Genomic DNA, 57,671 nt, shown 5'->3' on the forward strand with positions numbered 1-57,671 from the left:
TTTTTCGGTACAATTCCGTTCCCTTTCACTAGCTGAAATTGAACGATATGTAGCACTGGATCAACCGTTACACTGTGCGGGCAGTTTTAAATGTGAAAGTCTCGGCATCAGCCTGTTTCAACAAATGAACGGAGCCGATCAGACCACATTGATGGGTCTGCCGATGATTCAACTGTGCAACATTTTGCGCCAGCTTGGCCTCCAAATTCCGTAATTCATAAACTCTATAGGGAATATCCATGTCACAACCTCTTGATGTTCTGGGTAGCATCACAGCTGAACAGTTTCTGGCTGAATATTGGCAAAAAAAACCGTTACTGGTCCGTAATGCCATGCCTGAAATCGCTGGGATTCTTGAACCGGCCGATGTGATGGAACTGGCACTTGAAGAACATGTCAGCGCACGTTTAATCAGACAAAAAGACAAAGATCCAAACCAGTGGTCGGTAAAATCCTCTCCTCTGATCAAAGGCGATTTCCAGAAACTGCCAAAACTGTGGACCCTGTTGGTTCAAGCGGTAGATCATTATTCTTTAGACCTTGCTGAATTATGGAAAAAATTCCCCTTTATTCCACAATGGCGCCGCGATGACATCATGGTGTCTTATGCACCAAAAGGCGGTTCAGTCGGCAAGCATTTCGACTTTTATGATGTTTTTCTGGTACAAGGCTATGGCCAACGTCGCTGGCAGCTCGGCCAGATGTGCGATGCAGACACCGACTTTGTACCGAAACAGCCATTGAAGCTGCTGCCTGATATGGACGTTCATTTTGATGAAGTACTGAATCCAGGTGATCTACTGTATGTACCCCCAGGTCTGGCACACTATGGTGTCGCAGAAAATGACTGCCTAACCTTCTCTTTTGGTTTCCGCATGCCGAATGTCGCGACGATGATGGATCGGGTCAGCGATAAATTTGCCGACAATGCCCTACTGAAAAATCCGCTGAGTGATATTCTGCGCAATCAGGCCACACCGATCGGTGAAATGACCCGTACAGAACTGGATTATTTAAAAACCACCTTACTTAACTATCTGAACAATGCGCCGGAAATTGATGACGCCATCATGAGCCTGATGTCTGAACCAAAGTATCCGGATAATATTCCTGAAGCGGATGAAATTGCTGCAGGTGATCTGGCGGAAATTCTGGATCAAGGCTACAAGCTTATGCTAGAGCCAGCTTCAAGACTACTTTACAGCTTTGAAGACGAACAGTTACTGTTCTGGGCAAATGGTGAAGGCATTTGTATTGATGTCGAGTTTGAAGCACGCCTAAAACGTCTGGCAGATGGTGAAACCTTAAGCCTCGATGCAAGTTTCAGTGAAACCGAACTAGAAGATGTGGCCCAGCTACTCAGTGATTCGATCTTGATGCTATTACCACCTGACGAAGAATAATTTTTCTCAATCAAAAAATCCCGAAGCAAGCTTCGGGATTTTTTTAAGCCCAATCAACCCGGCCTGAATTAATAATAATTGCCATACTGTTTGGCATGTAAAAATGCCGGAATCAGTCCCGTCAGTGCCGCACGAATATCAGCACGTTCATTGATCAGTTGGTGCGAGCCTTCTTCGAGCATCAATAAGGTCTGCAGACGGAACTTGGTGCGGATAAATTCAATGTTGTAACGCCAATCCACCGTTTCATCCAAGGCGCCTTGTGCCATCCAGACCGGGATGCGGCACGCGGGCCGGCGCTCCATTTCCAACATCCATTTTGACATGGCCAAAATCCAATCCATGCCCATCATGCGCGGCTGTAATGGATCTTTCAGACGAATAAAACGTAAAAATTCCGGATTGTGATTATTACGGCGAAAATGCCGTGGTACCTGACGCCGGATACGACGGATAATGCCCAAACCAATCGAGTTATGCCACCAGGCAGTTTTGGCCGGACGAATCAATGGTGAAAGCAGCAACACACGTCCGACAATTGGATTCTGGCGTTTCTCGGCATACTCCAGCAAATGATGCATCCAGATCGCTCCGCCGGTACTCTGTCCGATGCCCAGCCAAGGTTGAGGTAACTGATCGGCATGTTTCACATAATGATGAACTGCCTGTAGCACCTGCTGATAGTGATCAAAGCTTTGGATACTGGCAGGTGAACCGTCACTCAAACCATGCCCAGGCAGATCATAGGTAAGAACACTAAAGCCCTGCTCCAGTAATTCCTGAATCATCGGCTGATAGATACCACTATGTTCCAAATAGCCATGCAATAAACAAACTGTACCTGAAATTTTTTCTGTTTTCGGCTGAAATACTTGTACGTGCAACCGAAACAACGGCATTTGCACATAACCTTGCCAATGTTCGCAGTCCAGCAACTGTAAACCATATAGATGGCGGTAAGCCTGAATCTCCACCGAAGGCTGATAAGGCCGATTCAGATTCAGCGGCTCCAAAAGCTGGGAGGTAATTTCACGGCTTGGAATAGGTAAATCGAGCTGTTTGAGGACACTCGGATTTAAAAATGGAATATCCGACATTTAAGGTACCTCCCGGCAATCACTTGAGCCAAACAGCACATCCCGAATCGTAGCCAGTAATTCATAATTGGCGCGACGGCTATGATCATAATTCTGCTCACTTGGACGCCAGCGTGTCAATTGAGTTGGCATTGGTGCTTCCACAGGAATCGTTTCAATGCCATTCAAGGCAAACAAACGGCGTGTACGTGGCATATGATAGCGGTCAGTGATCAGGATGACGGTCGGTGCTCCGCCTTTTTTCTGTAACAATAGCGAACTAAACCGGCTATTTTCACAGGTATTCATGCTGCGGTTTTCCAGCAGTTTGGCATCCACATGACGTTCTTTCAACCAAGCCTGCATAAAAGGTGCTTCCACACCACTCAATACGATCGGCAGCTGGTTTTTCCGTTCAACTTCTAGGGTTTTTTCCAGACGTAAGCGGGTATAGTTATTCACCACGATATCTTTCTGGTTTGCTGCCAGTGTTAAGCCTCCACCCAAAACCACAATTGCATAAGGTTGTGAGAGAACCGGTTTTTCCTGTTTCTGGCTATTCTGATTCTGCAGAAGGGCAATTTCCTGTTGCAATTCCGGATCGACAACTGGTTCAGAAATGGCTTCAACAGGATGCGTACGTAAAAATTTCAGGTAACGTTTCATCAAGGCCTGATTTTCACGACTGTCGAGCTGCATCAGTTCACGCATCGCCTGTGCAGGATCATTTTCTTCTGACGAAGCCTCTTGTTGGTCCTTGTCTTGCAACAGCGGAATATTGGGCTCATCTTCATCGTTACGTTCGGCTTGCTGTTCCTGAATGATCTGTTGCAAGGCTTTGTAACGCTGCTGTAGCACCATCAGATCTTCCGCTTTTTCGCTCTGCATGGCTTGCTCCATCAGCTCCAGATAAGCTTGTCGGGCAATCCATAAATTTGAACCAGGTTCCAGCGTATCATGCTCGCTTAGAGCGGCCATCTGTTGACTTTTTGCGGCCACTTGGTCGACTTCAACCGGTACAAAACTATTGAGCAGTTTTACCACAAGTTGGGAATAAAACGGAGAATAGATAAACAGCATCAATACGCCCAAGAGCCCGAACAATACGGCAACCATTCGGACCAATCGAACCATTCTCGGCGCTTTTGACATTGCGTTTATCCCGTATGCGACTGAATTAAACCCATCTGATTAAAGAGTACGGGCTCAGGCTCGAGGTGAATGTTAAATTTCTGTAGCACGTCCTGCTGAACCGCATGATAGGTCGCCTGTACATCAGCCAGCGTCGCCTGACCATAATTGACTAAAACCAAGGCCTGTTTATGGAACATGCCCACTGCTCCTAAACGTTTTCCTTTCCAGCCCGCCTGATCAATCAGCCAACCCGCGGCAATTTTCACATCGCCATTCGGCTGTGGATAATGAGACAGATTCGGAAATTGGCAAGCCAAACGTTCATACGCTACCGCAGTAATTACCGGATTTTTAAAGAAACTGCCGACATTCGGATATTCTTTCGGATCAGGTAGTTTGCTTTGACGAATTTGGATCACCTGCTGTTGCAGATTCTCTGCGCTGAGATTTTCTCCAACGGCCTGTTTTAAATCGCCATAATTCAGTTTAAAGCTTGGGTTTTTTAATAATTTAAAGCTAACCTGGGTGATGATATAACGGTTCGGTTCATCTTTAAAAATACTATGCCGATAGCTGAAATGACAATCTGCGGCAGCAATCTGTTTAAAACACTGCTCATTTCGATCATACACCGAAACATGCTCAATAAATTCGCCCGCTTCTACGCCATAGGCGCCAATATTTTGTACCGGAGAAGCTCCGACTAATCCGGGAATAAGCGCCAGATTTTGCAGACCATACAACTGCTGTGTGGTCGTAAACAAGACAAAATCATGCCAGACCTCACCCGCTCCTACTGTCAAGGTTTTGGTCTGTGCATCTTCAGCCGTCACTTCAATGCCATGAATCGCCATATGCAAGACCAATGCCTGAATTTTTTCTGGCAACAGCATATTGCTGCCGCCAGAGAGCACCAACACATTCAGATCATGTTGCTGGGCGAATGTAAGGGCTGGAATCAGCTCTTCAGGCTGGTGAATTTGACAATAGTGTGATGCGAGAGCAGGCAGATTTAAGGTATTAAATGCTTGAAGTTGGACGTTTTGTTGGATTTTTATCACGTGAAAAACCTTTAGCTACGCTGCTGCATGTGTAATTTTAAAACATTGACCCAAGCCAGACTACTCGACTCACACTGGTCGAGTACCCGCTCAAAGCCGTCTTCCCCACCATAATACGGATCGGGTAAGGCATGTTGTGGATAGTACGGATCATGTTCGCTCATCAAGGCAATCTGGGCACGCACCTGTGCATGTCCAAATTCCACCAAGGCACTTTGCAACAAGGCTTGTATATCCAGCAAGTTTTGTTCATCCATCGCTAAAATCAGGTCAAATTCGACAAAATCGTTGAGCTGGATTTGGCGTGCTCGCAAGGCGGAGAGATCATAGCCACGTTTTTGTGCATGATGCTGACTGCGTGGATCAGGAGCTTTATTCGGATGGTAATTACTGGTTCCGGCTGAATCGACCAGCACATTCAGTTGATGTGCATCACAATAGTGCCTTAAGATCACTTCTGCCGTGGGAGAACGGCAAATATTGCCTAAACAGACACATAACACCTTGTAGGGCGTTGCGGATGACATAACAACCTCAGCACGTGTTTATGATGAAAGATCTGTATGTTAAGTGATTTAGCGTATGAATCCTATAGACCGCTCATAGAATAATCTTCAATTTATCCTGCACAATCAACATCTGTAAAGATTATGTAAAACACCAGAAACCCTTGCAAACCCAATGACACTACCTTTGTGTATACTGTAGATCACGGGGTTGATCACCTATAAACTTAGCGGATCACGCGTTTATGGTTTGAGTTGAATATTCTGGATTTCAGCATCAAAAAGTTCGATCAACTTCTGTACTGCAGGTTCCTGTTGCAACAGTTCGGCAGCACGTTGGTAGGCTTTCTCTTTACGCACATTTTGCATCATGTACGGCGTCGTTTGTTCCAAAGTACCGTACTGCACGCTAAAGCGAGTCTCCGGCCATTGAACGGCTAAAGCATCTTGTAGACTTTGCTGCTGCTGTGATAACAGGTTTTCATATTCCTGCGGGATATGAAACACGGATACTCCATTAATTTCACCGCTCATTACACCCTGTTGTGCCAGTTCTTGCAAGGCCGGTGACAGGTCACTGTTTCTAAACCAGTATTCCCACTTCTCCACCGTCCATTCACCATTCAGCTCTTGTGGAGCGAGCTGCAAGATTTGTTGCGGTAACAGTTCTGATTTTTCTGAACTAGATGCAGATACTGAAACCTCTGTCTCGATTTGTGGTTGCTGATCCAGCGGATGAGTATTCGGCAATTCTGCTTCAACAACATTAGGTGTGGCAGCAAATAAATCAGCGACAGGTTCAACAGCCGAAGATTGATCTTCTAGAGATTGAACAGGGGAAAAATCTTGCGGTACTTGCTGCTCCAAAGGTGCAGACTCAGAATGTCCAATCGGCTGCAAGGCTTCTGGAGCCAACCAGAAATCCTCTGTGTCCTCTGCGACTGCAGAATGCTCCAAGACGGGTGGATTATTCTGATCAGATGGCATCACATCAAAGTCAATCAAACCATCTGGTGCATCTGGATCAAAACTGATCACCTGTGCTGGTGGTTGATCTGGAATGGATACTCCCTCAGAAACGGTTGGCGGAATGGAATCAGCAAAATTTTCATCACTCTTGATCGGTGCTTCAATTTGCTCTACTTCGCCTGTTGAGTCTGGGGCCGGTGCTGTCTCAGCAGTTACCGTTTCGGTTGGAACAGGGGCTTGAGTGCTCTGCTCTGTGACCAGCATTTCATTGGGTTGTAAAGGTCTGAATGCCAGCAATCGCAGTACACACATCTCAAAACCCTGTTCCTGAGTTACAGCGAGTTGCAGTTCGCTACGTCCCTTACAGGCAATCTGGTAGTACAGCTGTAAATCCTGTGCCGAGATCAGCTGTGCCAGCTGACGGATTTTTTTATTGATTTCTTCGCTGTATTTCAGACTGAGATCCGGCAAATACTGCATCAAGGCCAGCTCATGCAAGGTCGAAATCAGCTGATCCAAAACCAGTGACACGTCGAGCGCTTGTTGACGGAATTGCATGAGCAACTGGCTAACCCGCTGCTGCTGGTTCTGATGAATCGCCAAAATCAGATCATAAATAATGCTGCGATCAATCAGGCCGAGCATTTCTTTAACATCCTGATGATGAACCTCTCCCTGACCATAGGCAATCGCCTGATCGGTCAGCGACAATGCATCACGTAAGGAACCTTGCGCTGATTCGGCAATCTGCCAGATCGCATCTTGATCAGCCACAATCTGCTCTTTGGCCAGAATCTGGGTCAAGTGCTCAGTAATTTCATCAACCGCCAACGGACGCAAAGTAAATTGCAGACAGCGTGAAATCACGGTAATCGGCAGCTTTTGTGGATCGGTGGTCGCGAACAGGAATTTTACATGTTCCGGCGGTTCTTCCAGCGTTTTCAGTAACGCATTAAAAGAATGCGTAGACAGCATGTGCACTTCGTCGATCAAATAAACCTTGAAACGACCTTGCGTCGGCGCATAAGGTACGTTGTCGAGCAGCTCACGTGTATCTTCGACTTTGGTTCTTGAGGCAGCATCAATCTCGATCAGGTCAATAAAACGGCCTTCGTTCACCGCCTTACAGGTCGAGCAGACTTCACAAGGCGTTGAGGTAACTCCAGTTTCGCAGTTCAGGCATTTGGCCAAGATACGGGCAATGGTGGTTTTGCCGACGCCACGTGTCCCGGTAAACAGGTAAGCATGATGCAAACGTCCCCGCTCCAAGGCACTGGTCAATGCACGTGAAACGTGATTTTGTCCGACAAGTTCATTGAAATTGCGAGGGCGATATTTTCGCGCAAGTACCTGATACATGGATGCTCCTTTTTACAGGCCTAAGCATACTGTGTTTTAGGTGTGGAGTGAATGCTTTGTCTTTTATTGTCAGCAAATTGAATAGGGATGCATCCCATAGATGGATTTGCTCAGATCCAGCCCATGATGGGGAGCAGACAGATGTTACATCATCCCCGTTTTCGACCCAAAGAATAGACCATTGAGCTTTAGAGTTGGATGAAAAAGCCCCGACCAGCTGTCAGGGCATTCGGTACAATACAGCTCACAAGGCTTGCAATACACCGGTCATATGCGGCTTTTTCGATTGAGCATTACGGATTAAAAAGTCCGTTTGTTGCCCTTGCTGGCAGGTCATAAGCTCAACTGTTGACGGTAAATACATCGGCAATTTAAAAGTAACTTCGGCCTGATAGGTATCCGGTAAAGCAAGGCTGGCCAATGCACGCGCTTTGCTCCACATCCCGTGAGCAATGGCACGCTTAAAACCAAAGGCTTTGGCGGTAAACGCATGCAAATGAATCAGGTTGAAATCCCTAGAGATCAGGGCATAACGGCGTCCGGTATTTTCTGCAACTGACCATTGTTCTTGCAGTACATAATCTGGTTGAACGGTATCGGCTTTCTTTTGTATTGACCCTGTAGCATGCTGTTTTTGTCGCGACAGATAGGTACTCACGCCCTGCATCACGATTTCTTCAGCCACTTTCGCGGTAATTTTAAAATCGAATTCGATGCCTTTGTCATGCGGCCGAGATTCGGCAAATTCACAGGACAGGCTTAGGCTTTCATGCCGATTGATCTTACGTTTCTGGCTAATCTGATTGTGGATATGCACCAAACCTAACACCGCAAATGGAAAATCTTCCTGGGTCATCATGTGCATTTGCAAGCTTTGCGCCAAAACCGCCAGGTAAATCGCCGGCACGGATTCATCCTGAGCAAAACCACAAATTTCCTGGTAATCCTGCAAGTGTTGCGGATCGATCTGCAAACTTTCGACCACATATTGCAGCTCAGGCAGTGCCAGCTGTGCTGACTTTTTTTTACGGATCAAGCCTTGGATAATTTTTGGATAGGCCAGATAAGGTTTAGGCAATTGGTCAAAATGGCGAATGTTCATGGTTGTCCTTTTTTTAAAAGCTCGAAATGATACGAGCGAGAATCACCGATTCCCGCGTGTTCTCTTATTTTGAAGTCCTATGCGCCTAATAAGCTCTGTCCACAAACGCGCACAATATTGCCATTCACTCCCGCAGAGGCAGGACTGGCAAACCAGGCGATGGTTTCGGCCACATCAACCGGCAATCCCCCTTGGTTCATCGAGTTCATGCGACGTCCAATTTCACGCGTAGCAAATGGAATGGCGGCGGTCATCTGGGTTTCAATAAATCCAGGTGCAACAGCATTAATGGTGATGCCATTACTCAACACAGGCGCAGTATATTTAACCAACCCAATGACTCCGGCTTTTGACGTGGCATAGTTGGTTTGACCAATATTGCCCGCAATCCCAGAAATGGAAGACACACAGACAATCCGCGCATTGGCGTTGAATCCGGTATGATTTAGCAAATAATCATTAATCCGCTCAGCTGCAGCGAGATTGATGTTTAACACCAAATCCCATTGTTCAGGCTGCATATTGGCCAACAGTTTATCTCGGGTAATACCGGCATTGTGTACCAGAATATCCAGCCCCCCGAATTCGGCAGCGGCTGCCTGAATTTTTTCACCTGCATCGCCTGCGGTAATATCTAGTGCCAAGGTCGATCCACCAATCTCATTCGCCACCCGGTCCAGATCAGCCTGCTGTGCCGGAACATCCAGACAGATCACATGCGCACCATCGCGTGCCAGCACATGGGCAATCGCTTCACCAATGCCCCGGCTCGCCCCCGTTACAACCGCGGTTTTACCGGCGAGCGGTTTGGCCCAGTCCAGTTCTACAGCTTCTGCTGCTGTCACCCGAATCACCTGTCCAGATACATAGGCAGAACGTGGCGAAAGCAAGAAGCGCAAGGTTGATTCCAGATTTTCAGTAGCCGCTGGATCTGCATAGACCAATTGCACCGCGATGCCCCTTTTCACTTCTTTGCCCAGTGATTTCACAAACCCTTCTATCGCGCGCTGTGCAATCGCCTGTTGCACACTGGGTGCCGTCTCCGGCGTTAATCCCAGAATAATCACCCGCCCTGAAGCCTGAATCTGACGGGCCAGCGGATGAAAAAACGCATACAGGGCTTTCAGCTGATCCGTGTTCTGGATACCCGAAGCATCAAAGACTAATGCCTTAAAACGGGGTTCTTTGTTTTCAGGCTGATAACAGCCCAGATTTAGCCCCACGCTTGCAGCAGCTTGTTGTAATTCAGGATGATTGGCACTGTAACTGTTGGCATGAATATTACTGAGCACCTGGGCAATGGCAGCAGAAAAAAGACCGGCAGGTGCCGCACCCAGTAAAACCGGGCCTTTAATGACCGGTGTGGCAGATTCAAATCGTTCAAGGAATGTCGGTGCTGGCAATCCCAGATTGCGGATTACCAGTTTACCAATCGTGGATCTTGCAAAAGTTTGATATTGATCGGTCATAGTTGTTATCTCTAATTGGCAAGAAAGTACTGTCAGATCTTATATTGCGAGGTGATGTTCGACTGAGCTGAGCCTAGGTTACCCCAATAGATCTATCATATAAGATCATTCATGATACTGGAGTTACATTCACGATATCTTGACCTAAACACTACACGCACTGTCAGTGAAGTCAATTCTGCTGCCGCCAAAGTATGTTATGGTAAGCGGCAATAATAACCTCAAACATGCTTGGAAAAGCTTTATGAGCAAAACAACACCCGAGAATTCAGTACCCACTATCAGCACACAACAACCATTGTCAGATCGGCCAAAACGCAGCCGCCGCAGCAAGAACAGTGATCAGTACACAGAGGTAACGACTACAGCGGTCACGCCCGCACGCAAACGTACTCCAAGACCTAAAACAAGTAGCCCAAAAACAATAAATTCACCTCAAGCACAACAAACATCATCACAGGATACAAATATGAGTCAAACTACCATTCGTCGCGTTGCCATTCTGGGGGGTAACCGTATTCCTTTCGCCCGTTCTAATGGTCCATATTTCACTGCATCGAATAGTGACATGCTGACTGCAGCACTGAATGGTCTGGTTGAACGGTTTAATTTGCAGGGGCATCGTCTCGGTGAAGTAGTGGCCGGTGCCGTGCTCAAGCATAGCCGTGATTTTAATATGACCCGCGAATGTGTGCTGGATACCGAACTGGCTGCCGAAACCCCCGCTTATGATTTGCAACAGGCTTGTGGAACTGGTTTGCAAGCAGCTTTTCTGGTCGCCAATAAAATTGCGCTCGGCCAGATTGAGGTCGGCATTGCCGGAGGGGTTGATACTACGTCGGATGCACCTTTGGCTTTGGGTGATGGTCTGCGGAAGGTTCTGTTACAGCTGAATGTGGCTAAAACGGCTAAAGAACGGATTCAGGCACTCAGCAAACTCAATCTAAAAAAACTGATGGATGCTCCTCGCAACGGTGAACCACGTACAGGTCTTTCCATGGGTGAGCATCAGGCCATTACTGCGCTGGAATGGGGAATTTCCCGTGAAGCACAGGATGAACTAGCGGCTGCCAGCCATCAGAAACTGGCGGCTGCTTATGAAGCTGGTTTCTTTGATGACCTGATCACGCCGTTTATGGGACTGGAACGTGACCAGAATTTGCGCCCTGATTCTACGCTAGAAAAACTGGCCAAGCTGAAACCGGTGTTTGGTAAAGGTGAAGCCGCCACCATGACCGCAGGCAACTCGACGCCACTGACGGACGGTGCATCCTGTGTCCTGCTCGCCTCAGAAGAATGGGCCAAAGCCAACGGCCACGAAGTGTTGGCTTATCTGACTTTCTCGGAAACTGCGGCCGTTGATTTTGTGGGTAAAAAAGAAGGCCTACTCATGGCACCGGCGTATGCAGTACCTCGCATGTTACAACGTGCCAATTTGACGCTACAGGATTTTGACTATTATGAAATCCATGAAGCCTTTGCTTCACAGGTTTTATCGACGCTTAAAGCCTGGGAAGATCCAATCTTCTGTAAAGAACGTCTAGGACTGGATGCCCCTTTAGGCGCCATTGACCGCAGCAAACTAAATATTCATGGTTCCTCACTTGCCGCTGGGCATCCTTTTGCGGCAACCGGTGGACGTATCTTGGCGACTGCTGCGAAAATCCTGCATCAAAAAGGTTCAGGACGTGCGCTCATTTCAATCTGTGCCGCCGGTGGTCAGGGCGTCGTCGCGATTATTGAAAAATAAGCCAAATATCCTTTTACTTATACCAGCAAGCACCTAACCGGGTGCTTGTTTTATATCGACATCTGCTTGCGGATTCAGCCCAGGCATCGTGACAAGGTGTATTGCCCTTTTTCTTCTCCGCTACGGATCCATCGCATACGCGGCTTCGCTGTCCATCCACCTTGAGCTCTAAAGCTGTTGGCGCTTCCATGATCTTCTTCATCAACATGAAGATTGCCCTATTCCAAATGCATGGGCAGGCATTGTTCGTTTTTTGATTGATCAGATGCAGAATCAAAGAAAAAATAACATTTTTACAAATTGATTTACTATATAGCCCTTGGGTTCGCAGCAAATTATGCGTTATAACTGAATGTAGAAACATTCAAAGCAAGAACTAAACAATGACATTATCTGCACTCGACCAATTAAAAAATTTAACCACTGTGGTGGCTGATAGTAGCGATTTAGAAGCGATCCGCCAGTTCCGTCCTTTGGATGCAACCACCAACCCTTCATTGATTACGGCAGCGGCAGCGCAACCGGAAAATAAAGCCCTGATTGAGGCGGCGTTCGAACAGGCCCATGCGGAAAATTATGAAAATGGAGAACTGATCGAACGTGCGATTGATATTCTGACCGTGAAATTCGGGGTGGAAATTTTAAAATTAATCGAAGGACGCGTATCGACTGAAGTGGATGCCAGCCTTTCTTATGACACTGCGGCCACTGTTGCCAAAGCCAAGGAACTGCTGCATCTCTATCAATCTTATGGCATTGCCAAAGAGCGTGTACTGATCAAAATCGCCTCCACTTGGGAAGGCATCCAAGCGGCTCGATTGCTGGAAATCGAAGGCATCCATTGCAACCTCACCTTATTGTTTGGTTTACATCAGGCACAGGCCTGTGCAGACGCCAAAGTCACCCTGATTTCGCCCTTCGTTGGTCGTATTCTCGATTGGTATAAAAAAGCTGAAAATGTGAGCAGCTACCCGATTGACAAAGACCCAGGCGTACAATCAGTCAAACAGATCTATAATTATTACAAACAACAAGGTATTCACACTCAAGTGATGGGCGCCAGCTTCCGTAGCATTGATCAGGTCTTGGGCTTAGCCGGTTGTGACCTACTGACCATTGCCCCAGCCTTACTGGAACAATTGGAACAGGATCAGCGTGAAGTAACAGCCGCCCTCAGTGTGACAGCAGCGCAACAGGCGTCTGTCATCGAACGTCCGGTACAAGATGAGCAGAGCTTTAAGGCTGAAGTAGAGCATGACCTGATGGCGGCGCAATTGTTACAAAGCGGGATTGATGGTTTCATCAAGGCACGTGAACAGTTACATGCGCTATTACGCCAGTCTTTCGGACTAGATGAAGAAATCAAAGCTTAACTATTTACCTGACAACCACAAGGCCAATTCTATGGATACACAGAATTGGCTTTTTTATTGAACTCAATCCAGCTGGATTTGCATTACTATTGCCAAGACCAATCATTCTGGCAAAAGAACAAGAAACCGATTCATCCTCTGGCGCTTTAAACACGCGTTTTCAATCACGGAAAATGACTTTCCCCGTATCAGAAAACTTAAGTAAATCCTTTTACCGCATCAAAACGGCTATGGCGCTGAATAAACTCAACGGTGCGATAGAACGTTTGCTGGCTGGCTTTTTTATTCAACATAAATTGATATTCATGAATCAGCCATTCCTTCGAGTCCTGATAAAATACCGGCTCGACCGGAATCTGATGCTGTTGTAATTGGGCAACAAAAGGCATCGCTTGTGTTTCGGTCAGAAAATCCTTATTGCCGCCACTAATAAAGACCGGTGGATAATTTGCGCTGAGATATTCTGTCGGAGAAATGCTTTTGAGCCAGTCTGCCTGGTCCTGTTGTTGCCGGGTGTAGGCAGCCAACAAATTTTCCACTGTCCATTCGACAATTTTCAGCTGATCCGGCGCAGTTTGCTTAAAGGCATGCAAATCATAAATCCCACAATGTAAAATCAGTCCCTTGATTTGTGCTGAGTGGATTGAAGGCTGCAGTTGGGACTGCTGGGCAAAAGCTGGATTGCTCACCAATGCCGCATAGTGACTGGCCAAATTAGCTCCAGCTGAATCACCTGCCAAATAAAACTGCTGCGGATCAATCTGATAATCGGCAGCATGTTGTTGTAAAAAGTTCAGTGCCTGATCAATCTGCTGAAGTTGTGTAGGATAAACTACCTCCGGAGCCAGCTGGTACTGGACTGCCACAACATTAAATCCCTGAGCAGCGAGCAGTTTAAAATAGCCGCGTGCCCGGTCTTTGGCACCTGCCAACCAGCCGCCACCATGCAGCCAAATCACCGTCGGACGGGTTGAAAACTGCTGAGCGTACTTGGGCTGATAAATATCCAGGGTCAGATCAGGTTGCTGCTGATACAGGACATTCTTCTGTACCTGTACAGTGGCCGGTGCAAAACGATCCAAACGTTTTTGCTGGTAGCTGGTCGCAAAATTAAACGCGTGCGCAATCACCTGACTGTTCCATTGCACACTCTGACACGCTGTCAAGCTGACTAGAGCCAATGAGAGACCGATATGCCGAAGGGGGCTTGCCAGATTTTTTCGCAGCACCTCATACCTCGCTCATAATTCACGCACCACCACAGTTTTGGCGATTTTGTCATGCCAGCCCTGCTTTTTACTATCAAATGCAATCCAGATAAAACCCAAGAAGAAGACAAGCGTGGATGGAATATAACCAATATAACGCAATGCCGCCTGCCCAAAACTCAGTTTATGCCCAGTTCTTTCATCCAGCACTTTCAAGCGCAGCAAACGCTTGCCCGGTGTGCCTTCAAGATAAATCCAGAACAGTACACTATATAAAAATGGGAAAATGTAATTAATCACAAAATCAAACAATAAATTTGGTGCACTTTCGCTGAGTCCAGTTGCAAATACCAGATCAGAATCCCCCTGATAAAAAATCCATGCCACTGGCAAAACGGCCAGAATCATAATGAAACTGTCAATCAGCGCGGCCACCACGCGTAGCCAAAAGCCCGCATATTCATATTTATATGACATTTTATTCTCACTAATTATTTTAAAGCTGTAAAAAAGCCCGGTCGAAAACCAGGCTTTAAGCTTAAATTAAACCTCAAATGAAAGAAATACTCCCTACGATCCCATATTTAGTTCAACATGAGATGGCATGAGGTTTGTTGATGAATAGACTGTAATGAACCCACTCAACAACGAACTGATTATTAAGCCTCAGAAATATTCTGTCCAATTACTCATCAACCCACGATTTTTGTTTGAATCTCTCTCAATGCACGGCCCATAAAAAAGCCCTGAATCATCAGGGCTCTTTGACTATTGCACTCAATAGTCTTCTTGGTTTTGTTGACGTTGTTGTTCGTCTTGTTGATTTTGCTGGCGTTGTTGGTCCTTTTGTTGGTTCTGTTGACCTTGTAGCCCACTTTGCTGATGCTGTTGACGTTGCTGGTTATTTTGCTGGTTTTGTTGACCCTGCTGACCCGTTTGTTGATGCTGTTGATCATTCATCGGATTACGCTGGTTTTGCTGCCCTTGCTGATTAGACAGGGGATTCTGTTGATTTTGCTGACCCGTTTGTTGACCTTGCTGGTTTTGTTGACGTTGTTGATCATTTTGTTGATTCTGTTGTCCTTGCTGACCACCCTGTTGATTTTGTTGATTAGCCATATCCATGCCCTTCCTTTTAGTAGTAGAGGTACGCCGTTAAACAAGCGACTGTAGTTATTAATCTACCTATCTCTAGGAATTATCCAAGCATGCGGCTGTGACAGACTGCTTCAATGTAAAATGGGCAAAATCAGAATAGATTGATCTTAAAGGAATCCTTGCTTTTAAGTGTGACGTTGTTAACACAATCCTCACATCCCTACACATTCCCGATATATTCGCGAATCAGGTTTATTTTTGGTCATCAACCCTCGGCTCGAAAAACCTGCAGTGAATCCATCTGATGGATATGAGCAGGATTTATCAATAAAAAAGCACTATTTCCCCTAAAAATTCAGGGAAAATAGTGCTCTAACAGACAACTTCTGGCAGATTAGACCGCTAACATGCTGTTCAGCGTTTCTGCCACATTTTTGGATTTCACCTGAGGTTGCAAGGCTTCAAGCGCCTGCTTCACCTCCGTGCGATGCGGTTCAGCCAAGGTGTACCAACGTGACAGCACCTGTAACAGGCGTGAACCCACAATCGGATTTTTCTCATCCAGATATTTGGCCAGCTCGACAAAATGCTGCACGCCAAAACTCCAGGTATTCACCGGATTGAGGTTAAGCCCCCCACTCACCGAACGAATGCGGTTCGGTGTTCCCAAATCATAATCAGGATGACTGGTGAGATAACGTAAAGTTTCCTCAGTGGCTTTTGGATGCGCAGCTTGTACCATGAACCATTGATCTAGTGCCAACGCTTCATCATTAAAACGCTGATAGAAATCCTGCAAGGCCGCTTGCGCTTGTGGTGCATCATTCCAAACTAGCACACGTAAAGCACCCAGACGTTCTGACATATTGCGAGTGCTCTGGTATTGCTGGTCTGCCCATTCGAATGCCAGTTCATCTCCTTGACGTGCGATCATGCTCAACATAATGTTTTTTAGTGCACGCTCGCCCATCGCCTGCGAAAACTCGTTTTGTAATTCCGGATTCAGTGCCTGATAAATCTCTTTCCAGAAATCGCCCAGTTCACGTGCCAGCGTATCGAGCAACGCATTACGTTTTTCCTGAACTAGTACAGGACTGTAATCTTGATCAATCCGGCTACCGAGATAGTTCTCACTTGGCACATCCAGCAAACGCGAAGCCAACAGCGGATCTTTGCTGACCAATGCCGGCAAGGTATGACGCATCGCATCGATGTAGCTCTCGACCGTATGATCTTCCAGAAGAATACGCTCTAGCAGGGTTTGTGTCGCCTGCCACTGGTTAAAGCCATTGGTTTCATGCTGGATCAGGAAGGCCAGTTCTTCATTGGACGCATCGAACTCCAGATTGACCGGCGCTGAGAAATTGCGTAACAAGGACACGATAGGTTTGGCGGTAATGCCGCTAAAAGTAATGCTCGCCTCTGCTTGATCAAACAGATATACGCCGTCTTTTACGCCACTTTCAAATAGATCCGCACTATTCAGCTGATATTGTTCACCGGTTACAGCATTGAACAGTGCCAGGGCCACTGGAATCGGCACAGCTTGCAAAGCTGGATATTTGCCATGTGCTTTCAGGCTTTGTTTAAACCGCAAACGGTAGGTTTGGGCCTGTGCATCATACTCACCTTGTGCTTCGAGCTTTGGTGTACCTGGCTGGTTATACCAGTGCAGGAAAGCAGATAAATCCACACCTGAGCCGGCGGTCAAAGCAGCGATCCAGTCTTCAACGGTCACCGCCTGACCATCATGACGGCGGAAATATTCATCGGTGCCCTGACGGAACTTCTCTTTGCCGAGCAGGGTCGCCATCATGCGGTTGATTTCCGCACCTTTTTCATACACGGTGGCCGTATAGAAGTTGTTGATTTCGACAAAATGATCGGGACGCGGCGGATGCGATAACGGGCCAGCATCTTCAGGGAATTGATGTGATTTCAGCACGGCGACATCATCAATCCGTTGTACCGCAGCCGATTGCAAATCTTCCGAGAATGACTGATCACGGAAGACGGTCAGGCCTTCTTTTAAACACAACTGGAACCAGTCACGGCAGGTAATACGGTTACCGGTCCAGTTATGGAAATATTCATGCGCGATCACCGATTGCACACGCATGATCGCCGCATCGGTGGTATATTCTTCATCGGCCAGAACACAGGAAGTATTGAAAATATTCAGGCCTTTGTTTTCCATCGCCCCCATATTGAACTGGCTGACCGCCACGATCATGTAATTGTCGAGGTCATAGGCACGGCCATAATGTTCTTCGTCCCAACGCATGGAATGTTTTAAGGCTTCCATCGCGATGTGGCATTTTGGAATGTCTTTTTCAATCGCATAAATTTCCAGTGACACATCACGGCCTTCCGAGGTCACATAACGGTCTTTTAAAACCGCAAGATCGCCCACCACGCAGGCAAATAGGTAGCTCGGCTTTTTGGTTGGGTCTTGCCAAATCGCATAATGACGGTCTTCTCCGGCTTCACCTGTTTCCAGCAGATTACCATTGGCCAGCAAGACAGGATATTTTTTGTCGGCTTCGACACGCGTGGTAAACACAGACAAAACATCCGGACGGTCTGGATAGAAGGTAATTTTACGGAAACCTTCCGGTTCGTTCTGGGTCACAAATAGATCACCGGCCTGATACAAGCCTTCGAGCTGGGTATTGCTTTCCGGATGAATTACCACCTGAGTTTCAATCACGGCATGATCGGGTGCATTGAAAATGACCAGTTGTTCATTGTCCAGCTGGTAATCGGCTGCGCTCAGCAACTGGCCATTCAGTTTCAACGTTTTCAGTTCCAGATCACGGCCCAGCAAGACTAGATCACCCGCGGTTTGACGTTGCATGATCAGCGTTGCATCAACAAGGGTCTGCTGATCAAACACCCGAATATTTAAATCAACCGAATCCACCAGAAAAACAGGTTTCTGATAGTCTTTTAAATACACTGTTTGATCAGTCTGCACAGAGGGATTTGCCGCGATATTCATAGAGGGTCCTGATTATTCTCATCTCAATTGAGATGATTGTCATATTTTTTAGGGATGGTATGGGCAAACGACCTGACACCATCCTCGAATTACGTCATGGATGTTTATGTATATAGGCCTGTCTGTATGATTTTTCAATCAGAATGATGTGCAGTGGGAGTTATTTCAACCAATAATGCGGCTTCATCAGGAGATCAGTCGATAAAATCTTGACCAAAAAAATCAAAAGGATGACCCAGATCGATAAAATAATCACAGCAGCCCAACGACTGGAATAGTCAAATTCCATGGCTTCGGCACGCTGGCGGTTTTCTTCTAGCAGGGACTCGGGAATCAGACGCATCACCCACCAAATCCCCAAAGGTACAATAATCAGATCATCCAGATAGCCTAAAACAGGAATAAAGTCAGGAATCAAGTCAATTGGGGAAAAGGCATAAGCCGCTACAAACAGCGCCAGGAATTTCGCAAAGCGGGGCGTGCGAGGATCCCGTGCCACCAACCAGATGGTGACAGCATCCCGTTTGAGGCCTCGTGCCCATTGCCTGAGTAATTCCATCATGTTTATGCTCCTCAATTTCCCATGTGAGGTTGCTGTTATTTTATACAATTTAAAATAAAAATTCGCCTAACTCATACCAATCAACACATAAACTACGCAGTATTTTCCAAAATACCGCCTAATACACCTATCTTTTCAATACCCTTACAGTTATGCCACCGACCTGGCTTGCCTTCTGAACGCTGAAGCGCACTATATTGATAAGTTTCGGCACAAACAAAAGAGGTGCAACATGTATCTAAAAGAGCATATTGTCCGAGTCGAGAACATGAAAATCCTGCAAGCGCTCGATTCAGCGAAAATCGACCATAAAGTGATTGCCATGTTTATGACCTGTGAAGGAATCCCGATGCAGGAGCAGGAGGTCAGCGTCTTGCTCAATCAGTATGAAGTGCTGGGCCAGCAAAAACTCCCGACACAAAAAGTGCAGATGCTGATGGAGGCAAAATATTTTGCCGAAGAAGATGACACCCTGCCTTGTCCACCCGCTTATTAACTTCCCTACACTCAAAAAAGCTACCGTATTAACGGTAGCTTTTTTCTGTATGGCCAAACGGTTGTTATCTCTCATCTACTTTATCAACACCCCCTCAGGATACAGCCGTGTATAATCAACAATAGATTTCCTTGGTTCTGATCGGCAAGTGTCATGCTCCTGAATATTTTGCAAAAACAGTTAGACGAAAGCACGCTCTGTCCGTTGTGCCAGGCGTCAATGTACTGGGTGGAAGCCGAACAGTATGATCAGCAAGTAGAGTTTCATGAATGTAGCCACTGTCAGCACCGACTGTTTGTTGAGCCACAACATACCTGCCATTGTGCTCGCTGCACCGACCAACGCAAGAAACTGCTCAAGGAGACTCGCCTGCAGGAACAGCGCAAACTGCAAGCCAAAGACATGCAAGAACACAGCCTGTATGAACTGAGCTTCCTACATAAGCTGTTTCTGTTAAGCCTGCTGGATGATCATATTCAGGAACACAGCCGTCATGATGAATATATTCATTGGGATGCATTGAAATATCAGCCGATTACGCCGAATTACTTATTTCAGAGCCATTTAATTAAAGTCTTACTCAAAGAAAACATCTTGCTGGCCAAGGATTTTTCGGACGAAACTCATTGCTACTATGTCAACGTTCGCCTCGATGGTTATTCGGAACCCAGTCTGTTCAGTATCACCCAGCAATTACGTCACTGGTTTTATGAAAATCTCAGTTTAGGGATTCCATTTAAAAACAGTGATGAGGTTAAACAGACGCTGTATTTAGTGCTGTATCAGGAAATTTTGCAGTTCATGCAATTCTACTGCCGGACTTGGGGCATCCAGATTGCGGGAAATCAAGCCTTCCAGAGATTCTGTTATGGCCTGATGGACAGTCTGGCGGTTGGACAGATCTATTACCTGATCCAGACCGCATTGGATTATCTGCACCAGCAAAAAGCATTACAGCCGCGTAATGAGAATTTCATTAACAGCAATCTGCTAAAAAAAACCCTGCAGCAATACCGTGAACGTGCCCTCAGTGAAAAATGGGAAACCTCTACCCTGCCACGTCCGCCCCAACTGCCGTTGAGCAAAATGAGCAGTATTTTATTTTTTAAATTTCTCGGCTACGATGAACGTATCTTCGTACAGCCTGTATGGCGTTCCTGGAAAAAAATTGAGCCGCGCCTGAATTTTTATTCGCAGAAGCGCTGTATGTATTGCGGGTCGAATGAACTGACCGTGGATTATGATGCGGAACATTATGTTTCCCTGATCTGCCGGAATTGCAAACATCAGGATCACTACTTTACCCAGTAAAGCATGGGTCTTGCAGCCGAACAACTTGCTTAGTGATGGATGACTTTTATGGATCGAGTCTATACGGTATTGGAACACGTAATTCAGGCCTGGACGGCTTTGCATCAGCAACAACCTTTGGTGCAGTGTATGACCAACAGTGTTGCTGGCAATTATGTCGCTAATGTACTGCTCGCTGCGGGTGCATCACCGGCGATGATTGACAATCCATTTGAAGCTGAGGGTTTTACCGCAATTAGTGGGGCTTTAAGTATCAACACGGGTACGCCGACGACAGAACAAATGCAGGCGATGCAGATCTCAGCCAAGGCAGCCTTCATCAAAAACAAACCTTGGGTGCTGGATCCCGTCGGTTATGGAGCGGCACTTCCTTGGCGTAGCCGTCTGGTCGAGGATTTACTGGCCTTTAAACCGGCAGTCATTCGTGGCAATGCATCCGAAATCAGCGCACTGGCAGGCAACCAGGCAGGCAGCAAAGGTGTCGATAGCACGGTCAGCAGCCATGACATGTATCAGCAGGCTTTGCCCTTATTGGACAAATGCGAATGCGTCGCAATCTCTGGCGAATCGGACTATATCCTGTCCCAGCAGTGGGACACCATTATTCAGATCAATGGCGGTAGTTATTTGCAGCCGAAAGTCACTGCCAGTGGCTGCGCCCTCGGTGCCCTGATTGCGGCCTATGCAGCAGTCACTACACCGACCATCGCCGCGATTGCTGCGCACCTGCATTTTGCGATCGCTGGAAAACTGGCTTACCAGAAAGCCCAAAGTGTTGGCAGCTTTAATGTGGCTTTCATGGATGAAATCTATCGCTTGAATGCCGACACCATCTCCCTGCATGCCGATCTCAACATGCTTTAACCATTCAAAATTTTGCCTTGAGTTCAACGAGGCACAACTTGAATGGTTACACGGCTGAATACATGCATAATGCTTTAACGATACCCGCAGTCGTTGATTCGACTGCCCGTTTAGATTGGTAGCGTGAGACAATTATTTAAGCTTTGAGCATTCGCACATCACCAACCCGATAGTCGCTACGCGAAATGCCTTGACTCAATCCGGTTCAGAAATTTTGTTTTTCTGGCTATAAGAGACATGGAGTCATTCGGTTCGACCAGCCCCGCTCATCCGTTGCTTATTCAACAAAGAGAAGCGCCAAACGTACCTGATCATAGCCCATACGCGGGCTGGTGGCTTCCACAATCGGGCGTAGCTTGATCGAACCATCCTCAGCAAAATGTTCTGGGCTTTGTCGTTTTTGTAGACGTTTATAAATTTTGCGTACCTGCTCCACCACTTCCTCACCAGGATGAGCAACTGAAATATCCAGTCCCTGTTCTTTGTGCAAACGTGCCAGATGATTAATAATCGTGGCTGGGGTGAGACCCCGTTCCTGCGCAATATCCATGATGTCATAACCCTCTTCAAACAGCTCGCGGGTTTCATCGAGGGTAGCTGTCGCATAACTCTGCTTGCCATCAGCTTTGGCTATTTTTTTCTCGTTACGGCTAATTTCCGCATCATTTAAAGTCCCTCCACAATGCCGGATAAAAGCGCGGTGCTGCGGGGTCAAATCTATATGCGCAAAATGGTTTTCAGCTTCCGTCGAAAGTTCCTGAAAACGGCGATCCGCTTTGAGTGCCAGACTGTCCAACTCCAGCGCCTGTTCGTTAAAGCCCAGTAAGCGTAACCCATCCAGAGATTTCAGACGTGATAGGGCCACATAACCCTGGCCTTTTTCAAAGGTATGTGACAGGTTGATTTCCGCGGCTTCCAGAGTCATGCCCTGACTTTTATGGATGGTAATCGCCCAGGCCAAACGCAGCGGAATCTGCTGAAAACTGGCAATCACTTTGCCTGCTTCGTTTTCAATCGACCAGGTTTCCGGTTCCACCAGCAACACACTACCATCGGTCAGTTTGACTTTTGGCAAAATGCCATGTTCATCATCTTCTTCAAAGCCAATCACCTCACCCAGACTGCCGTTAATGTAGCCCAGATCGAAATTGTTTTTGACAAACATAACCTTGGCATGTTTTTTCAAGGTCAGTTCTTCCGGTGCACGTACCGAGGATTTCAGGGTCTCGATCAGCTTTTCGTTCCCATCACATACGGCATTAAACTGATGTCCCTCATTTTCAATTTCATTGAGATGCTGATAGTTGATCGTATCAACATCCATATTATGGGTATATAAACGGGTAAAGGTTTCGCCGATGTCCTGCTTGCGAGTTTGCTGTAGCGCCTGTAAATGTTGTGGCTGAACATTCTGCGCGCGGATGGCATTCAGAATCTGGTTCAATATTTCATCATCTTGACGGTGCTGTTCGGTCAGATAGCACACCCGGAATTTGGCCTCGACCCAGGCATCCGACATAAAACAGAACTTGTCACGGTTGCGCTCGTCATTTTTCCCCACAGGCGGCAACTGGAAAAAGTCACCCGCAACAATCACCTGAATACCGCCAAAGGCTTCTTCACTCTCTTTAAAATATTTGAGTACCTGATTAACCAGATTCAGTTGCTTCGCGTGCAGCATGGAAATTTCGTCAATGATCAGCACCTGGGCATTTTCCAGATGCTCTTTTAGGTACTTGCGCTCTTTCATGCGCTTTAGGTCATCTTCACTCAGCGCATCTTTAATCCCAATGCCTGCCCAGGTATGAATGGTCATGCCATTCATGTGTGTAGCTGCAATGCCAGTGGAGGCCGTAATAGCCACCGGTACCTTGCGTGCTTTCAGATAATTGATGTACTGGTTTAAGGTGTATGTTTTTCCTGCACCCGCTGAGCCAGTCAAGAATACATTTTCTCCGGCTTTGAGAAGTTTGAGTGCAGTTTCCTGTTTCATTAGACCATACTGATTTGAGAAGAGAGGCGCTATAGCCTACCGATTTTTCCTAAAAAAGTTAAGCCCGGCTTCCTGACAATGCTCATCTGGAGGCATGTAACTGGGCATTTAAACGTACGACAAAACGCTCGGCAATCTGTATAGCAGTATGATCCGCTTTCTGGTTTCGCGGCAATTCCAGTTGATCAAATTCAAAAACTCCAGCCCGGTAATGACAACCCAGTGTATATGCCAGCTGGGAATTTTTCCGGTGTCGCATATGAAATGCCACATAGGTTCCATCCACGATGCGCTGACTGTAACTTAAGGCCAAACAATGCTGGAAGCGCTGAGATTCCTGAATAATCCGTTCAATACTATGCAGTTCCTCAAAGCTCCACTCCCCCCAGAGAATCCGCTCGGTTTGCGTGAGAGGTGCCCAGTGCTGAATGGTGACGCGCTCGGCCAGCTGCGTCAGCATATTTTGCCGCTGCATCTGCTGATGCCAGGTGACCGCCTGACGAAACAGGCCTGTCCAGGTCACATTTTTAGGTACAATCGGATGTGTATCGAGATAGGTTTCCAGATAATCACAGACATAAGAACTAAACAACGATTGGCGCTGGCGCGGTTCCTGTAAATAAAATCGCTGACGAAACTGGCTAACATCCAGCTGATACTGTTGCAAACAACGAAAAAAAGCTGGGTCCTGTTGCTGGCGCGGCTCAAGAAAATCCAGTAATTCAATCGGGAGTAAATGGGTAATTTCCTGCACATGCTGCATGTAAGCCTGCATAATCCGGCTCAGAGGCTGATACAGTTGTTTCAATATCTGCTGCGAATCAGGATGGATCAGCTGCAGTAACTGCCACCACTCCTGCAAATACAACGCTGAAGGTGAAATCAGCCGACGGTTTGCTGTTATGCCATTCTGACCATACAATGCAAACTGCTGATTATCCGGATGTTCAAACCAGCCTTCCTGCAGAGCGAGCTGCCGGCAACGCTGCAGCCATAAACTGACCATGACATGCTGAAAATGACGCAGGGTCAGCAAAATTACCTGTGGTGCCACCCCTCGGGTATCGAGGAAACTGCACGCCGTCACAGCATAGCGTACCCCGGTATGCGATAAATGCTGACTGATCCAATCCAGCACGATAGCATCCTGTTTGTATAGCCAGTTCACGGCGCGACTGGACTGAAACAAAGCCTGATTGCCAATTTCTAGCAACCACCAGTCTACATCCAGCGTTAAAAAATGTTTTTTAGCCAGCAATTCATCATTCAACCAATGTTGCGGTTGCACCTGCAAGACAAAGCCCAACAGCGTATTATGCTGATCCACCAATTGTAGCAACCGCTGCAACGAATCTTGCATTTGGATACACTGCTGCAAAGTAAAACGTTCCGGAAACAGCAACTTCAATACCCGAAACCAACGTGCACCGAGCCATTGCTTTGCAAACAGGCACAATCGATCATAATGCGGCATGATGTGTTGCACCGGTAAAAAATTATCACCCAGAACTGAATTGATCAGACACATATGCTTGAAATTCATCATCACGTCTAGCGGAATCGACTGATGTTGTTCGAGGGCAGACTGCAGATACGGCTGCGCATAATAGCCAGCCATGATCATCAACTGGTCAATCTGTTGTGCCTGTTGCAGCGTCATGTTCTGGAAAAAAGCCTCTACCCGAGCTTCGCCATCAATCCAGATAAAAACCTGCTCAATCACAGCCTGACGTAAGCGTTGAGCTTTGGTCTTTAAAAACAGGGAATGTTGGGGTTGCCCATCACCGGTCAGAAAGGCTAATTCATTCAGAAAAAAATCAACCAGATATTGCGGATTTTTATCAACAAAACAGCACTCAACGCACACGATTGCCTGCCCTGCCGTTTCACAAATTCGAATTTGTAACCAGCCATCCAGCAGCGCTAGCGTTTGGGGCGCGACCCGCTCATACAAGCGTTCGGCATGCAGTGTATGGAGCCATTGCCATTGTTCCTGATAAATCTGAGCAAAGTCAGGCACGATGGCCAACAGCTGCTGGCAAATCTGCTGATGATCTGCATTAGAAAGCGCATGGTGCATGGCACTGGCCTGAAGGAGAGGAAGGGCGTGAGCAGTGTGACAAGAAAGCGCCGACTATGCAATTTTACGCAGCAACTCATTTTTATTATTCAAACAACCATCTGTTTTATTTTGATTTTACTTTCCATTCTGCAAGCCATTTGTGAATGGTAGGTCTTTGGTAGGTAGGCAAATCATCTGCCAGACTCAATACTAGGTTCCAAGGTGAGGGTCACCTGTCAAATAACAACGAAGGAAGAAGGAAAGATTCATGGCTTTTAAAAATATCGCAGATCAAACCAATGGTTTTTATATTCCATGTGTATCACTCTTTGGCCCAGGATGTGCCAAAGAAATCGGTAACAAAGCACGCGATTTAGGTGCAAAAAAAGCACTCATCGTCACAGATGAAGGCCTGTATAAGTTTGGTGTGGCACATACCATTGCAGAATATCTATCTGCTGTCGGTGTCGACAGTCACATTTTCCCGGGAGCTGAACCTAACCCGACAGACACTAACGTCCACAACGGTGTAAATGCCTACAATGAGAATGGCTGTGATTTCATCGTATCTCTAGGTGGTGGTTCATCGCATGACTGTGCCAAAGGCATTGGTTTGGTGACTGCTGGCGGTGGTCATATTCGCGACTACGAAGGCATCAATAAAAGCTCAGTCCCAATGACACCACTGATTGCCGTGAATACCACCGCGGGTACCGCTTCAGAAATGACCCGTTTCTGTATCATTACCAACACCGACACGCATGTCAAAATGGCAATTGTCGACTGGCGCTGTACCCCGCTGATCGCGATTGACGATCCAAAACTGATGATCGCAAAACCAGCCGGTTTAACAGCGGCAACAGGTATGGATGCCCTCACGCACGCGGTTGAAGCTTATGTTTCGACAGCTGCCAATCCAATTACCGATGCCTGTGCCGAAAAAGCCATCAGCATGATCAGTGAATGGTTACGTCCAGCCGTTGCAAACGGTGAAAATCTTGAAGCACGTGATGCCATGAGTTATGCACAGTACCTTGCCGGTATGGCGTTCAACAATGCTTCTCTGGGTTATGTGCATGCCATGGCACACCAGTTGGGCGGTTTCTATAACCTGCCACACGGCGTGTGTAATGCCATCCTGTTACCGCATGTCTGTGAATTCAACCTGATTGCCTGCCCGGACCGTTATGCCAAAATTGCTGAATTGATGGGTGTCAATACTCAGGAGATGACAGTGACGCAAGCTGCGCATGCTGCAATTAATGCCATCCGTGAATTGTCTAGCTCAATTGGTATTCCATCAGGTCTCGCTGAATTGGGCGTGAAAGAGGAAGATCTGAGCATTATGGCGGAAAATGCCCAAAAGGATGCCTGCATGCTGACCAATCCACGTAAAGCGAATCACAGCCAAGTGGTCAATATCTTCAAGGCAGCCCTCAAACCTCATGGCCAAGTGGTCAATATTTTAAAAGCGGCGGTGTAAGTCTACTCTCCTCCCATTACTTGTGACTTACTTTTTTGGGGAAGATCATTCTGGGATCTTCCCTCTTTTTTATTGGGCTCAGATACAAGCAACAATTGACAAGAAGAGGAGTTTATTGAAGGATGAAGCGGTATCGACAGGACACGACTCTCAGACATGACCGAAACACCGCATACTCCACGCTACCATACTGACATTCTGGGTGATGGCTATCAGCAGCTCACCCTGCATTTTCCGGATGACTACGATGGTCCTGTTGTCGCAACTCTCATCCGTAAGAAAGGCACGATACCCAGCACTAAAGCCGTACTGTATATCCATGGTTTCATGGATTATTTTTTTCAGACCGAAATGGCAGAACGTTTTAACCAACAAGGTTATGACTTTTACGCCTTGGATTTACGCAAATATGGCCGTTCCAAACGTGCGCACCAGACCCTGTTTACCGTCCAAGACCTGCGAGAATATGATCCCGAAATCAGCAAAGCCCTGCAGATTATCGGAGAAGAAGGCCATGATCAGGTGATCTTGGCGGGCCACTCAACTGGCGGTTTAATCTGTACCCTTTATGCAGCACACCATCCGTTCCATCCGTTGATCAAGGCACTCTGGCTTAATAGTCCGTTTTATGATTTCAGTGTCAATCTGCTCAAAAAGAAAGTCGGCCTTCCGTTACTGAGTAAACTCGGTGCACACTTACCGAATGTACGGGTGCCGAGTGGTTTAAACATCTGGTATGTACCAAGCCTGCATCGGGATTTTCATGGTGAATGGGATTTTAATATCTTGTGGAAACCGAAAAGATATTCGAGTATCAGCTTGGGCTTTATTCATGCTATCCATGAGGCGCAGAAGGAATTACGGCATGGCCTACACCTGCCTGTTCCAACGCTGGTGATGCATGCCCATCAAAGCTATTTTCCGAAAAAATGGGGCATTCAGGCACAAAAAAGCGACCTGATTCTCGATGTTAAAGATATTGAACGCATGGCAAATAAATTACAAGGTGATGTCACTGTAATGACAATTCACAATGGCATGCATGATTTGGTGCTTTCCGGCCCTACTGTTCGAGATTGGGTGTATCAGCAATTATTTAGCTGGCTGAGCAACAAAAAACTGTAAGCCATACTTAAATATCCTGCTGGTATTTATTTAGCCATTGATGAGCCGGATGTTCGATAGGCAGCAGCTCAATCAAACGCTCGACCGCATCGATGGCTTCAGGAAAATGGGCCACATGCTTAAGCAGTACATCGGTTTCCTGAGCCTTATAGATCGCATCACTCAGTCGGGATTCCAAGCAAGCACGCCAAGCACACAGGAAGGGACTTTCCGTTTTTGCCAGAAACACACCGGTACACAATTTTAATGCAGACTCAATATAACCTGCATCCAGCGCGCGTTCAGCCTGTAAAAAATCGGCTTCAACATTTACCAAGAGGCGGTATGGACGCGAACCCAACATGCCTCCCAATACTTCACGTAGTTGTGACATTTCGGCTTTCAATGTCCCGATACTGACCTTGCGCTCGCCATACAGTGCCTGATGCAAATGGTCTAAACTCATGCCTTGCGGGCAGAGTGCCAAGATGGTCAAAATTTCGATCTGACGTGGCGTCAACACCAGTGTTTTACCATTAAACAATACCTGTGGCACTGCAAACGCACGAATATAGAGCTGCTGTTTCTGATACTCAAGCAAGGCCGTTTGCACGATTGAAGCACAACGTTCAGCCGCCAGCAGACCCAGACTGTTATGCTGATTCCAGGTCGTGGATAAGTCAATGACCCCCAAAACCTGCTTGGAATAAGGATCCAGAATGGGAGCCGCATAACAGACCCAGTCATGTACAGAGCGCATAAAATGCTCGTTGGAAAACACACAACTCGATTGCTGGGTTTTTAACGATAAGGCCAACGCATTGGTTCCCACCAGTTCCTCTCGCCACTGTCCACCTTCTACAAAATGTACCCGCTCCGCAGCGCTGCGCATCTGCATACTCGGTGCACTCCAAATGATGGTGCTGCCAACATCACCGATTGCCACTACCATCGAGGACTGCTCGGCAATATGCCTTAAATCTTGCGCACAATGGCTAATCGCGATTTCGAGTGCAGTGGGGGTATGTTGCGTTCGACTTTCCAGCAAAGGTGCTGCCACTCGGTCTTGAGGAATTTCAGCCGTGACTGAACGTTGCCATGAGCTTGCAATACTCTGGCCTAACTGTTGGGCATGGCTGGGTGATACGCTGAGTTGCTGCCGCAGGTTTTCAATGCGTTCACGCTGCTGTTGTAATTCATTTTTCGTAAACATTTACACATTCCTTGTTTTAAACCCCTGATTCCTACCTTTCTCCTACCTTCTTTTAATTATGCTAATCCAATAATGTACGAAAGTACCTTATACCAAAGCTGTAGGTTGACTCCAGCTATAAATTATAAATAAAGGAATATTGCTATGCGTTATATCGATCCGAACCAGCCTGGCTCAAAAGTTCAGTTTAAAGCTCAATATGAAAATTTTATTGGGGGTGAATGGGTCGCTCCTGTGAAAGGAGAATACTTCGACAACATTTCCCCTGTCGATGGTAAAGTGTTTACCAAAGTTCCGCGCTCTTCAGCTGAAGACATCGAATTGGCACTGGACGCTGCCCACAAAGCAAAAATCAGCTGGAACAAGGCATCGGCCACCACCCGCTCAAACATGCTGTTAAAAATTGCCGATCGTCTCGAAGCGAATCTGGAACTGTTGGCTGTTGCAGAAACTTGGGACAATGGTAAACCTGTCCGTGAAACACTGGCTGCCGATATTCCACTGGCGATTGATCATTTCCGTTATTTCGCTGGCTGTGTACGTGCACAGGAAGGCGGTATTTCTGAGCTGGATGAAGACACCATTGCCTACCATTTCCATGAGCCTTTGGGTGTTGTCGGCCAAATTATTCCATGGAACTTCCCGATTCTGATGGCTGCATGGAAACTGGCACCGGCTTTGGCTGCAGGAAACTGTATTGTGCTCAAACCGGCAGAACAAACGCCTGTCAGTATTCTGGTATTGGTTGAATTGATCCAGGATTTGTTACCGCCAGGCGTTCTGAACATCGTCAATGGTTACGGGGTTGAGGTTGGCCGTCCACTGGCAACCAACCCGCGCATTGCCAAGATTGCTTTCACCGGTTCCACTCAGGTCGGTCAGCTGATCATGCAATATGCTACAGAAAATATCATTCCGGTCACGCTGGAACTCGGTGGTAAATCTCCAAACATTTTCTTTGAAGATGTCATGGCACAAGACGATGACTATCTGGACAAAGCCCTCGAAGGTTTTGCCATGTTCGCACTGAACCAGGGTGAAGTCTGTACCTGCCCTTCACGTGCACTGATTCAGGAAAGCATTTCGGATCAATTCCTGGAAAAAGCCATTGAACGGGTAAAACGCATCAAAACTGGCCATCCACTCGATACAGAAACCATGATTGGTGCACAAGCCTCTCAGGAACAGCAAGACAAAATTCTTGGCTGTATCGCCACAGGACGCAATGAAGGTGCACAAGTGCTGACTGGTGGTGGCGCACGTCAGGAAGTGGGTAGCGGTTTCTATATTGAACCGACGATTTTCAAAGGCAACAACAGCATGAAAATCTTCCAGGAAGAAATTTTTGGACCCGTTCTTTCCGTCACGACGTTCAAAGATTTTGACGAAGCCATCAAAATTGCCAACGATACGATTTATGGTCTCGGAGCCGGTGTCTGGTCACGTTCAGCGCATACCTCCTACCGTGCAGGGCGTGCAATTGAAGCCGGTCGTGTCTGGACCAACTGTTATCACATTTATCCAGCGCATGCTGCCTTTGGTGGTTACAAAAAATCAGGGATCGGTCGTGAAAACCATAAAATGATGCTGGATCATTACCAACAAACCAAAAACCTGTTGGTCAGCTATTCAACCAAACCTGCCGGTTTCTTCTGATTGCTTCAGTGAGAACGCCACAAAAAACCGGATGGAAACTTCCATCCGGTTTTTGACTTTGCTCAATCGAGCATTCTTATTCAGTTGGTTGTTGTAATGCCGTAAATTCGTGAAATGCCTCGACAGCATTTGCTGCAAACATCAATGAAGGTCCACCACCCATCAAAACAGCGACGCCCAACACTTCCGTTAATTCTTCAAAACTGGCTCCCAGTTTCACCAGCGCTTTGGTATGAAAACCGATACAGCCATCACAACGGTTCGCCACCCCAATCGCCAGTGCAATAAATTCTTTGGTTTTGGGATCTAATACCCCCTCTTTCAATGCATTTTGACTCAATGCATGAAAGCTCTGCATCAAATCCGGTGATTCTTTATGCATGTGTTTCAAATTCTTGGAAATATGATGGGTCAATTCTTGATAGGACATGATCTTCTTACCTGAGCAGGTTGAAATTTTATTTATTATACAATTTTATAATATATTTTTTAATATTTTATTTGAGATATTTCCGATTGATTAAAATCAGGTTGGTTTTTTTCAAACTTTTGCTTAAGGTGAAAGCAAGTTTTTTATTGTGCTGATCCCATGACACCATCTAGCTTTCCAAAAACAATTTATGCCATTCAGCATCTGGCTTTTGAAGATTTAGGCTCCCTTGAAGATCTGTTTTACCAACTCGGCTACCGGATACGTTATTTTGAAGCGGGGGTAGATAATTTACGTCAGGCTCTCGAATTTAAGGGTTTAACCATTATTCTCGGTGGCCCGATCGGGGTTTATGATCACACTGATTACCCGTTTCTCACCGCGGAAATTGAGTTATTAAAAAAACGGCTGGCACAAAATCTGCCAACACTCGGGATCTGTCTGGGTGCCCAACTGATTGCACATGCCTTAGGTGCACGGGTATATGCCGGAACACAGAAAGAAATTGGCTGGAGCAATCTTAACCTGTTGCCGGTAGCTGACAACCCGCTCCAGCCTTTACAAAATACCCCTGTCTTACACTGGCATGGCGATACTTTTGACCTTCCCGCACAGGCAACTTTACTGGCAGGAACAGAACTTTATCCCCATCAAGCCTTTCAGGTCGGTCACACCATTCTAGCCTTACAGTTTCATTTAGAAGTTGCGGAAGAATACCTGGAAAAATGGCTGATCGGCCATCATTGTGAATTGCGCCAGGAACAAATTTCTATTCCAGCCTTGCGTGCAGACAACCAGCGTTATGCTGCAACACTAGAAATACAGGCCAAACACATTATTCAAGGTTTTCTGGAGCAGATCAGTACGTCGGCATAATTTACTCACCAATAAAAAAGCACCCGATTGGGTGCTTTTTTGAGCCACTAGAACCGCTTATTTTTGTGCCGGTACAGAAGCTTCGGTAGTGATGTTTACCGTGATTTTATCACCTACGTTTGGCACATAAGCACCTACGCCAAATGCAGAACGGTCAAATGAGGTTGTTGCATTGAAACCGATGGCCTGTGCTTTAGTCATTGGGTGTTCGCCTTGTTTATTCAATACAGCATTCAAAACTACTGGCTTGGTCACATTTTTAATGGTCAAGTCACCCGTAATTTTATATTTGTTTTTACCTACAGGCTGCACCTTAGTACTTTTGAAAGTGATGTTTGGATATTTTGCCGCATCAAAAAAATCCGCAGTTTTCAAATGCTCATCCAACGCTTTTACGTTGGTATTCAGGCTTGACAATGGAATGGTTACATTCACTGAAGAATTAGATGGTTTAGCATTATCCACATTGATCGTACCCTGAATATCAGAAAAGTTTGCAGATGGTGTAGAGAAACCGAAATGGCTCCAAGAGAACACTGTGGCCGTGTGAGTCGGATCAATCTGATATGCTACTGGCTTTGCGAAGGTGAATGTTGTTGCAGTTGCGACTGCTAGGCCTAGACCTAAAGCTTTTAAAGAAGTCATTGTGTTATCTCATCGAAGAATTTATCAATAGTGCTTATTTTAGAGATTATGGTTTGAATTTCATTGTCATAGATAAAACAGATCGTTTTAAATATAGAACATCATTTTTTGCTGCATGTGATTAACTCAGCATTTATTGTCCCAATTTAAATCCTCTTATTCTAGGTCGCTGTAGTACTGTGTATGGATTTTGTTACACTGTTTAAAACCAAAAATCCTTTGCATAAAAAAACGCCCCGAAGGGCGTCTTCACACTCACAGTCGATTACGCTGTTAATTCTTTCACTGCAGCAACCACAGCTTCAGTCGTGATGCCAAAGTACTGGTACAGATCTTTGGCTGGTGCAGACTCACCATAGGTCGTCATGCCGATAACTTTGCCGTCCAGACCTACAAACTTCCACCAGTAGTCCACATGCGCTGCTTCAACTGCAACACGTGCACGAATCGCAGCTGGTAATACTGCTTCACGATACGCGGCATCTTGCTTCATGAATTCTTCAGCACACGGCATAGATACAACACGCACACCGTCAAGCTGTGCATAAGCTTCCATCGCCAAGGCAACTTCTGAACCTGTCGCAATAATGATTGCCTTCAATTCGCCTTTTTCTTCAGCCAGGACATAACCGCCTTTCGCCGCATTCTCAATTTGTGCTGGAGTACGCGTCTGGAATGGCAAGTTCTGACGAGAGAAGATGAGAGCTGTTGGGCCTTCTGAACGCGTCAAAGCGGATTTCCAAGAAATTGCTGCTTCAACGGTATCTGCTGGACGCCAAGTGTTCAAATTCGGTGTACCACGCAGTGAGGCAATCTGTTCAATTGGCTGATGCGTCGGGCCATCTTCACCTAGACCAATAGAGTCATGGGTATACACGTGAATCACGCGCTGTTTCATTAATGCCGACATACGTACCGCATTACGCGCATATTCCATAAACATCAGGAAGGTGGCTACGTAAGGAATGAAACCACCATGCAATGCAACACCATTCGCAATCGCGGTCATACCAAACTCACGCACACCATAGTGTACGTAGTTGCCTGCAGGGTTATCTTGTACACCTTGCGCACCTTTCCAAAGGGTCAGGTTAGAACCGGCCAAGTCAGCAGAACCACCGAGAATTTCAGGAAGTTCCGGTGCAAAAGCCTGAATCGCATTTTGGCTAGCTTTACGGGTCGCAATCGTTTCAGCTTTTGCATTGACTTCAGCGATGTAGGCATCGGCCTTTGCGACAAAATCGGCTGGCAATTCACCTGAAAGACGACGTTGCAATTCGGCTGCTTCAGTTGGATATTTCGCTTGATATTGCGCAAAGCGTTCATTCCAGGCTGCTTCAGTTTCTGCACCTTTGGCTTTCGCATCCCATGCTGCATACACGTCAGCAGGAATTACAAATGGTTCATTCGTCCAGCCCAATGCTTCACGGGTCAAGCTGATTTCATCAATGCCCAGTGGTGCACCGTGACAGTCTTCTTTACCTTGTTTGTTCGGAGAGCCTAAACCGATAATGGTTTTACAGATAATAATCGTTGGCTTTTTGCTTTCAGCTTTGGCTTCAACAGTCGCTTGACGGATGGCTTCAGCATCGTGACCGTCGACACGGATGACCTGCCAGCCATAAGATTCGAAACGTTTTTGGGTATCGTCAGAGAACCAGCCTTCGACTTCACCATCAATCGAAATCCCGTTGTCATCATAATAAGCAATCAGTTTGCCCAGCTGTAAAGTACCTGCCAATGAACAGACTTCATGTGAAATGCCTTCCATCAAGCAGCCATCACCTAGGAAACAGTAGGTGTAATGATCGACGATACTCAAGTCATCTTTGTTGAATTGTGCTGCCAGTGTTTTTTCAGCTAAAGCGAACCCCACTGCATTGGCAATCCCTTGACCTAAAGGACCTGTCGTCGTTTCCACACCTGGCGCATAACCGTATTCAGGATGTCCTGGTGTTTTTGAGTGGAGTTGACGGAACTGTTTTAAGTCTTCAATCGAAAGCTCATAACCTGTCAAATGCAAAAGTGCATAGTGCAGCATTGAGCCATGGCCATTCGACAATACAAAACGGTCACGGTTCGCCCATTGCGGGTTGCTTGGGTTATGATTCAGGAATTCACGCCAAACCACATCAGCGATATCTGCCATCCCCATCGGTGCACCTGGATGTCCTGAGTTGGCTTTTTGCACAGCATCCATAGCCAGTACACGAATTGCATTTGCAATACGACGTTCGTTCAAAGGGGTCGTCATAGGTCAGATTCCAAATCAACGTTTAAAGAGAATATGAATCGAAGAATTCAAAAATTGCGTCTATTGTCTTAAAAAATGCTTAAAGGGTAAAGCCTAGACTGCTCAATAGTACGGTTTTTTTCCGTTTCTATAAAATCAGACGTCGAAAATCTAACACAGGCTAAAAGAAAACCTGCACTTGGCTTCAGCTCTGTAATGGACTTTAAAAATAAGATTTTTTATTGATGACTCAATTAAGCTGAATATTGTTCAGCTTAATTTATTGGGAAAAATGAAGAAATGAAAACAGCCATTAAAAGGCTGGAATTTAGCCTTTCAGGCTAAAATTACATAATTTCCTTTTCATGGAGTGCCTTTAATACCTCCTCTTTTTTCGGAGATTATTAACTCGATCCAGCCTTCTTAAATCGTCATCGCATTTAAAATGCATTCAATTTGAAATTAATTCATCTAATTTAGTCAGGTTAAGCTAGTCCTAAAGTCTAACTCGATGTAACATATTGCGTCTTTTGAAATAACTGTGATAGGACTTTCATGCGCGAGTACGCTGTTTTTACTTCGGAATCTGTAAGCGAAGGCCATCCAGATAAAATGGCTGACCAGATCAGTGATGCTATTTTGGATGCAATCTTAAAAGAAGACCCTTATGCACGGGTTGCTTGTGAAACCCTAGTTAAAACGGGTGCAGTTGTCCTTGCGGGTGAAATTACTACAACTGCCAACGTTGACTTTGAAGCGATTGTACGCCAAACCGTGAATGGTATCGGCTATCACCATTCTGATCTGGGTTTTGACGGATCGACTTGTGCGGTCATCAACATGATCGGTAAGCAGTCACCTGAAATTGCACAGGGTGTTGACCGCCAAAAACCTGAAGATCAAGGTGCAGGTGACCAAGGCTTGATGTTTGGTTACGCGAGTCGTGAAACTGATGTACTCATGCCAGCACCGATTTCTTACGCTCACCGTTTAATGGAAAAGCAAGCAGAATTACGTCGCGGTGGTGCTTTGCCATGGTTACGCCCAGATGCGAAAAGTCAGGTGACATTTGCTTATGAAAATGGCATGCCTGTACGTCTAGACGCGGTGGTACTTTCAACGCAACATGACCCTGAAATTTCTCAGGCTCAGCTTAAAGAAGCCGTGATTGAAGAAATCATCAAGCCGGTGATTCCTGCCAACATGTTCCATGCGGATACCAAATTCCACATCAACCCAACCGGGATGTTTGTGATTGGTGGTCCAGTAGGTGACTGTGGTCTTACAGGTCGTAAAATCATTGTAGATACTTACGGTGGTATGGCACGTCACGGCGGTGGCGCATTCTCCGGTAAAGACCCATCTAAAGTGGACCGTTCTGCTGCCTACGCAGGCCGTTATGTGGCTAAAAATATTGTCGCTGCTGGCTTGGCGGATAAATGTGAAATTCAGGTGTCTTACGCGATTGGTGTTGCTGAACCAACCTCAATCTCGATCAATACGTTTAATACCGCAAAAGTGGATGAAGAACTGATTATTGCACTGGTTCGCGAGCACTTCGATTTACGTCCTTACGGCATTACCCGTATGCTGAATCTGATCCAGCCAATGTATCGTAAAACAGCGGCTTATGGCCATTTTGGTCGCGAAGGTTCAGATACCGCCTTTACCTGGGAAAAAACCGACAAAGTGGAAGCACTCAAAGCCTCTGCTGGTCTGTAAGTTTCTTTGTAGAAAAAACCCGCAATTGCGGGTTTTTTTATTGATAAAAACACACAGATTAAGTATTCATAAATAATCGTTCTTTCAAAAGCAGCATAAAGATGGCCGTTTTATTACAAGTTGATTTTCCCAGTCATGGACCTTTCCAGCAAGAGATGGTCGAAGCCTATCGCCCCCTCGCAGAAAGCATTAATCAGGAACCTGGTCTGCTCTGGAAAATCTGGACAGAAAACAGTGAAACCAGTGAAGCGGGTGGCATCTATTTATTTGAGACTCAGGAACATGCAAAAAATTACTTGGAGATGCATACAGCGCGTTTACAAAGTTTTGGCATACAAAACATACGCGGTAAGATTTTCGAAGTGAATGAGTCTTTATCACGCATCAATCAAGCCCCCCTGTAACTTTATACAGTGAATGGCTAGCGGAACTAAAAAATCCTGCCGATTAGCACCGCGCAGGGTTTTATTAGGCTACTGATTAGAACGTTCCTGATTCAAGATCTGCAGGATAGTCTGTTGTGTGGGTGGAGTATCTTGATGACCCTGAAAATAAACCCGCACGACCTGAAATACCACAGCTACCGCTAAACAGGCAGCCATACAAAAGATCCAGAAACCATAAGGGCTACGAATGGTATGGGAGCCACATTCTGGACATTCCTTATCCGTCGCAGCCAGAACTCTATTGCAGCAAGCACAACGATATTGATGGTACAACATAGGGAGCCTCCTACTTTGTCCGTCGATTTATTATTATTTTTACACTACTTATACTATAGAAATGACTGACTTGATTATCCATGGTGCTTCTGTGAAAGTTTGTAATCCGCGCGTCGCAATATAAAACCATTTTATGTCGAGCTGATGACATCAGAATCAAAGCATTATCTGTCACCAAATAAAGTCCCGTTACTGTTCCCAACTCAGGAGTTACAGCAGCCTCCACACAATTTTCAAACGCATCCAAAGCAAGATTTGCTAAACTGACAAAGAAGTATCAATGAGGTCAAAACATGACACAGTTAATTAATAAAGGCGGTTTTCGTGAGCGTGCAAACCGTAGTCGTCGTTATGCCCATTCGGAAAATCAGCAGACCAGCCTGCCACCACATAGCTACAGTGAAAAGTCGATCCCGACACATCACGAAACAGAAAATGCTCATCCCGTTCCGAGCGACCAAACTAAACAACAAGGCATCGAAAAAACTCAGGATTAAAACAAGGCTTTCAGCACATCTAGCCATAGCCACAGGGCAAACATCATAAATAATGCGCCCGAGATCAGATCAATATAGCCTCCTGAACGCTGATAAAGTGTCTTAATCCGAGGTAAAGACATAATCCACATAAACAGCGCAAAGGTCAGAAACGTCTGCAGTGGTATAAGCACAGCCAGCTGCTGTTTGATACTTTCCGATGCAGATGAACTCAGTGCCAGAGAAAACACACTGCTAAAGTAAATCAGTGTCTTGGGATTGGATAGATTGGTCAACAAACCCAGCACAAAGTAATTTTGTGCTGCTTGCACTTTCCCTTCTTGCCAAACCGTGTTGTGTTGCAATGTCGCACGTCCGGCCTGCCACATCCCCCAACCCATTTTTGCCAGGAAAAAGCCGCCGCACAGCATCAGGAGCTGCTGGATCCAGGGCCATTGCTCGATCAGTACCGTAAAGCCCAATAAGGTCAGCACGACCCAAACCACAATCCCGACAGAAATCCCCGAGATGATTTTCAGCGTATTAGCACGAGTGTTAGATGCCGCACTTTTGGCGATCAATAGCACATCCGGACCCGGGCTCAACTGTGCGACAAAGTGCAATATCGAAATGGTTAATAACAGAGACATTAGGTTTTAATTCTTCAAAACAGGCAAAAACTTAATGCTGGCTAAATCCGAGATAACGGTACATACCCTCGATACCCAGCTCAGCTTGAATCTGCTGTTCGACTACATAATTTGCACTGGCCAATGTGGCGGGAATATTCATTTCAGGATCTTCATGGATATCATCCACGCTCTGTGTCAAGGCTGCTTCAAACCGATCACTGATAAACTCAAAGCCCAAATCCATCGCGATGTATAAAGTATGTTCACACGGCTGCACATACTGTTCCTGCTGCCAATCAATCACTGCCTGCTGGCAAAAAGGACAAGTAATGTTGGCGTCTGCGGGGAAAATATGTGGCATAGTAAATCCTGCTAATCGGAACGGAACTTGGAGTTGAGCTATTATAGCGGGCTTCTCTGCACAGACTGTATATAAGTCTCAAGAACGGTCTGGTTTTTATACAATACACTTGAGCTGCATGGCATTTTCAGATTTGTTTTGTATCAGTGCATAAATACCGCATCATTCTAAAAACAGAACAAAACATTGCATGAATACCTATAGGCACTGATTTTGTCCTTCGTCATAATAAGGCCAGACACATCAATAACGGGCCTAGGCCCACCAGCCGAGGGGATTTCTGATGAACGCCTATTTGCATAAAAGTTCCGACCGTGGCCATGTCAAAGAAGGCTGGCTCGAAACTTATCATAGTTTTTCCTTTGCCAGCTGGTATGACCCACGCTTTATGGGCGTGAGCGCACTACGCGTGATTAATGATGACACGATTGCAGCACATAACGGTTTTGGCACGCATCCGCATGACAACATGGAAATTTTAACCTGTGTATTGTCCGGGCAGATTACCCACAAAGACAGTATGGGCAACCAAGGCTATATCCGTGCCGGTGAATGGCAGTTGATGAGTGCAGGAACGGGTGTGCGTCACAGTGAAATTAATGAAACAGATGAACCTGTTCATTTGTTGCAGATCTGGTTATTGCCGAATGTCCGCGATGCTGAACCAACCTACCAGCAAATCGCGCTGAATCCTAAAGATTTACCAAACCAATGGCACACTATTGTGGCTCCGACACAAGAGGCTCCGTTATTTATCCGTCAGGATACGGTAATTCAATCAGCTTATCTTTTGAAAGATCAGAAACTTCCGATTCAAACCAGCAAAGGTTTGAATTATGTCCATCTGATTGAAGGCTCGGTTCAAATCGGTGAATATACGATCAATGCGGGTGATGCCTTGGCCTTTGCTGATCCTAGTGAAATTATCGCCAGTGACAATGCCTTGATGATCTGGTTTGATTTACCCGCCAAAGCATAAACGTCAAGTACAGAAAATAAAAAACCGAATCTTAGATTCGGTTTTTTATGGTCTAGTGTGAATAAACTACTTCACATCTTTCATTTCAATTTTTTTTGCTTCGGGTGTAATTTCACGTGCTTCACCATCGATCACGCTCGAATCTGTACCACGTTGCTGGCCTTGCATTTGCTGCATTTGACGCATCATTTCTTCAAACGGATTACCACCCTGACCGGACGCACCCATTCCTCCCATCATGCCGCCCATCATTTTATCCATCATGGCTTGCTGACGTTTGGCCATAGTTTTCATCAAGGCATTACGAAACACTGTTTGTACACCTGGAATCATGACTAAAACCGCAAGAACATCCGTAATCAGACCCGGTAATAACAACAGAAAACCAGCCATTGCAGTGGCCAGTTTTTTGCTCACCGCAGGATCATTGCCCAACTGACCCGTCATTTGCATTTGTTGTAATTGCGGCATGATATTCGCGGTACTCGAACGAATCAGGTTCAAGCCAATAAAAAACGCGATAATAAACCAGAAAAAGACATACCAGCCACTGATGAACTGCGCTACGCCAATCCAAACTGCAATTTCAGCAATCGCACCAAGTACAACGATAAGAAGTAAATTCATGTAAAAACTAAGTCTAATCTCAAGAAGAAGGTTCAATTCAGTATCAAGGCAGCCAAATGCAGCATCAAGCTTTTTTCATACCGTTATGTAACAATATGGGCGTTATTGTATTTTTAAAGTCTTGGCATGTCACTTATTATTGGTATCGACCCCGGTTCACGTTTAACAGGTTATGGCATTATTGAAAAACAGGGGCAAAATTTACGTTTTGTCGATGCCGGAACCATTCGCACCGAAAGCACCGACATGCCTGAACGCTTAAAGCGCATTTTTGCTGGCATCGAACGTATCGTCAAATTTCATGGTCCAACCGAAGCCGCTGTAGAACAGGTGTTTATGGCACAAAACCCCGATTCTGCACTCAAACTGGGGCAAGCCCGGGGTGCGGCAATTGCGGCACTGGTCAATCTGGATTTAGCCGTTGCCGAATATACCGCACGCCAGATTAAACAGTCAGTCGTCGGCTATGGTGCAGCAGACAAAGAACAAGTGCAAATGATGGTAATGAAACTGCTAAACCTGAGTATTCGACCACAAGCCGATGCTGCAGATGCCCTCGCCGCAGCAATCTGTCATGCACATGCGTCAGGCAGCATGACAAAACTGGCGGTACTCAATGCGCTCGGCGGCATGGCACGTGGCCGTAGCCGTAACAGCAGCAGACGGCGCTAAAACCTGATTGCACAATTAACGATTCACCAATTGTTGAATCGCCTGCCTCATTTCATGGGCTTGCAGGCCTCGCATACCCTGTTCAGCCAAGCAATCTCCAGCTTGGGCATGCAGCGTGACGATCTCATGCAAGGCGATCTGCTGGTGTAATTGTGCCTTTAAACTTGCGATCATCCCGGCCAACACATCCCCCATGCCACCAGTTCCCATCCCCGGATTGCCTGCAGTACAAATCCACAATTGTTGATTTTCCAGAATCAGGCTACCGGCACCTTTAAGCAACCATTGCCCGGCATAACGCTGTTGCAGTTGCTGAATGGCTTGCACCCGGTCGGATTCGACCTGCTGCACGCTGCTATTCAATAATCGAGCTGCTTCGCCTGAATGCGGAGTGGCATAGATATGTGCTTCGAGCTGAGCCTCGGGGTGAATGGCTAAAAACCACAAGGCATCGGCGTCCAGCACCACCTCTAACTGCTCATTGTTGAGCAAACGTGGAAACCAGCGCTGGAATTGTGCCTCGGCCCAAGCATCACGCCCAAGCCCCATCCCAAAACAGACAGCATCAATATGTAGTAATACTTCATCCAGATCGGCATCGGATAAGGCATCTAAATCTTTCAGCATGATATTTGGGGCACGGGCTAAAATGGCTGCATGGTGTTTTGCATCGCAGGCAATGGTCACTTTCCCTGCACCTGCAGCAAATGCGGCTTCTGCCGCCATGATCACGGCACCGCCCATATTGGCATACCCCCCCACCACCAGCACATGCCCATAACTGCCTTTATGCCCATGGGCTTCACGGCGTGGCAATCGAATCTGCTGTGGCGATAAATATGCTAAAGGCTGTAGCTCACGATCTGCAGGGATCAGTGAAATACAATTCACCTGTCCTGAATATTCTTTGCCTTGCCCGGTAAACAATCCGGCTTTTAAGCCCAGCACTGTATAGGTATGCTGTACCTTGACGGCACACGGTAGAGGCATACCTGTATTGGCCTGCAAACCACTTGGGATATCAATCGCGACTTTCAGCCCCGATTGGACATTGAATTGCTGAATAGCAGTTTGCCAACCTTTATCCAACTCTCGATTTAAGCCAATCCCAAACAACGCATCAATATGACAATCAAACGGCTGTTCGGGCTGAAAATGGGGATGAATGGTCAGTCCCAAAGCACTGGCCTGAGCATGCGCCTGTTGCAGATCGGTGGATTCTCCCAACGGCGCAGCAAATATTTCCACATGATAGCCTTGTTGCTGTAAATAACAGCCGACCAGATACCCATCGCCGGCATTATTGCCCTGACCACACCACACGGCAATGCGCTGGATGGGGTTTGGATGATGCTGAAAATGCTGCTCTAAACGCTGAGCAATCTGCCAGGCTACCTGCTGCATCAGGCCAAAAGAGGAATTTTGCTGTGCAAACCAGCGGCGTTCCCATGCTTGCACATCACGGCTATGATAAACTGGCTGGCGCATTTTTTTATTCTCCATCGACTGGTCTATGACTGCATCTCAAGCAACCCGAAATATTCCCATTGAACAGATTGATCCCGAAAGCCTCAAAGCCTGGATTAAGGCTCAGGCGCTGGAATTGGGTTTTGCTGATTGTGTCATTGCCAAACCGGATGCTCAAGCGCAAATCCCGCATCTAAAAAAATATTTAGAACAGGGATTTCAAGCCGATATGCATTTTCTTTCGGAAAATCTGGAGAAACGTGCAGACCCAACCTTACTGGTCCCTAACACCAAAAGCATTATTTGTGTGCGCATGAATTATCTGGTGGAACGTCCACAACCGCGGCATGTGCCTGATCAACCCAACAGCGCCATTATTGCACGTTATGCGCGGGGGCGGGATTATCATAAAACCATGCGTGGCTGTTTAAAGACATTGGCCAGCAAAATCCGGGAAAAAGTCGGTGATTTTGAATCACGTCCATTTGCTGATTCTGCACCTATTTTTGAGAAATCCCTGGCTGAAAGTGCAGGTATGGGCTGGACGGGTAAACATACTTTACTGATCCATAAAAAATCCGGTTCTTTTTTTGTCTTGGGTGAATTGTTTACCTCGTTGGAATTACCTTTTGATGAACCAGCCACGGCACATTGTGGGTCATGTACCGCCTGTATCGACATCTGCCCTACTCAGGCCATTGTTGAGCCTTACCTGCTGGATGCACACAAGTGTATTGCTTATCTGACCATTGAATATCAGGGCATTATTCCCGAAGCATTACGCGCCGGTATTGGTAACCGTGTTTTTGGCTGTGATGACTGCCAGCTGATCTGTCCTTGGAACAGTTTTGCCCAGACCACGACTGTCGCGGATTTTGAACCACGCCACCAGCTAGATCACAGTAGTTTGCTAGACTTATGGCAATGGGATGAAGCCACCTTCCTGAGCAAAACCGAAGGTAGCCCCTTACGCCGTACCGGCTATCAGAGTTTTAAACGCAATATTGCCATTGGTTTAGGCAATGCCCCATACTCGGAAGAAATCATGCAACAACTGGATTCAGGCAAAGCCCTACATGATGACCTTGTGAATGTGCATATTGACTGGGCCTTAAAACAGCAACAGAGCAAGAAATTGCAATCTTGAAAAAATCATGAATCCAATGCCTCAAGTTTAACCAAATGACCAGTTAAATTGGAGAATCGTCATTTTATTAACAAATTTTTCTCTTTTTTAGTCGCATAAGAAAAGTAAAAAAAGACGTTTAAGTGTATCGATAAGAAAATTTTGTGATTAACTGACCAATTCCTAATTTCTATACAGGGCTTGGATCTCATCGGGATAAATCATCATTTACCGACAATTATGAAATATTTTGCCCTACTGTTTTTGCTGAAAAAGGTTAATATCAGGGGAGTTTTTAAGGAATAATGGACTCATCATGCAGCTCAGAAATGATTGGACACGAGAAGAAATCCAAGCGCTCTACGAAAAACCTTTTTTAGATCTTGTATTTGAAGCACAACGTGTCCACCGCGAACATTTTGCTGCGAATACCATTCAGGTCAGCACACTGCTTTCAATCAAGACCGGTAAATGCCCTGAAGATTGCAAGTACTGCTCACAATCGGCCCATTACGATTCTAAATTAGAAGCTGAAAAACGTATTGCTGTCGAAAAAGTCATTGAAGAAGCCAAAGAAGCCAAAGAATCAGGCTCTTCACGCTTCTGTATGGGGGCTGCATGGCGTAACCCGCATGAGCGCGATATGCCTTATGTCTTGGAAATGGTGCGCGAAGTCAAGGCATTAGGTATGGAAACCTGCATGACATTAGGTATGCTGAACCAGTCACAAGCTGAACGCTTGAAAGAAGCGGGTTTGGATTACTACAACCATAACCTGGACACCTCTCGCGAATACTATTCAAATATTATCAGTACCCGTACCTTTGATGATCGTTTGAACACTTTGGATCATGTGCGTCAAGCTGGGTTAAAAGTTTGTAGCGGTGGTATCGTCGGTCTGGGTGAAAGCAGCGATGACCGTATTGGTTTACTGCTTGAACTTGCAACCTTGCCAATTCATCCGGAATCTGTGCCAATCAACATGCTGGTTCCAATTGAAGGCACGCCAATGCAAGATGTCGAAAAACTCGATGTCATTGAATGGATTCGTACCATTGCGGTTGCACGTATTATCATGCCGAAGAGCTATATCCGTTTGTCTGCAGGTCGTGAATCTTTAAGTGATTCTGATCAAGCGCTTGCTTTTATGGCCGGTGCTAACTCACTCTTCTCGGGTGAAAAATTATTGACCACACCAAATGCGGGGGAAGGTAAAGACCGTGAATTGTTCAACAAACTGGGTTTAACCGCTGAAAAAGCTAAACCGACGGTGGCTGAACTTTCAACAGATGCGATGTCTGCATAATCGGCCTGTCCTTAAAAAAGCCCGTTATAAACGGGCTTTTTTTATTTGGGACTATTTTTATTTAAGAGGCCGTAATCAAAATCCCATAACGGGCATTGAGAAAATTCCCCTGACGGATCACATCCGTCCCCGCCGCATGAGTAACAGAAAGCTCCTGGGTCAGCACATCAAAATGAAAGGAGTCAAAACTGTCTTGATGATGGCAAAGCCAGGTTAACGTATCTGCCAGATTATCATCCACGATATATGTTTCAGCCTTAAAATCCTTCATGACATGTGCCCTACTTTGTTTTACACCTGCCGATATGATAACGATTATTCAGCGAGTTGAATGCTCTCTGCTGCAAAATCCTGTGACTTATAAGGCCAGACAGATCAATCATTAAGGCAGCAATTCGATCCCGAAGGGTTTAATCGCATACGCCAAACCGATAAAACAGAGAAGGGTGATGACAACACTCAACCCAATCGCTCCCCAAAAGCCAAATTTTTCTAACAACAGCGGAAACACAAAAAACATCGGCAGTGTTGGCAATACATACCAAAACGTATAGTAGGCATGACTGGCGATTTTCTCGGTTGGTTGACGTTCAAAATACAACCAAAACAGGGTTAAAAGCGTCACCAACGGCAATGCGGCAATCAACCCACCCAACTTGTCACTGCGTTTGGCAATTTCGCTAATCACGACCACCAAAGTCGCCGTAATTAAATATTTAGTGATGATCCATTCCATAATAATGAAGCACAGTGGTTGGTGATAAAGCTAAAATTAGCATAGTTATATGGGGCGTATTTGAATAATCAAAAGATGGGCATTAAAATACTTAGGCTATTTACAGTAAAGACAATAAAAAAAGGACCAATCATAGGTCCTTTTATCATTAAAAATCAGCTTAGATAGAGTGCGTTAGCAAGCAAATTTTTTCCAGACTTTATTCTCTTGATGTGTATGTAGAATAAAAGTGAAACCACTATCCGCTTTAACCAAGAAGCTCTCTCTATATTCCAAAATTACGCGAAATAGTGTGCCCGGATTAAAATCAATAGGTGCACACCCTTGTTTTTCTAAGTGTACTGGTGCGATGAGTTCAACAACCGTATTTTCCATGATTTCTCTCCCTACACTAAAAACGGTCAGTGGAAGCACTCAACAGTGCCACACTACCAGCTTGATTAAAATAATATGACTTATATCACAATATTTCAAACATTTTACGATGAATGCACAGTTGAAAATTACCTAAATATGTAAACATCTACCGAACAAACGCCCCTTAAGATCAGCAAGAAATCTGAAGATATTTATTTTCAAATAGATAAGAGAAATTTTCGATCTTTCCTCGTTATATGTCGGGTGACACAGTTGCATTTTTACAATTTTTCTTACTTGTGATTCGAGAGAGCACTTGCAATCCCGACAGTTTTTGTATACTTTAGTCGAAGTGAATTGCCGTCCTAGTATTGTTCTTGACTAATAAGAACAACAATCTGCTCCTAGTGGACAAAACTGGTCATTACCCTCATATATTTTTTGACTGGTTTGGAAAATACCCGCGTTATGCGGGTATTTTTTTATCTGCAGTTTTATAAAATCAGATAAGCTCACGCAACAACCCGAACAAGAAAATATTTAAAAAAATTTATTTATTAAACAAAAACTTGAGTTTTAAAAATTAATACAAGAATTAAGAAAAATCGGTGTTAGGTTAGCTCATACTATGTAGTTCAGGCTCTACTAGTCTGAAAAACTAATCAGATTGATCCTGTCAATTTCTCCATGGAGTTTAAACAGCTTTTCCTTTTTAAGTTTTTTCTAAAATGGATAGCTCATCCCTTAGTCGCATTTCTAGCGCTTCATTCCCGCCCCATTCACACTCCATTCACAGCGAATTGCGTAATTTCTTTTCATGAAATTATGCTTGAGGGAGGTGAAAAATGAAGACCTTGCAAAAACTGAGTATTCCAATGTTGGCAGTGCTGTCACTCATCGGCTGTAAAAGCGTGCCGAGTTCAACTTCAGATTATCGTATAGCCAAACAGAATATTCAGGGTGTTACGCTTGATCAGACGCAAGCCACCCAAATCGGAACAAACTTTGTTGCGACTTTTAATACCCTAGGTACCCCATCCTTCATCAAAAATGTGGATCAAATGTACGCAGACCGGCTGTTTATTAATGACACTCTCTCACAATTTAATCATAAAACAGCCCTGATGCAGCACTTTAAAGGGATGAACCAGCGGGTAAGCAACGTCAATGTGCAGCTGGTCAGTGCCACTTATCATCAAGATTCTGCCTATGTGCACTGGTATATGGCCTATGACTTTAAAATTTTTGGTAAAAACAAAACCATGCAGTCCTATGGCATGAGTGAAATCAAGGTGAATCCGGCTCAACAGATTATTTTCCAGCAAGACTACTGGGATCCAACCAATGGCTTATACCGTTCATTACCGTATGTCGGAGGCGTTTATTCATGGCTGCTACCATTCAAAAAGTCTCACTAATCATATTGGGGCTGGCTGCATTCACTGTTCAATCTGCTGCTTATGCAGTCGGATTGCAACAGTGTAGTTCAGCCCCTTTACAGCTCGGCACAAAAACGATTGGTCGAGCCAGCTATTTTGCCGAAGATTGCCAACAGCAGTGGAACCGCCAATCCATCCGGGTCGATTTTGCCTACAGCCACAGCATACCGGATTGGGCTTTTAAACGTGCAGCCACGCATTTTTTACAGCGCAACCTGCAAAATTTTTCCGAAAAGTCCGAGCTGCAGCGGATCACACAATGGTACAAAGCGGTTAAACCCGGCGATTTATACAGCCTCTCCTATCAGCATAATCAACAACGCTTAACCCTTGCACTCAACCGGCAAATTCTGGGTTCGCTACAAAGTGCACAGGCCAATCAATATTTTTTAATCTGGTTCGGTTCCAAACCGTTTAATGTTAAATTGAAACAACAACTTCTGAACTAACCCTAGCGTGATGTGAGCCATGACCCATCATTTTATTTTAATGGTTGAAGACCATTATGAACTGGCATCGACCGTTTGCGAGTTCCTGGAAGCCCATGGTTATGTCGTTGATCATGCGCGCAATCTAGAATCGGCAAAAAACCTGCTCAAGCAGCAGCACTATCACCTGTTGTTATTAGATATCAATTTACCGGATGGCTCCGGCTATGACCTGTGCCACTGGTTACGCAATGAACATGGTTTATCATTGCCAGTTCTCATGCTTACGGCCCGCGATACACTGGATGATAAACTGCGAGGTTTTGCAGCCGGAACCGATGATTATCTGGTTAAACCTTTCGATTTTAATGAACTGGTCGTCCGTATACGAGCCTTGATTAAACGTGCCCTCGGAGAAGTGTCCAATAGCAAATTACAGGTTCACGACCTGATTCTGGATCAACGCCTGCAAAACGTGACCCGAGCAGGAAAACAGATTGAATTGCCTCCAATCCAGTTTAAATTACTCAAAATTCTGATGCGCAACTCCCCACAAGTGATCAGCAAACAGGAAATTATGGCCGAGCTCTGGGGGGATGAGGAACCGGAAAGCGACGCGTTGCGAAGCCATATCTATAATCTGAGAAAACTGCTGGACAAACCCTTTGAGCAGAAATTGATTCACACTGTATCCAGTGTTGGTTTCCGTTTATGTCTGGATCAGGATCAGTCCTGAGCCAGATAAACCACCACAATCAGCCCAGATGTAGCTGCTAACTGCAGCTCGGGATGAATATTCAAATAATATTCTCGGTCAAACAGCTCCACACGCCATCCCAGCTGTTTACATAGTTTCTGCACCAACTGCAGACCAATACCATGGCCTTTGGGCTTCAGCAGGGACTGACTTTCTGACAGTTCTGTGACTTTACTGTCATCCGGCAGATCAATGCCAATCCCATCATCCGCAATCAGAATCTGGTTTTTTCTCTGTAAAATCTGAACAGTCGCACCCTGTGAGTAATTTAATGCGTTACGCAAGATATTACTAAACACCATTTTGCTCATGGACGGATAGAGTAACCTTGTCTGTTCCGGTTCCTCCAGTGTATAGAAAATCTCAATGCCTTTAGAGCGTCCGACAGGCGCCAGGTCTTGTACCAGTTCTTGAATGATGGTCGAAACTTTGCTGTGTTCGGCTGTCAGTGTGTTGGTGGTGTTACGTGCAATCGCCAGTAAGGTATCCACCAGCAACTCCATGTCTTCAATGGTATTGCTCAAACGCGTTAAAGCACGGTCATGGCCATAACGCGCCTGACAGAGCTGAACATTGCCACGTAAAATAGTTAATGGTGTGCGTAGTTCATGACTGACATCGCCACTAAACTCCCGCTCACGCCGAATAAAATCGATTAATACGGCGTGATATTGCTCCAAGGCCTGTTTCAGGTAAGCCGCTTCGAGATTGCCATCGGTATTGATATCTTGAAAGGGTGAGGGTTGTTTTAGCTGATGTTCCCAATCAATCTGTTCTAGTGCATTGGCTAAACGGGTAATGGGAGAAAAGTAACGGCGTGCACGGCGATTCGACCACCATAAGAAACTGTACAACACAATCAGGCTAAACATCAGCGGCGCCAGACCGAACAGCCAAATCAACTTGTTGACGTTACTTTCACCAAAGACCAATAAGACATGCTGACCATAACGCTCTCCATACACCGTCATCCGTTCTTTTCCATCGATATAAATACGATGTACGCCTTCCTCAAGCGTTAAACTCTGCAAGCGTGTGGGTCTTTGCTCGATCCAGCGATAACCATACAGATTTTTGGTATCCGGTAAGGGCGCCTGTGGATCACGCTCTACTCGCATCCAGTAATGCTGCATCTCCTGCTCAAGTGCGGTCTTGAGCAGAGAGCCTTTAATTACCCAGGCGCTACAGCTCAATCCGATAATGATCGACAGCGCGATCAGCCCGATTTGCAGCCAATAATAGCGATTAAACATTTTGCTGAGGGGACGCGACACCTTAGCGGTCTGTAGAGCTGCAATTTTCATGATGGCGTCCCTTGAGCATTATTTTGAATCTGTGAGCAGTTCATTTTTACGGAACAGGTAATGACCGATCACCCACTCCTGACCTTGCTCCAAACCAAACAGTTCGGCACAGGCCATAAAGAAGATCCGCCAACGCTGCCACCAGATCTTGGCGTCATTGCCATAAATCTGGGTGAAGAGCGGTTTGAGCTGCTGTTCCTGTTGATCCATATTGTCCAACCAGGCATTGGCTGTGCGCTGGTAATGTTCGCCTGACCATTGCCAATGCTGTTCCAACTGTAAATGTTGCTGAAAATGCAAAAAGGTACTGGTTGCTGGCATCAGGCCACCACTAAAAAAGTAGCGTGACATCCAATCATATTCTGTTTTGCTTTCAAACGGATAATGTAAAAAGCGATGGCAGAAAATATGACACCACAAACGACCTTCCGGTTTTAGCCAACGCTGGATTTTTTCAAACAGCTTTGCATAATTGCGCACATGCTCGAACATTTCCACCGAAACCACACGGTCAAATGATTCTACCGGCAGCTCAAGCAAATTGACATCCTGAGTGATCACCGTAAGGTTGCTGAAATTACGCGCTTTGGCTTGTGCTTCAATATACTCACGCTGGGTTGCCGAATTAGAAACTGCGGTGATTTTCGCATTCGGATAATGCTCGGCCATCCACAAGGTGAATGATCCCCAACCACACCCCAACTCCAAAATCTGTTGGCCATCCTGTAATTGGGCACGCTGACTATACAGACGGAGTGCTGCCTCTTCAGCATCATTTAAAGAAGTGTGCTTGTCGGCAAAATAACAGGCGCTATACTTCAAGCGTTTGCCCAGTACGGCCTGAAAAAAAGCCGTAGGCAATTCATAGTGCTGTTCATTGGCCTTATCGGTTTCAATCGCGATCGCACTCCGTTTCAGATCCTGCAAAACCTGCATATAGCGTTGTGCGGCACGCTCGGGATCATAACGTCCCTCCTGAGCCAGACGTTTTTTACACAAGGCCCGAATTGCGGCACGAATCGCCTGATCGGGAATAATGCCCTGCTCAATCAGTTTGAGCGATTGTTGAATCATAAAATCCATGCTGTTACCTACTGTTTGGGTTTCCACGGAATAAAGATTGAAGTTTTGGACTGATAATCACGATAATTCTGCCCCCGGTTTCTTAACGCCTGTTGCTCACTGAATGGAATTCCGGTGATGTAGTACAAAAATAGCCACATCAATAGCGGGTAAATCCACAACCAGTACATACCAGCGGCCAATCCAACTAGTGGATAGGCAAACCAGTGCAACCATTCAAAAAAATAATTGGGATGGCGCGAGTAACGCCACAAGCCTTGATCGAGAGTTTTGCCCTGGTTGGCAGGGTTTTGTTTAAAACGGTACAATTGTTGATCAGCCACACTTTCACCGATAAAGGCGACTGCCATCACTGCAATAGCTACGACCAGTGCAATCGGCCAACCGTTCTGCCACTGTTCAGCCGAAAGCTGGAGCAGACTGACTATTGGCGCTGAAAATAGAATTGCCAGTCCTGCCTGAAAAATAAAAAACAGTAAAAAACCTAAATGCTGATAGCCTCCCATAGCGCGGCGCATGTTGGCGTAACGCCGGTCTTCTTGTTTTTCTTGCGCATAACGGCGCAGCAGATGCCAACTCAGCCGTGCAAACCACAATGCACTGCATAGTCCAAGCACCCAGCGAACCGCCCAGGGTGCTTGTGCAAAAAACAACAGGGTGATCAGGATATTCAGCAGAATACAAAAGCTCCATGCAGCATCTACCAGACCAGCACGCCGATTCCAGCTACACAGCAGCCAGCAGAGGAACATGATGCCTAAATCAAGATAGAATAATAGTGACCATTGCATGCAATACTCCTGAGATTCGCGGGTGAATCTTCTGGCCTAGTAGGCACTCACTTCAAACAGCAAATGCACATCACTGATCACACCTTCGCGGAATCCGCCTTCGCAATAGCACAGATAGAAATCCCACATCCGGATAAACGACTCATCAAAACCTAGCGCGAGAACCTGCTCACGTGCCATAAAGAAACGCTTGCGCCAGTGATGTAAGGTCAAGGCATAGCTCTGCCCAATATCATCGAGCTGTTTTAAACGTAATTTCTGTTCTGAAGCCGTTTGTGTCAGTACGCTGATACACGGAATAAAACTGCCTGGGAATATGTAACGCTTAATATAGTCCACGGTTTTCAGGGCTTTTTCATAGCGCGCATCTTCAATGGTAATCGCCTGAATCAGGGCCAGACCGTTCGGTTTCAACAACTCACGGCATTTATTGAAATAGGTCGGCAGATAGTCTGCCCCTACTGCTTCAATCATTTCGATCGACACCAGCTTGTCAAACTTGCCTTCCAGCGTACGGTAGTCCTGTAACTGCACATTGACCCGGTGAGCCAAACCGGCGGCCTGTACCCGTGCCACAGCTTCATCGTATTGCGCCTGTGAAATGGTGATGGTGGTGACCTTGCAGCCGTAGTTCTGGGCGGCATAAATGGCAAAACCACCCCAGCCACTGCCAATTTCCACCAGATGATCCAACGGTTTCAGTTGTAACTTTTGGCAGATCAATTCTTTTTTCAGCTCGGAGGCCTGTTCCAGACTCATGTTTGGATCTTTAAACACCGCACTGGAATACATCAGGCTGTCATCCAAAAACAGCTTAAAAAAGTCATTGCTGAGGTCATAATGCTCGGCAATGTTTTTACGGCTACCGGAAAGCGAATTCTTGCGTGACTGATACCATGCCTTGAGTAGCCACTGACTGGCCTGCGCCAGTGGATGCTGGTTCATACGATCCAGAATTTCGCGATTACGTGCCAGAATGCGAATCAGCTCGACCAAATGCTCACTCGACCAGTAACCGTTGATATATCCTTCTGCGGCTCCGAGTACGCCGTTTTTAAACACCAATTCCAGTAAACGCCGATCATGGACTTGTATTTCTGCATATAAATCTGATGCTTCACCGACACAGCCGTTAAACACCCCATGAAAACGAATCTGTCCATGACGCAGCAGCTTCAGGCTGCGTAGCGCGAGAGGAAGTGACGTATTTTCACCAAAAATGAGTGATTTCATATTGTTTATACATCCTTAATCTTTTTCGGGTGCCGGTAAAACGGAATTTTTTTGCGCCACAACCGATACGCGTGTAAATAAATTAAGCCAAGCATTTTCAACGGTTGCAGTGCACTTTTCACAGCATAAGCCGCTTGCTGTGAAGGCGTTGTGATGGCGTGCAGCACAAAACGCATGGTGGCATCAAAAATGAGTTTTTCATTTTCAATTAGTTGCATATGAATGCAGGACTGTTCAGGCGAAAAGCTAAAATGCCAGCGATAATGCAGTGCCATCGGCATAAAGGGTGAAACATGAAAACTTTTGTCAAAATCGAACTGATAGCGTTGATAAGGTGGATGACGCTGTGCTGTCATACGGCAGTCATGCACATAAACCTTGCGCTCATTCCAGGGTGTGTTGGTAATTTCACTCACGATAAATAATGGTTGCTGGCAAGCATCAGCAATAAAATAGAACACCACCGAATTAAAGCGAAATCCCATACTGCGGGGTAAAGCCAGAATCCGGATCAGCGCAGATGCTGGCAGTACATAATTCGCCTGATGCATCAGCACCTTGGCCAGTTTTTCACGTAAATCACCGCTGTAACCTGCTAAAAAATCCTCTGGATGTAGGCTCAGCAGATTGTATTTCTGACTCGACCATAGCCAAGATGCTCCGGTCAGTTGCTCCAGCCGATCTGGATCAAAGCATAGATAATCTAACGTCGCAGTGAAATCATGTGCTTTAGGCACATAACGTCGATGCCGGATGGTGCTATGTGCAATCGCCAGTGGCGCTTCAAACATGCTCATAAGCCTTCTGGCTCTGGGTCTTTTCACGGGATAAAAGCTGTACAACGCGCTCGGCACTGCGTGCACCGTCTTCATGGAAGCCCCAGCCCCAATATGCGCCACAGAACAAGGTATTGTTTGCACCATTGATCTTGTACCATTTTGACTGGGCTTTAATGGCCTGCTGGTCAAACACTGGATGACGATAATGGCGTTCGACCAGAATCTTGTCGGCACGAATCGGCAAGTTCGGATTCAGGGTGGCAAAGACTTGCGGTTTACACTCCAGTTTTTGCAGGTTGTTCATCCAGTAGCTAAAGCCGTAATGAATGTTGTCCTGCTTATCTTGTGTCACATGCACATGCCAGCTCGCCCACTGTGATTTCTGTTTTGGCATGATCGACTGGTCGGTATGAACCACCATGCGGTTGTCCTGATAGCCGAATTGGGATAAAACTTCGATTTCATCTTCAGTCGGATCCGCCAGCAGCTTCAAGGTATCATCGGCATGGCTGGCAAAAATCACGCGGTCATAGTGTTCGGTTTGTTCCGCTGTTCTGACCTCGACGTGTCTCCCCCCGCGCTTTACACTCAACACTTCAGCATTTTTCCATTGTAAAGTTGGGCATTGAGTTCGGATGGCCTCGATATACTGCGCTGCACCGCCCTGTACCGTAAGCCATTCAGGTCGTTCTTTTAGTTGCAGCATGCGGTGATGCTGAAAGAAACTCACCACAAATTTGTATGGAATACGGCCAATCTGCTCAATCGGACTGGACCAGAGCGCTCCGCACATCGGGTACAAATGCTCCTGCCGGAACACCTCAGAATATCCATGTTCATCCAGATATTCTTCCAGCGTATAGTCCGGTGAGTAATCATCCAGCACGATGTTTTTATTTTGCTCATAAAACCGCAGCAGATCACTCAGCATCAGCCGGAAGCTTTTTTTCAGCAGATTCTGCGGTCGGGTGACCAGTGACCATTTTTTTGAGGGATTGTATTGCAGGCCCGTCACCAGATTATTGACAGAAAAACTCATGTTGCTTTTCTGCACGGCTACCCCCAACTGGCTAAGCATCTGGCTAAAGAGCGGATAGTTATATTCATTAAATACGATAAATCCGCTATCAACAGCGACCTGTTTTCCACCGAGACAAAATTGATGAGTATCAGTATGGCCGCCGAAATAACTGTTTTTTTCATACAGGGTGACCTCATGCTGTGAGGCCAATTTCCATGCGGCATACATGCCTGAAATACCGGAACCAATGATCGCGATTTTCATGGTGTCTCCTGATCCTGAATATTCTGCTGCTGCAAAGCCAGCGGCGATGTTATTTTTGTGGCATAGACCCGTGCAGGGACAGGTTTCAAGCCCCAGACCAAACCCAGCCAAGACATGAATTTCAACACATAATAGGTGATATCAATTTGCCACCAATAAAAGCCTTGACGGACACTGCCCGCATAAAAGTGATGGTTGTTATGCCAGCCCTCTCCGAGAGTGATCAGTGCCAATAACCAATGGTTACGGCTATTGTCCTGTGTGGCAAAATCACGCCGACCATAGGCATGGGCCAGAGAGTTAATGCACAAGGTTGCATGAATCAACAACACGGTTGAGATCACAAAGCCCCACACCAGCAGCTGCGGACCGGAAGTTCCCAGCTCGGGATAGTGATTTCCCAACCATGCCCCCAGCGCATAAATTGCTAGAGCGGTGAACAGTACAATCGGCAAACTAAAACGATCTAGCCAGACCAGTTCTGGATATTTCAACCAGTCGCGGATCACCTCTTTACGGGTTGCGAAATTTTGCTCATTTAAAAACCAGCCGACATGGCTGTACCAGAAACCATGCTGTGAGGAATGTGGATCCTGATGGCTATCGGTAAAGCGATGATGGTAACGATGATGGGCAGCCCACCATAACGGCCCGCGTTGGGCACTCATCGTTCCAATCAGTAGAAACACGAATTGCAGCAACCGGGATGTTTGAAATGTTTTATGCGACAGGTAACGATGAAAAAAGGCCGTGATCGCGAACATGCGTATCAGGTAAAATCCAAGCATAAACAATACAGCCGTGCTCGAAATTCCCACCCAAAACACAGCCAGACAAGCAAGATGTAACAGCATAAAAGGCAGAATCCGCATCCATTGTATTTTGCTGTCTTTACTGCCGATTCCCCCAGCAGCGTCTTGTTCCGTATCGTTTGGACAAGCCGACCAGCTATCTACCCATCGCAGAAAAAATTTAAACATGGATTAATCCTGGCAATGATGATTCAGTTTCTAATTTTTGCAATTGTAGGTTTGCTTTAATCAATTTTGTGTGAAGGACAGCATAACTTAAATACTGTGACCTGTTGCACTGATTGAAGAAATACTGTTATTTTTCTTATGATTGTCACAAAATCAAGAGACACAACAAATCTGATGCAGACATTAAATGGTAGACTGAACTGGATATGTAAATAAGGTAAAAGGAAATTGAACGCCTTTCTGAAAACGGCACATCAGCTGTGTATCGTATAGGATAAGTGTTTAGTCAATTAAAATGCTGCTCACCGATTTAAGGGGTTTATAGTCAACATAGTTGTAAATTTGAACCACCCAAAAACAGCTTCATAAAATCTTCAGTCACTCAATTTGATCTTTTTTTTCCACCCTATCATCCCTTTTACCGGAATCTTTCCCTTTTATTCAAATTGCATTTTCTGTTTTTAGTATTCTGCGCAAAATGTAACATTCCAAATATTTTCACAGTCTCTTCACATCAACCCTCCTAATGTGGCTATGCAGCAAGCGATAAATGCAAAGTCCTATAAGCAAACTGAAGTCGAGTAGAACTAAAAATTTTATCTATGGAATTGATAAGAGATACCCTCACACCTTTAGCCTCACTTAGGCAATGCTCTCATCACTCATGAGAGCATTTTTTTAATACTCGATATTGTATACAAAGAACATGAGCCAGCTGAAAAGTATGCGCATCGAGTCAACATCAAATAATTTTCTTAATGAGCACAAGCCAGATAGGCCACCAACAATAAGAAAATTCCAATAGGAATAAAGAAAAGCTCCGAGAGAAAAATTCCAATTGTCGCACAAATCAATCCACTTGCTAAAAACAAAATGCTGAACATTATTTTTAGAATCGTCACAATTATATAGCTAAAAATATAAAATATTCCAAAATACAGCATGGGGTAAATTACATATCTATTCTTTTTA

54 protein-coding genes (1 of these 54 only partly in view) are annotated in these 57,671 nt (G+C 45.8%); 21 read left to right on the top strand and 33 right to left on the bottom strand.

The window, feature by feature from the left end:
- Positions 1-214, top strand: partial view of a Maf family protein gene (locus tag PAE54_RS01560; protein ID WP_326518157.1) — the 3' end only. 374 nt of this gene lie to the left of the window's left edge; 214 of the gene's 588 nt are visible here — the last part of the coding sequence; the start codon falls outside the window, past its left edge; the stop codon is at positions 212-214.
- Between the two features lie 25 nt (positions 215-239).
- Complete coding sequence (locus PAE54_RS01565; protein ID WP_326518158.1) at positions 240-1,403, top strand: ribosomal protein uL16 3-hydroxylase; 1,164 nt, start codon at positions 240-242, stop codon at positions 1,401-1,403.
- A gap of 68 nt (positions 1,404-1,471) precedes the next feature.
- Here the strand turns inward: PAE54_RS01565 and PAE54_RS01570 are convergent, their stop codons facing one another.
- The 7 genes from PAE54_RS01570 to PAE54_RS01600 all read right to left on the bottom strand — a co-directional run bounded on the left by PAE54_RS01570 (position 1,472) and on the right by PAE54_RS01600 (position 10,079).
- Complete coding sequence (locus PAE54_RS01570; RefSeq protein ID WP_326518159.1) at positions 1,472-2,500, bottom strand: alpha/beta hydrolase; 1,029 nt, start codon at positions 2,498-2,500, stop codon at positions 1,472-1,474.
- Entirely contained in the window at positions 2,501-3,631 is a 1,131-nt protein-coding gene (locus PAE54_RS01575) for a YdcF family protein (RefSeq protein WP_326518160.1), read from the bottom strand. It lies immediately after the preceding gene.
- A 5-nt stretch (positions 3,632-3,636) separates the two neighbouring features.
- Positions 3,637-4,671, bottom strand: a complete 1,035-nt coding sequence (gene murB, locus PAE54_RS01580; protein ID WP_326518217.1) for a UDP-N-acetylmuramate dehydrogenase — start codon at positions 4,669-4,671, stop codon at positions 3,637-3,639.
- A 14-nt stretch (positions 4,672-4,685) separates the two neighbouring features.
- Complete coding sequence (locus PAE54_RS01585) at positions 4,686-5,201, bottom strand: low molecular weight protein-tyrosine-phosphatase (RefSeq protein WP_326518161.1); 516 nt, start codon at positions 5,199-5,201, stop codon at positions 4,686-4,688.
- A gap of 222 nt (positions 5,202-5,423) precedes the next feature.
- Positions 5,424-7,508 carry a DNA polymerase III subunit gamma/tau gene (gene dnaX / locus PAE54_RS01590; RefSeq protein WP_326518162.1) on the bottom strand — a complete coding sequence of 695 codons (2,085 nt, stop codon included), beginning with the start codon at positions 7,506-7,508 and terminating at the stop codon, positions 5,424-5,426.
- Positions 7,509-7,752: 244 nt separating this feature from the next.
- A complete protein-coding gene (locus PAE54_RS01595; protein ID WP_326518163.1) occupies positions 7,753-8,610 on the bottom strand; it encodes a MaoC family dehydratase in 858 nt (285 codons plus the stop codon).
- A 77-nt stretch (positions 8,611-8,687) separates the two neighbouring features.
- Entirely contained in the window at positions 8,688-10,079 is a 1,392-nt protein-coding gene (locus PAE54_RS01600) for a 3-oxoacyl-ACP reductase (protein WP_326518164.1), read from the bottom strand.
- Positions 10,080-10,323: 244 nt separating this feature from the next.
- Here PAE54_RS01600 and PAE54_RS01605 point away from each other — a divergent pair, with 244 nt between their 5' ends.
- Positions 10,324-11,829, top strand: coding sequence for an acetyl-CoA C-acetyltransferase (locus PAE54_RS01605; RefSeq protein ID WP_326518165.1), 1,506 nt, complete (start codon positions 10,324-10,326; stop codon positions 11,827-11,829).
- 383 nt (positions 11,830-12,212) lie between these two features.
- Positions 12,213-13,202 carry a transaldolase gene (tal, locus tag PAE54_RS01610; protein WP_326518166.1) on the top strand — a complete coding sequence of 330 codons (990 nt, stop codon included), beginning with the start codon at positions 12,213-12,215 and terminating at the stop codon, positions 13,200-13,202.
- 197 nt (positions 13,203-13,399) lie between these two features.
- Here tal and PAE54_RS01615 read toward each other — a convergent pair whose 3' ends face one another.
- From PAE54_RS01615 to PAE54_RS01635, 5 genes are all read right to left on the bottom strand, one after another.
- Positions 13,400-14,428, bottom strand: coding sequence for an alpha/beta hydrolase (locus tag PAE54_RS01615; protein ID WP_442784368.1), 1,029 nt, complete (start codon positions 14,426-14,428; stop codon positions 13,400-13,402).
- A 15-nt stretch (positions 14,429-14,443) separates the two neighbouring features.
- Positions 14,444-14,887, bottom strand: coding sequence for an RDD family protein (locus PAE54_RS01620; protein ID WP_326518168.1), 444 nt, complete (start codon positions 14,885-14,887; stop codon positions 14,444-14,446).
- Between the two features lie 300 nt (positions 14,888-15,187).
- A complete protein-coding gene (locus tag PAE54_RS01625) occupies positions 15,188-15,529 on the bottom strand; it encodes a hypothetical protein (protein WP_326518169.1) in 342 nt (113 codons plus the stop codon).
- 373 nt (positions 15,530-15,902) lie between these two features.
- Positions 15,903-18,509, bottom strand: a complete 2,607-nt coding sequence (pepN, locus tag PAE54_RS01630; protein ID WP_326518170.1) for an aminopeptidase N — start codon at positions 18,507-18,509, stop codon at positions 15,903-15,905.
- 160 nt (positions 18,510-18,669) lie between these two features.
- Positions 18,670-19,071 carry a YkvA family protein gene (locus PAE54_RS01635; protein WP_326518171.1) on the bottom strand — a complete coding sequence of 134 codons (402 nt, stop codon included), beginning with the start codon at positions 19,069-19,071 and terminating at the stop codon, positions 18,670-18,672.
- Positions 19,072-19,303: 232 nt separating this feature from the next.
- On the opposite strand from PAE54_RS01635, the gene PAE54_RS01640 reads away from it, so the two are divergent.
- From PAE54_RS01640 to thiM, 3 genes are all read left to right on the top strand, one after another.
- Complete coding sequence (locus PAE54_RS01640; protein WP_326518172.1) at positions 19,304-19,567, top strand: hypothetical protein; 264 nt, start codon at positions 19,304-19,306, stop codon at positions 19,565-19,567.
- Between the two features lie 153 nt (positions 19,568-19,720).
- Positions 19,721-20,878, top strand: coding sequence for a hypothetical protein (locus tag PAE54_RS01645; RefSeq protein ID WP_326518173.1), 1,158 nt, complete (start codon positions 19,721-19,723; stop codon positions 20,876-20,878).
- 48 nt (positions 20,879-20,926) lie between these two features.
- Positions 20,927-21,742, top strand: coding sequence for a hydroxyethylthiazole kinase (gene thiM, locus PAE54_RS01650; protein WP_442784367.1), 816 nt, complete (start codon positions 20,927-20,929; stop codon positions 21,740-21,742).
- Between the two features lie 277 nt (positions 21,743-22,019).
- On the opposite strand, the gene PAE54_RS01655 is transcribed toward thiM, so the two are convergent.
- Entirely contained in the window at positions 22,020-23,735 is a 1,716-nt protein-coding gene (locus PAE54_RS01655) for a DEAD/DEAH box helicase (protein WP_326518175.1), read from the bottom strand.
- 82 nt (positions 23,736-23,817) lie between these two features.
- On the bottom strand, positions 23,818-25,815 hold the full coding sequence (locus PAE54_RS01660) for a hypothetical protein (protein ID WP_326518176.1): 1,998 nt from the start codon (positions 25,813-25,815) through the stop codon (positions 23,818-23,820).
- Positions 25,816-26,065: 250 nt separating this feature from the next.
- Here PAE54_RS01660 and mdh point away from each other — a divergent pair, with 250 nt between their 5' ends.
- Both mdh and PAE54_RS01670 read left to right on the top strand, forming a co-directional pair.
- Positions 26,066-27,280: an iron-dependent methanol dehydrogenase gene (mdh, locus tag PAE54_RS01665; RefSeq protein ID WP_273778989.1), complete on the top strand. Its 1,215-nt coding sequence runs from the start codon at positions 26,066-26,068 to the stop codon at positions 27,278-27,280.
- Positions 27,281-27,436: 156 nt separating this feature from the next.
- Complete coding sequence (locus PAE54_RS01670) at positions 27,437-28,405, top strand: alpha/beta hydrolase (protein WP_326518177.1); 969 nt, start codon at positions 27,437-27,439, stop codon at positions 28,403-28,405.
- Between the two features lie 7 nt (positions 28,406-28,412).
- Here the strand turns inward: PAE54_RS01670 and PAE54_RS01675 are convergent, their stop codons facing one another.
- Positions 28,413-29,597, bottom strand: a complete 1,185-nt coding sequence (locus tag PAE54_RS01675) for a helix-turn-helix domain-containing protein (RefSeq protein ID WP_326518178.1) — start codon at positions 29,595-29,597, stop codon at positions 28,413-28,415.
- 144 nt (positions 29,598-29,741) lie between these two features.
- Here PAE54_RS01675 and exaC point away from each other — a divergent pair, with 144 nt between their 5' ends.
- Positions 29,742-31,253, top strand: a complete 1,512-nt coding sequence (exaC, locus tag PAE54_RS01680) for an acetaldehyde dehydrogenase ExaC (protein WP_326518179.1) — start codon at positions 29,742-29,744, stop codon at positions 31,251-31,253.
- A gap of 76 nt (positions 31,254-31,329) precedes the next feature.
- Here exaC and PAE54_RS01685 read toward each other — a convergent pair whose 3' ends face one another.
- Positions 31,330-31,683, bottom strand: a complete 354-nt coding sequence (locus PAE54_RS01685; protein WP_326518180.1) for a carboxymuconolactone decarboxylase family protein — start codon at positions 31,681-31,683, stop codon at positions 31,330-31,332.
- Between the two features lie 159 nt (positions 31,684-31,842).
- Between PAE54_RS01685 and PAE54_RS01690 the strand changes: the two genes are divergently transcribed.
- Complete coding sequence (locus PAE54_RS01690) at positions 31,843-32,559, top strand: glutamine amidotransferase (protein WP_326518181.1); 717 nt, start codon at positions 31,843-31,845, stop codon at positions 32,557-32,559.
- 57 nt (positions 32,560-32,616) lie between these two features.
- Here PAE54_RS01690 and PAE54_RS01695 read toward each other — a convergent pair whose 3' ends face one another.
- Both PAE54_RS01695 and tkt read right to left on the bottom strand, forming a co-directional pair.
- On the bottom strand, positions 32,617-33,204 hold the full coding sequence (locus PAE54_RS01695) for a YceI family protein (RefSeq protein WP_273778983.1): 588 nt from the start codon (positions 33,202-33,204) through the stop codon (positions 32,617-32,619).
- A 265-nt stretch (positions 33,205-33,469) separates the two neighbouring features.
- Entirely contained in the window at positions 33,470-35,458 is a 1,989-nt protein-coding gene (gene tkt, locus PAE54_RS01700) for a transketolase (protein ID WP_326518182.1), read from the bottom strand.
- Positions 35,459-35,992: 534 nt separating this feature from the next.
- Between tkt and metK the strand changes: the two genes are divergently transcribed.
- Together metK and PAE54_RS01710 are read left to right on the top strand one after the other, a co-directional pair.
- A complete protein-coding gene (gene metK, locus PAE54_RS01705) occupies positions 35,993-37,159 on the top strand; it encodes a methionine adenosyltransferase (protein WP_326518183.1) in 1,167 nt (388 codons plus the stop codon).
- A gap of 101 nt (positions 37,160-37,260) precedes the next feature.
- On the top strand, positions 37,261-37,563 hold the full coding sequence (locus PAE54_RS01710) for a monooxygenase (protein WP_326518184.1): 303 nt from the start codon (positions 37,261-37,263) through the stop codon (positions 37,561-37,563).
- Positions 37,564-37,632: 69 nt separating this feature from the next.
- Here the strand turns inward: PAE54_RS01710 and PAE54_RS01715 are convergent, their stop codons facing one another.
- The gene (locus PAE54_RS01715; RefSeq protein WP_442784369.1) at positions 37,633-37,878 is read right to left on the bottom strand and encodes a hypothetical protein; all 246 of its coding nucleotides are present in this window, start codon (positions 37,876-37,878) and stop codon (positions 37,633-37,635) included.
- A gap of 296 nt (positions 37,879-38,174) precedes the next feature.
- Here PAE54_RS01715 and PAE54_RS01720 point away from each other — a divergent pair, with 296 nt between their 5' ends.
- Positions 38,175-38,378: a hypothetical protein gene (locus PAE54_RS01720; RefSeq protein WP_326518185.1), complete on the top strand. Its 204-nt coding sequence runs from the start codon at positions 38,175-38,177 to the stop codon at positions 38,376-38,378.
- On the opposite strand, the gene PAE54_RS01725 is transcribed toward PAE54_RS01720, so the two are convergent.
- Together PAE54_RS01725 and PAE54_RS01730 are read right to left on the bottom strand one after the other, a co-directional pair.
- Entirely contained in the window at positions 38,375-39,007 is a 633-nt protein-coding gene (locus tag PAE54_RS01725; RefSeq protein ID WP_326518186.1) for a LysE family transporter, read from the bottom strand. The two genes, PAE54_RS01720 and PAE54_RS01725, sit on opposite strands and share 4 nt — an antisense overlap.
- Positions 39,008-39,038: 31 nt before the next feature.
- Entirely contained in the window at positions 39,039-39,350 is a 312-nt protein-coding gene (locus PAE54_RS01730; protein WP_273778974.1) for a hypothetical protein, read from the bottom strand.
- A 283-nt stretch (positions 39,351-39,633) separates the two neighbouring features.
- Here PAE54_RS01730 and PAE54_RS01735 point away from each other — a divergent pair, with 283 nt between their 5' ends.
- On the top strand, positions 39,634-40,329 hold the full coding sequence (locus PAE54_RS01735; protein WP_326518187.1) for a pirin family protein: 696 nt from the start codon (positions 39,634-39,636) through the stop codon (positions 40,327-40,329).
- Positions 40,330-40,395: 66 nt separating this feature from the next.
- Here the strand turns inward: PAE54_RS01735 and PAE54_RS01740 are convergent, their stop codons facing one another.
- Positions 40,396-40,956 carry an FxsA family protein gene (locus tag PAE54_RS01740; RefSeq protein ID WP_273778972.1) on the bottom strand — a complete coding sequence of 187 codons (561 nt, stop codon included), beginning with the start codon at positions 40,954-40,956 and terminating at the stop codon, positions 40,396-40,398.
- A gap of 126 nt (positions 40,957-41,082) precedes the next feature.
- Between PAE54_RS01740 and ruvC the strand changes: the two genes are divergently transcribed.
- Entirely contained in the window at positions 41,083-41,628 is a 546-nt protein-coding gene (ruvC, locus tag PAE54_RS01745; RefSeq protein ID WP_326518188.1) for a crossover junction endodeoxyribonuclease RuvC, read from the top strand.
- Positions 41,629-41,643: 15 nt separating this feature from the next.
- Here ruvC and PAE54_RS01750 read toward each other — a convergent pair whose 3' ends face one another.
- A complete protein-coding gene (locus PAE54_RS01750) occupies positions 41,644-43,116 on the bottom strand; it encodes an NAD(P)H-hydrate dehydratase (RefSeq protein ID WP_326518189.1) in 1,473 nt (490 codons plus the stop codon).
- Between the two features lie 25 nt (positions 43,117-43,141).
- On the opposite strand from PAE54_RS01750, the gene queG reads away from it, so the two are divergent.
- Both queG and bioB read left to right on the top strand, forming a co-directional pair.
- The gene (queG, locus tag PAE54_RS01755; protein WP_326518190.1) at positions 43,142-44,242 is read left to right on the top strand and encodes a tRNA epoxyqueuosine(34) reductase QueG; all 1,101 of its coding nucleotides are present in this window, start codon (positions 43,142-43,144) and stop codon (positions 44,240-44,242) included.
- 295 nt (positions 44,243-44,537) lie between these two features.
- Positions 44,538-45,527, top strand: a complete 990-nt coding sequence (bioB, locus tag PAE54_RS01760) for a biotin synthase BioB (RefSeq protein WP_326518191.1) — start codon at positions 44,538-44,540, stop codon at positions 45,525-45,527.
- Positions 45,528-45,588: 61 nt separating this feature from the next.
- On the opposite strand, the gene PAE54_RS01765 is transcribed toward bioB, so the two are convergent.
- The 3 genes from PAE54_RS01765 to PAE54_RS01775 all read right to left on the bottom strand — a co-directional run bounded on the left by PAE54_RS01765 (position 45,589) and on the right by PAE54_RS01775 (position 46,638).
- Entirely contained in the window at positions 45,589-45,798 is a 210-nt protein-coding gene (locus tag PAE54_RS01765; protein ID WP_273778966.1) for a hypothetical protein, read from the bottom strand.
- 111 nt (positions 45,799-45,909) lie between these two features.
- On the bottom strand, positions 45,910-46,263 hold the full coding sequence (locus PAE54_RS01770; protein ID WP_326518192.1) for a DUF3147 family protein: 354 nt from the start codon (positions 46,261-46,263) through the stop codon (positions 45,910-45,912).
- Positions 46,264-46,437: 174 nt separating this feature from the next.
- Positions 46,438-46,638: a hypothetical protein gene (locus tag PAE54_RS01775; RefSeq protein ID WP_273778963.1), complete on the bottom strand. Its 201-nt coding sequence runs from the start codon at positions 46,636-46,638 to the stop codon at positions 46,438-46,440.
- Between the two features lie 827 nt (positions 46,639-47,465).
- On the opposite strand from PAE54_RS01775, the gene PAE54_RS01780 reads away from it, so the two are divergent.
- From PAE54_RS01780 to PAE54_RS01790, 3 genes are read left to right on the top strand one after another with little or no spacing between them, the layout of a single operon-like run.
- Positions 47,466-48,038, top strand: coding sequence for a nuclear transport factor 2 family protein (locus PAE54_RS01780; RefSeq protein WP_326518193.1), 573 nt, complete (start codon positions 47,466-47,468; stop codon positions 48,036-48,038).
- Positions 48,008-48,508, top strand: coding sequence for a chalcone isomerase family protein (locus tag PAE54_RS01785; protein ID WP_326518194.1), 501 nt, complete (start codon positions 48,008-48,010; stop codon positions 48,506-48,508). Before PAE54_RS01780 ends, PAE54_RS01785 begins: the two co-directional genes overlap by 31 nt.
- A gap of 19 nt (positions 48,509-48,527) precedes the next feature.
- Positions 48,528-49,223 (top strand): response regulator transcription factor, encoded by a 696-nt coding sequence (locus PAE54_RS01790; RefSeq protein WP_273778960.1) that lies wholly within the window; start codon positions 48,528-48,530, stop codon positions 49,221-49,223.
- Here the strand turns inward: PAE54_RS01790 and PAE54_RS01795 are convergent.
- The 7 genes from PAE54_RS01795 to PAE54_RS01825 are packed head-to-tail and all read right to left on the bottom strand — an operon-like array spanning position 49,214 to position 56,699.
- Positions 49,214-50,548, bottom strand: a complete 1,335-nt coding sequence (locus PAE54_RS01795; RefSeq protein ID WP_273778958.1) for a sensor histidine kinase — start codon at positions 50,546-50,548, stop codon at positions 49,214-49,216. The two genes, PAE54_RS01790 and PAE54_RS01795, sit on opposite strands and share 10 nt — an antisense overlap.
- A gap of 18 nt (positions 50,549-50,566) precedes the next feature.
- Positions 50,567-51,631: a cyclopropane-fatty-acyl-phospholipid synthase family protein gene (locus tag PAE54_RS01800; protein WP_326518195.1), complete on the bottom strand. Its 1,065-nt coding sequence runs from the start codon at positions 51,629-51,631 to the stop codon at positions 50,567-50,569.
- An 8-nt stretch (positions 51,632-51,639) separates the two neighbouring features.
- Positions 51,640-52,422, bottom strand: a complete 783-nt coding sequence (locus PAE54_RS01805; RefSeq protein WP_326518196.1) for a DUF1295 domain-containing protein — start codon at positions 52,420-52,422, stop codon at positions 51,640-51,642.
- Between the two features lie 36 nt (positions 52,423-52,458).
- Positions 52,459-53,655 (bottom strand): class I SAM-dependent methyltransferase, encoded by a 1,197-nt coding sequence (locus tag PAE54_RS01810; protein WP_326518197.1) that lies wholly within the window; start codon positions 53,653-53,655, stop codon positions 52,459-52,461.
- A gap of 5 nt (positions 53,656-53,660) precedes the next feature.
- Positions 53,661-54,446: a DUF1365 domain-containing protein gene (locus tag PAE54_RS01815; RefSeq protein WP_326518198.1), complete on the bottom strand. Its 786-nt coding sequence runs from the start codon at positions 54,444-54,446 to the stop codon at positions 53,661-53,663.
- Positions 54,439-55,719 carry an NAD(P)/FAD-dependent oxidoreductase gene (locus PAE54_RS01820; RefSeq protein ID WP_326518199.1) on the bottom strand — a complete coding sequence of 427 codons (1,281 nt, stop codon included), beginning with the start codon at positions 55,717-55,719 and terminating at the stop codon, positions 54,439-54,441. Before PAE54_RS01820 ends, PAE54_RS01815 begins: the two co-directional genes overlap by 8 nt.
- Complete coding sequence (locus PAE54_RS01825) at positions 55,716-56,699, bottom strand: acyl-CoA desaturase (RefSeq protein WP_326518200.1); 984 nt, start codon at positions 56,697-56,699, stop codon at positions 55,716-55,718. The genes PAE54_RS01820 and PAE54_RS01825 overlap by 4 nt, the downstream gene beginning before the upstream one ends.
- Between the last annotated feature and the right edge of the window lie 972 nt (positions 56,700-57,671).

The sequence above is a fragment of the Acinetobacter minutum genome (assembly GCF_035916735.1).
GTDB lineage: Bacteria > Pseudomonadota > Gammaproteobacteria > Pseudomonadales > Moraxellaceae > Acinetobacter.

What these genes read in the sequence shown, in the direction of transcription:
- PAE54_RS01565 (WP_326518158.1), top strand. Translation starts at nt 240, where the DNA reads ATGTCACAACCTCTTGATGTTCTGGGTAGCATCACAGCTGAACAGTTT.
- PAE54_RS01570 (WP_326518159.1), bottom strand. Translation starts at nt 2,500, where the DNA reads ATGTCGGATATTCCATTTTTAAATCCGAGTGTCCTCAAACAGCTCGAT.
- PAE54_RS01575 (WP_326518160.1), bottom strand. Translation starts at nt 3,631, where the DNA reads ATGTCAAAAGCGCCGAGAATGGTTCGATTGGTCCGAATGGTTGCCGTA.
- PAE54_RS01585 (WP_326518161.1), bottom strand. Translation starts at nt 5,201, where the DNA reads ATGTCATCCGCAACGCCCTACAAGGTGTTATGTGTCTGTTTAGGCAAT.
- dnaX (WP_326518162.1), bottom strand. Translation starts at nt 7,508, where the DNA reads ATGTATCAGGTACTTGCGCGAAAATATCGCCCTCGCAATTTCAATGAA.
- PAE54_RS01595 (WP_326518163.1), bottom strand. Translation starts at nt 8,610, where the DNA reads ATGAACATTCGCCATTTTGACCAATTGCCTAAACCTTATCTGGCCTAT.
- PAE54_RS01600 (WP_326518164.1), bottom strand. Translation starts at nt 10,079, where the DNA reads ATGACCGATCAATATCAAACTTTTGCAAGATCCACGATTGGTAAACTG.
- PAE54_RS01605 (WP_326518165.1), top strand. Translation starts at nt 10,324, where the DNA reads ATGAGCAAAACAACACCCGAGAATTCAGTACCCACTATCAGCACACAA.
- tal (WP_326518166.1), top strand. Translation starts at nt 12,213, where the DNA reads ATGACATTATCTGCACTCGACCAATTAAAAAATTTAACCACTGTGGTG.
- PAE54_RS01620 (WP_326518168.1), bottom strand. Translation starts at nt 14,887, where the DNA reads ATGTCATATAAATATGAATATGCGGGCTTTTGGCTACGCGTGGTGGCC.
- PAE54_RS01625 (WP_326518169.1), bottom strand. Translation starts at nt 15,529, where the DNA reads ATGGCTAATCAACAAAATCAACAGGGTGGTCAGCAAGGACAACAGAAT.
- pepN (WP_326518170.1), bottom strand. Translation starts at nt 18,509, where the DNA reads ATGAATATCGCGGCAAATCCCTCTGTGCAGACTGATCAAACAGTGTAT.
- PAE54_RS01635 (WP_326518171.1), bottom strand. Translation starts at nt 19,071, where the DNA reads ATGATGGAATTACTCAGGCAATGGGCACGAGGCCTCAAACGGGATGCT.
- PAE54_RS01640 (WP_326518172.1), top strand. Translation starts at nt 19,304, where the DNA reads ATGTATCTAAAAGAGCATATTGTCCGAGTCGAGAACATGAAAATCCTG.
- PAE54_RS01645 (WP_326518173.1), top strand. Translation starts at nt 19,721, where the DNA reads ATGCTCCTGAATATTTTGCAAAAACAGTTAGACGAAAGCACGCTCTGT.
- thiM (WP_442784367.1), top strand. Translation starts at nt 20,927, where the DNA reads ATGGATCGAGTCTATACGGTATTGGAACACGTAATTCAGGCCTGGACG.
- PAE54_RS01655 (WP_326518175.1), bottom strand. Translation starts at nt 23,735, where the DNA reads ATGAAACAGGAAACTGCACTCAAACTTCTCAAAGCCGGAGAAAATGTA.
- PAE54_RS01660 (WP_326518176.1), bottom strand. Translation starts at nt 25,815, where the DNA reads ATGCACCATGCGCTTTCTAATGCAGATCATCAGCAGATTTGCCAGCAG.
- mdh (WP_273778989.1), top strand. Translation starts at nt 26,066, where the DNA reads ATGGCTTTTAAAAATATCGCAGATCAAACCAATGGTTTTTATATTCCA.
- PAE54_RS01670 (WP_326518177.1), top strand. Translation starts at nt 27,437, where the DNA reads ATGACCGAAACACCGCATACTCCACGCTACCATACTGACATTCTGGGT.
- PAE54_RS01675 (WP_326518178.1), bottom strand. Translation starts at nt 29,597, where the DNA reads ATGTTTACGAAAAATGAATTACAACAGCAGCGTGAACGCATTGAAAAC.
- exaC (WP_326518179.1), top strand. Translation starts at nt 29,742, where the DNA reads ATGCGTTATATCGATCCGAACCAGCCTGGCTCAAAAGTTCAGTTTAAA.
- PAE54_RS01685 (WP_326518180.1), bottom strand. Translation starts at nt 31,683, where the DNA reads ATGTCCTATCAAGAATTGACCCATCATATTTCCAAGAATTTGAAACAC.
- PAE54_RS01690 (WP_326518181.1), top strand. Translation starts at nt 31,843, where the DNA reads ATGACACCATCTAGCTTTCCAAAAACAATTTATGCCATTCAGCATCTG.
- PAE54_RS01695 (WP_273778983.1), bottom strand. Translation starts at nt 33,204, where the DNA reads ATGACTTCTTTAAAAGCTTTAGGTCTAGGCCTAGCAGTCGCAACTGCA.
- tkt (WP_326518182.1), bottom strand. Translation starts at nt 35,458, where the DNA reads ATGACGACCCCTTTGAACGAACGTCGTATTGCAAATGCAATTCGTGTA.
- metK (WP_326518183.1), top strand. Translation starts at nt 35,993, where the DNA reads ATGCGCGAGTACGCTGTTTTTACTTCGGAATCTGTAAGCGAAGGCCAT.
- PAE54_RS01710 (WP_326518184.1), top strand. Translation starts at nt 37,261, where the DNA reads ATGGCCGTTTTATTACAAGTTGATTTTCCCAGTCATGGACCTTTCCAG.
- PAE54_RS01720 (WP_326518185.1), top strand. Translation starts at nt 38,175, where the DNA reads ATGACACAGTTAATTAATAAAGGCGGTTTTCGTGAGCGTGCAAACCGT.
- PAE54_RS01725 (WP_326518186.1), bottom strand. Translation starts at nt 39,007, where the DNA reads ATGTCTCTGTTATTAACCATTTCGATATTGCACTTTGTCGCACAGTTG.
- PAE54_RS01730 (WP_273778974.1), bottom strand. Translation starts at nt 39,350, where the DNA reads ATGCCACATATTTTCCCCGCAGACGCCAACATTACTTGTCCTTTTTGC.
- PAE54_RS01735 (WP_326518187.1), top strand. Translation starts at nt 39,634, where the DNA reads ATGAACGCCTATTTGCATAAAAGTTCCGACCGTGGCCATGTCAAAGAA.
- PAE54_RS01740 (WP_273778972.1), bottom strand. Translation starts at nt 40,956, where the DNA reads ATGAATTTACTTCTTATCGTTGTACTTGGTGCGATTGCTGAAATTGCA.
- ruvC (WP_326518188.1), top strand. Translation starts at nt 41,083, where the DNA reads ATGTCACTTATTATTGGTATCGACCCCGGTTCACGTTTAACAGGTTAT.
- PAE54_RS01750 (WP_326518189.1), bottom strand. Translation starts at nt 43,116, where the DNA reads ATGCGCCAGCCAGTTTATCATAGCCGTGATGTGCAAGCATGGGAACGC.
- queG (WP_326518190.1), top strand. Translation starts at nt 43,142, where the DNA reads ATGACTGCATCTCAAGCAACCCGAAATATTCCCATTGAACAGATTGAT.
- bioB (WP_326518191.1), top strand. Translation starts at nt 44,538, where the DNA reads ATGCAGCTCAGAAATGATTGGACACGAGAAGAAATCCAAGCGCTCTAC.
- PAE54_RS01765 (WP_273778966.1), bottom strand. Translation starts at nt 45,798, where the DNA reads ATGAAGGATTTTAAGGCTGAAACATATATCGTGGATGATAATCTGGCA.
- PAE54_RS01770 (WP_326518192.1), bottom strand. Translation starts at nt 46,263, where the DNA reads ATGGAATGGATCATCACTAAATATTTAATTACGGCGACTTTGGTGGTC.
- PAE54_RS01775 (WP_273778963.1), bottom strand. Translation starts at nt 46,638, where the DNA reads ATGGAAAATACGGTTGTTGAACTCATCGCACCAGTACACTTAGAAAAA.
- PAE54_RS01780 (WP_326518193.1), top strand. Translation starts at nt 47,466, where the DNA reads ATGAAGACCTTGCAAAAACTGAGTATTCCAATGTTGGCAGTGCTGTCA.
- PAE54_RS01785 (WP_326518194.1), top strand. Translation starts at nt 48,008, where the DNA reads ATGGCTGCTACCATTCAAAAAGTCTCACTAATCATATTGGGGCTGGCT.
- PAE54_RS01790 (WP_273778960.1), top strand. Translation starts at nt 48,528, where the DNA reads ATGACCCATCATTTTATTTTAATGGTTGAAGACCATTATGAACTGGCA.
- PAE54_RS01795 (WP_273778958.1), bottom strand. Translation starts at nt 50,548, where the DNA reads ATGAAAATTGCAGCTCTACAGACCGCTAAGGTGTCGCGTCCCCTCAGC.
- PAE54_RS01800 (WP_326518195.1), bottom strand. Translation starts at nt 51,631, where the DNA reads ATGGATTTTATGATTCAACAATCGCTCAAACTGATTGAGCAGGGCATT.
- PAE54_RS01805 (WP_326518196.1), bottom strand. Translation starts at nt 52,422, where the DNA reads ATGCAATGGTCACTATTATTCTATCTTGATTTAGGCATCATGTTCCTC.
- PAE54_RS01810 (WP_326518197.1), bottom strand. Translation starts at nt 53,655, where the DNA reads ATGAAATCACTCATTTTTGGTGAAAATACGTCACTTCCTCTCGCGCTA.
- PAE54_RS01815 (WP_326518198.1), bottom strand. Translation starts at nt 54,446, where the DNA reads ATGTTTGAAGCGCCACTGGCGATTGCACATAGCACCATCCGGCATCGA.
- PAE54_RS01820 (WP_326518199.1), bottom strand. Translation starts at nt 55,719, where the DNA reads ATGAAAATCGCGATCATTGGTTCCGGTATTTCAGGCATGTATGCCGCA.
- PAE54_RS01825 (WP_326518200.1), bottom strand. Translation starts at nt 56,699, where the DNA reads ATGTTTAAATTTTTTCTGCGATGGGTAGATAGCTGGTCGGCTTGTCCA.